General features: G+C 67.1%; 52 protein-coding genes (2 of these 52 only partly in view). 26 read left to right on the plus strand and 26 right to left on the minus strand.

Going from position 1 to position 57,056, the window contains the following annotated elements; genetic code table 11:
• From RW112_RS19455 to RW112_RS19475, 5 genes are all read right to left on the minus strand, one after another.
• Positions 1–469, minus strand: partial view of an L-lactate dehydrogenase gene (locus RW112_RS19455; protein ID WP_305942756.1) — the 5' end (the start) only. Its footprint begins 479 nt before the window's first position; 469 of the gene's 948 nt are visible here — the first part of the coding sequence; it begins with the start codon at positions 467–469; its stop codon lies beyond the left edge, outside the window.
• A 214-nt stretch (positions 470–683) separates the two neighbouring features.
• A complete protein-coding gene (locus RW112_RS19460) occupies positions 684–2,240 on the minus strand; it encodes an amino acid permease (protein WP_317783334.1) in 1,557 nt (518 codons plus the stop codon).
• A gap of 21 nt (positions 2,241–2,261) precedes the next feature.
• Positions 2,262–3,677, minus strand: coding sequence for an aspartate ammonia-lyase (locus tag RW112_RS19465; RefSeq protein WP_317783335.1), 1,416 nt, complete (start codon positions 3,675–3,677; stop codon positions 2,262–2,264).
• 48 nt (positions 3,678–3,725) lie between these two features.
• On the minus strand, positions 3,726–4,775 hold the full coding sequence (locus RW112_RS19470) for an asparaginase (protein WP_317783336.1): 1,050 nt from the start codon (positions 4,773–4,775) through the stop codon (positions 3,726–3,728).
• Between the two features lie 53 nt (positions 4,776–4,828).
• A complete protein-coding gene (locus tag RW112_RS19475; RefSeq protein WP_317783337.1) occupies positions 4,829–5,536 on the minus strand; it encodes a FadR/GntR family transcriptional regulator in 708 nt (235 codons plus the stop codon).
• A 193-nt stretch (positions 5,537–5,729) separates the two neighbouring features.
• On the opposite strand from RW112_RS19475, the gene RW112_RS19480 reads away from it, so the two are divergent.
• Both RW112_RS19480 and RW112_RS19485 read left to right on the plus strand, forming a co-directional pair.
• Complete coding sequence (locus RW112_RS19480) at positions 5,730–6,068, plus strand: type II toxin-antitoxin system Y4mF family antitoxin (RefSeq protein WP_317783338.1); 339 nt, start codon at positions 5,730–5,732, stop codon at positions 6,066–6,068.
• A complete protein-coding gene (locus tag RW112_RS19485; protein ID WP_317783339.1) occupies positions 6,065–7,294 on the plus strand; it encodes a type II toxin-antitoxin system HipA family toxin in 1,230 nt (409 codons plus the stop codon). Before RW112_RS19480 ends, RW112_RS19485 begins: the two co-directional genes overlap by 4 nt.
• 11 nt (positions 7,295–7,305) lie before the next feature.
• On the opposite strand, the gene RW112_RS19490 is transcribed toward RW112_RS19485, so the two are convergent.
• The 3 genes from RW112_RS19490 to RW112_RS19500 form a co-directional block, all read right to left on the minus strand.
• On the minus strand, positions 7,306–7,923 hold the full coding sequence (locus tag RW112_RS19490) for a uracil-DNA glycosylase (protein WP_317783340.1): 618 nt from the start codon (positions 7,921–7,923) through the stop codon (positions 7,306–7,308).
• A 352-nt stretch (positions 7,924–8,275) separates the two neighbouring features.
• Entirely contained in the window at positions 8,276–9,598 is a 1,323-nt protein-coding gene (locus RW112_RS19495; protein WP_317783392.1) for an HNH endonuclease, read from the minus strand.
• Between the two features lie 187 nt (positions 9,599–9,785).
• Positions 9,786–10,691, minus strand: a complete 906-nt coding sequence (locus RW112_RS19500) for an SRPBCC family protein (protein WP_317783341.1) — start codon at positions 10,689–10,691, stop codon at positions 9,786–9,788.
• Between the two features lie 159 nt (positions 10,692–10,850).
• On the opposite strand from RW112_RS19500, the gene RW112_RS19505 reads away from it, so the two are divergent.
• Positions 10,851–11,357, plus strand: a complete 507-nt coding sequence (locus RW112_RS19505; protein ID WP_317783342.1) for a hypothetical protein — start codon at positions 10,851–10,853, stop codon at positions 11,355–11,357.
• 85 nt (positions 11,358–11,442) lie between these two features.
• On the opposite strand, the gene RW112_RS19510 is transcribed toward RW112_RS19505, so the two are convergent.
• The gene (locus RW112_RS19510) at positions 11,443–12,219 is read right to left on the minus strand and encodes a GntR family transcriptional regulator (RefSeq protein ID WP_317783343.1); all 777 of its coding nucleotides are present in this window, start codon (positions 12,217–12,219) and stop codon (positions 11,443–11,445) included.
• A gap of 18 nt (positions 12,220–12,237) precedes the next feature.
• A complete protein-coding gene (locus RW112_RS19515) occupies positions 12,238–13,596 on the minus strand; it encodes an aspartate aminotransferase family protein (RefSeq protein WP_305942744.1) in 1,359 nt (452 codons plus the stop codon).
• Between the two features lie 277 nt (positions 13,597–13,873).
• On the opposite strand from RW112_RS19515, the gene RW112_RS19520 reads away from it, so the two are divergent.
• Positions 13,874–14,914 carry a phosphotransferase enzyme family protein gene (locus RW112_RS19520; RefSeq protein WP_317783344.1) on the plus strand — a complete coding sequence of 347 codons (1,041 nt, stop codon included), beginning with the start codon at positions 13,874–13,876 and terminating at the stop codon, positions 14,912–14,914.
• Positions 14,915–15,023: 109 nt separating this feature from the next.
• Positions 15,024–16,457 (plus strand): ethanolamine permease, encoded by a 1,434-nt coding sequence (gene eat, locus RW112_RS19525; RefSeq protein ID WP_317783345.1) that lies wholly within the window; start codon positions 15,024–15,026, stop codon positions 16,455–16,457.
• On the opposite strand, the gene RW112_RS19530 is transcribed toward eat, so the two are convergent.
• Entirely contained in the window at positions 16,454–17,983 is a 1,530-nt protein-coding gene (locus tag RW112_RS19530) for an amidohydrolase (RefSeq protein WP_317783346.1), read from the minus strand. The two genes, eat and RW112_RS19530, sit on opposite strands and share 4 nt — an antisense overlap.
• Positions 17,984–17,995: 12 nt before the next feature.
• Positions 17,996–18,616, minus strand: a complete 621-nt coding sequence (locus RW112_RS19535) for an SRPBCC family protein (RefSeq protein WP_317783347.1) — start codon at positions 18,614–18,616, stop codon at positions 17,996–17,998.
• A gap of 295 nt (positions 18,617–18,911) precedes the next feature.
• Between RW112_RS19535 and RW112_RS19540 the strand changes: the two genes are divergently transcribed.
• From RW112_RS19540 to RW112_RS19570, 7 genes are all read left to right on the plus strand, one after another.
• Complete coding sequence (locus tag RW112_RS19540; RefSeq protein ID WP_317783348.1) at positions 18,912–19,313, plus strand: hypothetical protein; 402 nt, start codon at positions 18,912–18,914, stop codon at positions 19,311–19,313.
• Positions 19,310–20,365, plus strand: coding sequence for a zinc-dependent alcohol dehydrogenase family protein (locus RW112_RS19545; protein WP_317783349.1), 1,056 nt, complete (start codon positions 19,310–19,312; stop codon positions 20,363–20,365). The genes RW112_RS19540 and RW112_RS19545 overlap by 4 nt, the downstream gene beginning before the upstream one ends.
• Positions 20,362–20,808, plus strand: a complete 447-nt coding sequence (locus tag RW112_RS19550; RefSeq protein WP_317783350.1) for a flavodoxin family protein — start codon at positions 20,362–20,364, stop codon at positions 20,806–20,808. The genes RW112_RS19545 and RW112_RS19550 overlap by 4 nt, the downstream gene beginning before the upstream one ends.
• A gap of 41 nt (positions 20,809–20,849) precedes the next feature.
• Positions 20,850–22,577, plus strand: a complete 1,728-nt coding sequence (locus RW112_RS19555; protein WP_317783351.1) for a DUF4389 domain-containing protein — start codon at positions 20,850–20,852, stop codon at positions 22,575–22,577.
• Between the two features lie 204 nt (positions 22,578–22,781).
• Positions 22,782–23,606 (plus strand): DUF4397 domain-containing protein, encoded by an 825-nt coding sequence (locus tag RW112_RS19560; RefSeq protein WP_317783352.1) that lies wholly within the window; start codon positions 22,782–22,784, stop codon positions 23,604–23,606.
• 62 nt (positions 23,607–23,668) lie between these two features.
• Complete coding sequence (locus RW112_RS19565; protein ID WP_317783353.1) at positions 23,669–24,301, plus strand: class F sortase; 633 nt, start codon at positions 23,669–23,671, stop codon at positions 24,299–24,301.
• 130 nt (positions 24,302–24,431) lie between these two features.
• Positions 24,432–25,214 (plus strand): SDR family NAD(P)-dependent oxidoreductase, encoded by a 783-nt coding sequence (locus RW112_RS19570; protein WP_317783354.1) that lies wholly within the window; start codon positions 24,432–24,434, stop codon positions 25,212–25,214.
• An 18-nt stretch (positions 25,215–25,232) separates the two neighbouring features.
• On the opposite strand, the gene RW112_RS19575 is transcribed toward RW112_RS19570, so the two are convergent.
• The 4 genes from RW112_RS19575 to RW112_RS19590 all read right to left on the minus strand — a co-directional run bounded on the left by RW112_RS19575 (position 25,233) and on the right by RW112_RS19590 (position 29,273).
• A complete protein-coding gene (locus RW112_RS19575) occupies positions 25,233–25,892 on the minus strand; it encodes a GntR family transcriptional regulator (RefSeq protein WP_317783355.1) in 660 nt (219 codons plus the stop codon).
• 134 nt (positions 25,893–26,026) lie between these two features.
• Positions 26,027–27,031 carry a transketolase family protein gene (locus RW112_RS19580; protein ID WP_317783356.1) on the minus strand — a complete coding sequence of 335 codons (1,005 nt, stop codon included), beginning with the start codon at positions 27,029–27,031 and terminating at the stop codon, positions 26,027–26,029.
• The gene (locus tag RW112_RS19585; RefSeq protein WP_317783357.1) at positions 27,028–27,894 is read right to left on the minus strand and encodes a transketolase; all 867 of its coding nucleotides are present in this window, start codon (positions 27,892–27,894) and stop codon (positions 27,028–27,030) included. Before RW112_RS19585 ends, RW112_RS19580 begins: the two co-directional genes overlap by 4 nt.
• Before the next feature lie 41 nt (positions 27,895–27,935).
• A complete protein-coding gene (locus tag RW112_RS19590; RefSeq protein WP_317783358.1) occupies positions 27,936–29,273 on the minus strand; it encodes an MFS transporter in 1,338 nt (445 codons plus the stop codon).
• Positions 29,274–29,468: 195 nt separating this feature from the next.
• On the opposite strand from RW112_RS19590, the gene RW112_RS19595 reads away from it, so the two are divergent.
• From RW112_RS19595 to RW112_RS19610, 4 genes are read left to right on the plus strand one after another with little or no spacing between them, the layout of a single operon-like run.
• Positions 29,469–30,293: a sugar phosphate isomerase/epimerase gene (locus tag RW112_RS19595; RefSeq protein ID WP_317783359.1), complete on the plus strand. Its 825-nt coding sequence runs from the start codon at positions 29,469–29,471 to the stop codon at positions 30,291–30,293.
• A gap of 40 nt (positions 30,294–30,333) precedes the next feature.
• Positions 30,334–31,110, plus strand: a complete 777-nt coding sequence (locus tag RW112_RS19600; RefSeq protein ID WP_317783360.1) for an SDR family NAD(P)-dependent oxidoreductase — start codon at positions 30,334–30,336, stop codon at positions 31,108–31,110.
• Positions 31,111–31,156: 46 nt separating this feature from the next.
• Entirely contained in the window at positions 31,157–32,941 is a 1,785-nt protein-coding gene (locus RW112_RS19605; RefSeq protein ID WP_317783361.1) for a dihydroxyacetone kinase family protein, read from the plus strand.
• Positions 32,938–33,429 (plus strand): ribose-5-phosphate isomerase, encoded by a 492-nt coding sequence (locus tag RW112_RS19610; RefSeq protein WP_317783362.1) that lies wholly within the window; start codon positions 32,938–32,940, stop codon positions 33,427–33,429. The genes RW112_RS19605 and RW112_RS19610 overlap by 4 nt, the downstream gene beginning before the upstream one ends.
• Positions 33,430–33,456: 27 nt before the next feature.
• On the opposite strand, the gene RW112_RS19615 is transcribed toward RW112_RS19610, so the two are convergent.
• From RW112_RS19615 to RW112_RS19635, 5 genes are all read right to left on the minus strand, one after another.
• Positions 33,457–34,566, minus strand: coding sequence for a sulfite oxidase (locus RW112_RS19615; RefSeq protein WP_317783363.1), 1,110 nt, complete (start codon positions 34,564–34,566; stop codon positions 33,457–33,459).
• Positions 34,567–34,611: 45 nt separating this feature from the next.
• Positions 34,612–35,472 carry an SDR family oxidoreductase gene (locus RW112_RS19620; protein ID WP_317783364.1) on the minus strand — a complete coding sequence of 287 codons (861 nt, stop codon included), beginning with the start codon at positions 35,470–35,472 and terminating at the stop codon, positions 34,612–34,614.
• Between the two features lie 2 nt (positions 35,473–35,474).
• A complete protein-coding gene (locus RW112_RS19625; RefSeq protein ID WP_317783365.1) occupies positions 35,475–36,479 on the minus strand; it encodes an aldo/keto reductase family protein in 1,005 nt (334 codons plus the stop codon).
• 70 nt (positions 36,480–36,549) lie between these two features.
• Positions 36,550–37,623, minus strand: a complete 1,074-nt coding sequence (locus tag RW112_RS19630) for an aldo/keto reductase (RefSeq protein WP_317783366.1) — start codon at positions 37,621–37,623, stop codon at positions 36,550–36,552.
• A 152-nt stretch (positions 37,624–37,775) separates the two neighbouring features.
• Positions 37,776–38,423 (minus strand): hypothetical protein, encoded by a 648-nt coding sequence (locus RW112_RS19635; protein ID WP_317783367.1) that lies wholly within the window; start codon positions 38,421–38,423, stop codon positions 37,776–37,778.
• Positions 38,424–38,647: 224 nt separating this feature from the next.
• Here RW112_RS19635 and RW112_RS19640 point away from each other — a divergent pair, with 224 nt between their 5' ends.
• Positions 38,648–39,034, plus strand: a complete 387-nt coding sequence (locus RW112_RS19640; RefSeq protein ID WP_317783368.1) for a YchJ family protein — start codon at positions 38,648–38,650, stop codon at positions 39,032–39,034.
• A 13-nt stretch (positions 39,035–39,047) separates the two neighbouring features.
• On the opposite strand, the gene RW112_RS19645 is transcribed toward RW112_RS19640, so the two are convergent.
• The 3 genes from RW112_RS19645 to RW112_RS19655 form a co-directional block, all read right to left on the minus strand.
• Positions 39,048–39,881, minus strand: a complete 834-nt coding sequence (locus RW112_RS19645) for a hypothetical protein (protein WP_317783369.1) — start codon at positions 39,879–39,881, stop codon at positions 39,048–39,050.
• A gap of 157 nt (positions 39,882–40,038) precedes the next feature.
• Positions 40,039–42,024 carry an acyl-CoA dehydrogenase family protein gene (locus RW112_RS19650; RefSeq protein ID WP_317783370.1) on the minus strand — a complete coding sequence of 662 codons (1,986 nt, stop codon included), beginning with the start codon at positions 42,022–42,024 and terminating at the stop codon, positions 40,039–40,041.
• 64 nt (positions 42,025–42,088) lie between these two features.
• A complete protein-coding gene (locus RW112_RS19655) occupies positions 42,089–42,391 on the minus strand; it encodes a hypothetical protein (RefSeq protein WP_305942716.1) in 303 nt (100 codons plus the stop codon).
• Between the two features lie 305 nt (positions 42,392–42,696).
• Here RW112_RS19655 and RW112_RS19660 point away from each other — a divergent pair, with 305 nt between their 5' ends.
• From RW112_RS19660 to RW112_RS19670, 3 genes are read left to right on the plus strand one after another with little or no spacing between them, the layout of a single operon-like run.
• Entirely contained in the window at positions 42,697–44,154 is a 1,458-nt protein-coding gene (locus RW112_RS19660) for a DUF3375 family protein (RefSeq protein WP_317783371.1), read from the plus strand.
• Entirely contained in the window at positions 44,147–44,965 is an 819-nt protein-coding gene (locus RW112_RS19665) for a DUF4194 domain-containing protein (protein WP_317783372.1), read from the plus strand. The genes RW112_RS19660 and RW112_RS19665 overlap by 8 nt, the downstream gene beginning before the upstream one ends.
• Positions 44,962–48,426 carry an ATP-binding protein gene (locus RW112_RS19670; RefSeq protein ID WP_317783373.1) on the plus strand — a complete coding sequence of 1,155 codons (3,465 nt, stop codon included), beginning with the start codon at positions 44,962–44,964 and terminating at the stop codon, positions 48,424–48,426. The genes RW112_RS19665 and RW112_RS19670 overlap by 4 nt, the downstream gene beginning before the upstream one ends.
• A gap of 126 nt (positions 48,427–48,552) precedes the next feature.
• Here RW112_RS19670 and RW112_RS19675 read toward each other — a convergent pair whose 3' ends face one another.
• The gene (locus tag RW112_RS19675; protein ID WP_317783374.1) at positions 48,553–49,110 is read right to left on the minus strand and encodes a TetR/AcrR family transcriptional regulator; all 558 of its coding nucleotides are present in this window, start codon (positions 49,108–49,110) and stop codon (positions 48,553–48,555) included.
• Positions 49,107–51,056 (minus strand): MFS transporter, encoded by a 1,950-nt coding sequence (locus RW112_RS19680; RefSeq protein WP_317783375.1) that lies wholly within the window; start codon positions 51,054–51,056, stop codon positions 49,107–49,109. Before RW112_RS19680 ends, RW112_RS19675 begins: the two co-directional genes overlap by 4 nt.
• A gap of 231 nt (positions 51,057–51,287) precedes the next feature.
• Between RW112_RS19680 and RW112_RS19685 the strand changes: the two genes are divergently transcribed.
• From RW112_RS19685 to RW112_RS19710, 6 genes are all read left to right on the plus strand, one after another.
• Positions 51,288–52,364, plus strand: coding sequence for an iron-siderophore ABC transporter substrate-binding protein (locus RW112_RS19685; protein WP_317783376.1), 1,077 nt, complete (start codon positions 51,288–51,290; stop codon positions 52,362–52,364).
• Between the two features lie 10 nt (positions 52,365–52,374).
• Entirely contained in the window at positions 52,375–53,466 is a 1,092-nt protein-coding gene (locus RW112_RS19690; RefSeq protein WP_317783377.1) for a FecCD family ABC transporter permease, read from the plus strand.
• 131 nt (positions 53,467–53,597) lie between these two features.
• Positions 53,598–54,680 (plus strand): FecCD family ABC transporter permease, encoded by a 1,083-nt coding sequence (locus RW112_RS19695; protein ID WP_411709948.1) that lies wholly within the window; start codon positions 53,598–53,600, stop codon positions 54,678–54,680.
• A 1-nt stretch (position 54,681) separates the two neighbouring features.
• Positions 54,682–55,497 carry an ABC transporter ATP-binding protein gene (locus tag RW112_RS19700; protein WP_317783378.1) on the plus strand — a complete coding sequence of 272 codons (816 nt, stop codon included), beginning with the start codon at positions 54,682–54,684 and terminating at the stop codon, positions 55,495–55,497.
• Positions 55,494–56,534 (plus strand): siderophore-interacting protein, encoded by a 1,041-nt coding sequence (locus tag RW112_RS19705; protein ID WP_317783379.1) that lies wholly within the window; start codon positions 55,494–55,496, stop codon positions 56,532–56,534. The genes RW112_RS19700 and RW112_RS19705 overlap by 4 nt, the downstream gene beginning before the upstream one ends.
• Positions 56,535–56,691: 157 nt before the next feature.
• Positions 56,692–57,056: the 5' end (the start) of an SGNH/GDSL hydrolase family protein gene (locus RW112_RS19710; RefSeq protein WP_317783380.1), read on the plus strand. The gene runs 487 nt beyond the window's last position; the window shows 365 of its 852 coding nt (coding positions 1–365); it begins with the start codon at positions 56,692–56,694; its stop codon lies off the right edge, out of view.

A 57,056-nucleotide genomic window follows, 5' to 3' on the forward strand; every position in this document is an offset into this window, starting at 1 on the left:
GCCACCGCAGCCGCGAGGTATCCAGCACGGTGCCGGAGGAGAAGACGCGTTCGGGGGGCAGCCCGGAGATTTTCTGCGCCGCTACAGTGAGCACATCGCAGGGGTTGGTGACCAGGACGTAGACCGCGTCCGGGGCTTGTTCCAGCAGTTGCGGCATGAGCTGTTCGAGGATGCGGACGTTCGTCCCGGCCAGGTCCAGGCGGGTCTGGCCCGGCGCCTGCTTTGCCCCGGCGGTGATCACCACGACGTCGGCGCCTTCCGTCACGGCGATGTCGCCGCCGCCGGTGACGGTGGCGGCTGCGGCGGCGAACTGGGTGCCGTGGGCGAGGTCCAGGACTTCAGCCTCGGCTTTGAGGGCGTTGACGTCGAACAGCGCGATGTTGCTGGCCGAACCCCGGATCAGGGCGGCGTAGGCCAGCGATGTGCCCACGCTCCCGGCACCCACCACGGCAAGTTTGGATCCTGACATGAGTTACCTCTTCCCCGGCCCCGGAGTGCCAGGACCCGCGCTGGTGGTGCAACTGCCCGCAATGGCTTCATGCTACCCAGTCAGCAGCGCCCGCACACAAGCGCGAACGGACACTTAAGCCCCCCACAAAAGCGCGAACGGACACTTGCGGCCTTTGAATCCGAAGATTTTGGGGCCGCAAGTGTCCGTTCGCGCTACCGGAATTCGTGGGTGGTTAGCTCTTGTCCGTCGAGCCTGCACCCGGACCCGGCCGGTTGGCCACGAGCGGGTAGGGGCCGGTGAAACCGTCGCGGACCGCGGCAAGCTCCAGGACCCGGTCCCGGCAGAGGCGCCAGCCCAGCATCAGCGCCGGAATGACCACCAGCAGCGAGGCAATGGTCCAGGTGCCCACGGGCGAGTCGAAGGCCATCAGGACCAGCACTGCCAGCAGGAAAGCCAGCGTGATCCAGCCGGTCACCGGTGCACCAGGCATCCGGAACGCCGGCCTCAGGAGTTCGCCGCGCTTGGCCAGCCGGGCCAGCTGCATCTGGCACAGCACAATCACGGCCCAGGTGCTGATGATGCCCAGCGACGCCACGTTCAGGACGATTTCGAAGGCTTCGGCGGGCACGATGGCGTTGAGCACCACACCCAGGACAGCCACGGCAGCGGTCAGGGCGATGCCGCCGTAGGGGACACCGGCCTTGTTCATGCGGGCGGCGAACTTGGGGGCGGAGCCGGTGACTGACATGGAGCGCATGATGCGGCCGGTGGAGTACAGGCCGGCGTTGAGCGAGGACAGCGCCGCCGTGAGGACCACCAGGTTCATGATGGCGTCCACGCCCTCCACCCCGATGGAGCCGAAGAAGGTGACGAACGGGCTTTCGCCGGCTTTGTACGAGGTGTACGGCAGCAGCAGGGAAAGCAGCACCAGGGAGCCGACGTAGAACACCGCAATACGGACGATCACCGTGTTGATGGCCTTGGGCATGATCTTTTCCGGGTTCTCGGTTTCGCCGGCCGCGGTGCCGATCAGCTCGATCGAAGCGTAGGCGAACACCACGCCCTGCATCACCACAATCGCAGGCAGCAGCCCGTTGGGGAACATGCCGCCGTTGTCCGCGATCAAGCTGAAGCCCACCTGCTGGCCGTCCACCGGGGTGCCGAAGATGACGAAGTAGATGCCCACCACCAGGAAGGTCACCAGCGCCACCACCTTGATGAGCGCGAACCAGAACTCGAGCTCGCCGAAGACCTTGACTGAGACCAGGTTCAGGCCGAGGACCAGGATCAGGGCCGTCAGCGCCCAGACCCACTGGTCAACGTCCGCAATGGGTGCCCAGTATTTCTTGAAGAAGTTCATGTAAAGCGCGACGGCGGTGATATCCACGATTGCGGTCATCGCCCAGTTCAGCCAGTACAGCCAGCCGGTGACGAAGGCGGCCTTCTCGCCGAAGAACTCACGGGCGTAGGAAACGAACGATCCGGACGAAGGGCGGTGCATCACGAGCTCGCCGAGGGCGCGGAGGATCATGAAGGCAAAGAAGCCGCACACCGCGTAGCTGATGATGAGGGCCGGCCCGGCAGTGGCCAGCCGGCCGCCGGCGCCCATGAAGAGCCCGGTGCCGATCGCACCGCCGATGGCGATCATTTGGACCTGCCGGGGCTTGAGTCCCTTGTGGTAGCCCTCGTCCTCGCGGTGGAGGGTGGCTTCGGAGGCGTGGGCGTGCGCCGGGATGGTGTGGTCGGTGATGACCTGCTTTTGGGCAGTGTCCTGCTGGGGCTGTGTCATGTGGGGTCCTTAGTTGAGGGACTACTTGCTGAGGTTGGCCAGGCGTTGGGGGCTGAGGAGTTCTTCGAGTTGCTCGGCGGTGAGCAGCTGGTGTTCGAGGACGAGTTCGGCAACGCCCTTGCCGGTGGCGAGGGCTTCCTGGGCGATGGCGGTGGCGGTGGCGTAGCCGAGGTGGGGGTTCAGTGCTGTGACCAGGCCGATGGATTGTTCGACGGTGAGGCGGAGGTGTTCGGTGTTGGCGGTGATGCCCCGGACGCAGCGTGCGGTGAGGGTGCGGCAGGCGGCTTCGAGGTGGGAGATGCTCTTGTGGAGGCTGTGGACGATGATGGGTTCGAAGGCGTTGAGCTGGAGTTGTCCGGCTTCGGCGGCCATGGTGATGGTGACGTCGTTGCCGATGACTTCGTAGGCGACCTGGGAGACGACTTCCGGGATCACCGGGTTGATTTTGCCGGGCATGATGGAGGAGCCGGACTGCACGGCGGGGAGGTTGATTTCGCCGAGGCCGGCGCGGGGGCCGGAGGAGAGCAGGCGCAGGTCGTTGCAGATTTTGGAGAGTTTCACGGCCACGCGTTTGAGGACGCCGGAGAGGTGTACGAAGGCGCCGACGTCCTGGGTGGCTTCGATGAGGTCCATGGCGGTGACCAGGGGCAGGCCGGTGATGTCGGCCAGGTGCCGGCAGGCTGTTTCGGCGTAGCCGGCAGGGGCGTTCAGGCCGGTGCCGATGGCGGTGGCGCCGAGGTTGATTTCGTGGATCAGCAGGTCCGCTTCGGCCAGGCGGAGCCGGTCTTCGCCGATGGTGACGGCGTAGGTTCCGAATTCCTGGCCGAGGGTCATGGGGACGGCGTCCTGGAGCTGGGTGCGTCCCATTTTGACCACGGTGCGGAATTCGGCGGCTTTGGCTGCGAAGGCTTCTTCGAGTTCTGCCAGGGCGGCGAGTAGTTCGCGGGCGGCGAAGATGGTGCCGAGTTTCACGGCGGTGGGGTAGACGTCGTTGGTGGACTGGGAGAGGTTGACGTGGTCGTTCGGGTGGAGGCGGGTGTAGTCGCCTTTGGGGTGTCCGAGGATTTCCAGGGCGCGGTTGGCGATGACTTCGTTGGCGTTCATGTTCGAGGATGTTCCGGCGCCGCCCTGGATGACGTCGACGACGAACTGGTCGCTGAGTTTGCCGTTCAGGACGTCGGTGCAGGCGGCCTCGATGGCGTCGGCGCGTTCGGCGTCGAGCAGGCCGAGTTCGCGGTTGGTGCGGGCGGCGGCGAGCTTCACGGCGGCCAGGCCGCGGACCAGGTGCATGTTGGAGGAGAGCGGCTGGCCGCTGATGGGGAAGTTCTCCACGGCGCGGAGCGTGTGGACGCCCCAGTACGCGGAAGCGGGGACGTCGCGGTCACCCAGCAGGTCGTGCTCGGAACGGAAAGCGGCGGGGGATGCAGTTTCGGTCATGAATATCCTCGGGAGGCGTGGCTGGGGAGATGGGTTGGTTGGGGGCGGCTAGTTTGCCGGGACGAAGTCGGTTGCCGTCAGCTTGCCGACGGGACGGCCGCCGCCCAGGACAGCGCCGGTGGCGATGCCCGCCAGCGGTGAGGTGTCGACGTCGAGCGCTTCCAGCGCGCGGACGGTGACCGGCATGCGGGCGCGGTCGCCGCCGTCGGAAATCTTCACGGCCACGGCGCTGCCGTCCGGCAGCCCCACGAGCTGGACGCCTTCGAATCCGTCCTTGGCCACCGCTCCCGGGAGCAGGCGCATCAGTTCGGTGACGTCGCGGCCCTCGCCAGCCACCATGTCGGGGTGCTGCATCATGGAACGTCCGACGGCGGCTTCCGGACTCCTGGGATCGGTCACCACCGCGGCGGCGAGGCGGCCGAAGGCCCGGGCCATGCCGCGGAGGGTGAGGGCGAAGAGCGGAGTGCCGCAGCCGTCAGTGCTGGTGCGCTGGGGCTGTTCGCCGGTGAGTTCCCGGACGGTGGCGGCAACCAGCTGCTGCAGGGGGTGTCCCGGATCAAGGTACCCGCGGACCGGCCAGCCGTTGATCACGCAGGTGGCGGCCATGGCGGCGTGTTTGCCGGAGCAGTTCTGGGCTAGCCGGGTGGCGGTTCCGCCGGCGCGGAGCCATTCTTCGCGTTCGTCCGGGCCGTACGGGAGGTCGGTGCTGTTCTCCAGGGCGTCAGCTGTCAACCCGTGCATCTCGAGGATGTGCAGGGCGCCGTCGCGGTGGATGGCTGCTCCGGAGTGGCTGGCGGCGGTGAGGGCAAGGAGGTCGGCGGGCAGGTCAAGGCCGGCGCTGACCATGGCGACGGCCTGCAGGGGTTTGAGGGACGAGCGCGGGTAGAAGGGGGCCAGCGGGTCGCCCGCCGAAAGCAGCGTGCGGAGGCCGCCGTCGGCGGTTGCGTCCTGGACGGTGGCGATCACCGAGCCGTAGTGGATGCTTTCCACGAGCCCGTCGCGGGTCTGCACGGCCAACGGTGTGTGCTGCGGCAGGGTCAAAAGATCCTGTTCCTGTGCTGGAGCGTGGGCGTGGGCGGGCAAGGCAGGGGAGAGCATGGAGTCCTTGGGATCGGTGGTGCGGCGTCGGTTGCGTGATGGGTTTGGTGCGGCTACTGGCTGAGGATGGAGTCGAGGGCTGCGCCCACGGCCTGCAGGTGCTCCTGCATGGCGGCGCTGGCCTCGGCGGCATTGCCGGATTCGATGGCGGCCAGGATCCGCTGGTGTTCCTGGTCCGAGGCGTGCTGGCGGTCGGCCACCATGTTGAGGGTTTCTGACTGGTGCGCCAGGGCGTCGCGGATGTCGGCGACGACGTTTTCGAAAACCTTATTGTGGCTGGCGCGGGCCACGGCAGCGTGGAAGCTGGAGTCGAGGGTTACCCAGGCTTCGGGGTCGTCCTCGGCCGCCATGGCGGCGACGATGTCGCGCAGCCCGTCAAGTTCCTCCGGAGTGCGGCGCTGGGCGGCCAGGCCGGCGGCGGGGACTTCGATGTGGGGGCGGGCCTCGGTGAGGTCCAAGGCGGAGTACTGGCCGAGCACCAGGTCTTTGGCTACCCGGCTGGCCACTACGAACGTGCCGCGGCCGGTCTTGGTGGTGGTGAGGCCGAGGGCGTTGCAGGAGCGCAGTGCCTCACGGACCACCGAACGGCTCACCCCGTACTGCTGGGAGAGCGTGGCTTCGGAGCTCAGCTTGGCGCCGACTTCAAGCTTGCCGGACTCGATTTCCGCGCGGAGGACGTTGAAGACGGCTTCGGCCGCGCTAAGGCGGGCGAGGGGCTGGGTTCCGGGCTGTCCTGCTGTCCGGCTGTCTGACAGGTTCACGCTTAAAATATGGCACGGGTCACACGGGGTGTCAATTGTGTCCGCACGCATCTGACGGGGAATCGCCTGCGCCCGGTACGTTCGTTCCGATTTGGCCCTTTACGGGCCCATGGCTCGCTCGTAGACTTTAAGTCCACGCTCAATCGGTACGTTCGTGCCTCTAGGAAGCGCCAGCAATGAGAAAGGCCAGGCCATGGTCGACGCGTTTACTGACCGGCTCGCCGCCGAGGTCCGGGCGCGCCGTGGAGCCCTGCGCCTGACCCAGCACGATCTTGCCCAACTCGCCGGCGTCTCGGAGCGCTTCGTGCGCTTTGTGGAACAGGGGAAGCGCAGCGTTCAGCTGGATTCCCTCCTGGCACTGCTGGAGACGCTGGGACTGGAGCTTCAGCTGGCCACGCGGACACGAACCGCTGCGCGCGCCATAGGCGGCCAGTCCGCTGTCGGCGGCATGTCGGGCGTACCCGCATCCCGCGACCACAAGCCCGCCCCGGCCGCGGTTAAGGGCCCCGCACCGACGGAGCACCAGCCATGAGGCACCGCGTCGCCGATGTCTACAAGGCCGGCGTGCTGGCCGCCCGCCTCGAGCGGCACGGCGGCGGCACCAGGTTCAGCTACCTGCCCGCCTACCTCGCGGCGGGAGGTCCCGCCGTCGCCAGTTCGCTGCCGCTGAGCACTGAGCCCGTGCTGTCCGCCGCGGGAGCAGCGCCGCCGTACTTCACCGGGCTGCTGCCGGAGGGAAGGCGGCTGAACGCGCTTCGTCGATCGGTGAAGACGAGCGTTGACGACGAACTCTCGCTCCTGATCGCGGCGGGCGCCAACCCGGTGGGTGATGTGCAGATCGTTGGCCACGGCGAGCCGCTGGACCCGGACGAACACGCCGTCGAGCTGAACCCCAAGGCGCCGGTCGATTTCGACGCGCTGCTGGGCGATTCCGGACTGATCGACCCCGTGGCGCTTGCCGGAGTGCAGGACAAACTGTCCGCCGGGATGATCTCCATGCCCGTGGCCAGCGCCGGGCGGCGCTACATCCTCAAGCTCAATGCGCCGGAGTTCCCGCACGTGGTGGAGAACGAACTGGTGATGTTCCGCTACGCTGCCAAGCTGCGGATACCGCTGAGCAGAGTGCGGTTGATCCGGGACGTCGAGGGCCGGCCGGGGCTGTTGGTGGAGCGGTTCGACCGGATCCCGTTGGCAGGCGGTGCGCACGGTGCGGTGCAGCGGCTCGCCGTCGAGGACGGTGCGCAGGTGCTGGGGTTGTACCCGGCGGACAAGTACAACGTGGGGTACGGGCAGGTGTGCCACGCCCTGGCGGAGTATTGTTCAGCGCCGCTGCCGGCGTTGCGGAACCTGGCCATCCAGGCGGCTTTTGCATGGCTGAGCGGCAACGGTGACCTCCATGCGAAGAACGTGTCGATGGTGCAGCAGCCGTCGGGGGAGTGGTCCATCGCCCCGGTTTACGACATCCCCTCCACAGTGGTTTACGGGGATAAAACGCTCGCCCTCACGCTGGCCGGCAAACGCACCGGGATCTCGCGGAAGCATTTCCTGGGCTGGGCAACGGGTCTGGGACTGGCAGAGCGCGCCGCTGTTCAGGTGCTGGAGCTCGGATTGAAGGCCTCGGGTCCGTTGGTGGCCGACCTGGAGTCCGGGACCGCTTTTGCTTCAACGAACGACGACGGCGCCTCGCCGTTTTCGGCGACGGTCACCAAGTCGTGGCTCAAGGAGCTCAAGCACCGGCGGAGGCTGCTGGAAGGGTAGGGAAGCTGTGCCTAGAGGTGCTGGATCCCGGCCCGCTGCATTGCGTCCCTGTAGATCTCGACGCTCTTGCTCAGCAGTTCTTCCTGCTTGTTGGCGGAGACCGCGAAGGCCCGGCCGCCGAGGGCGCTTGCCTTGTAGACCTTAATCCCGGAGTTTTTCAGGGACTGGTGGTATGTCTTTTCGAAGAGGGTCAGGAAGGTCTGGGCATCCGTGCCGTGGGCGATGATGGCCGAGACGCGCTTGTTGATCTTCAGGAACTGGCGGAAGGGCCGCAAGCCGTCCGTCTTCTCCTGGACGTTGAGGGCTGAGGGGAGATCGGGGTCGCGCACCCAGGGGTAGGCGTTCCACGGCATGACGTAGCGGGGGTCGAGTTCCACGATTTCGTAGATTGAGGTGGCCCGCCGGGCTGCTTCGTCGTCATTGAAGTGCGATACAAAGCCCGATTCGGTGCCCTTGCCGGGACTGACGTGGAGGCTGACGATCCTGCATTCGTCTTCGTCGTGAACGGGATCGATATACGGGACTATTGAGCCCGGCTTCTTTTCCATCAGTTCGTCGCAAAGCTGGGTTACAGCTGCGATGTTCGGTTCCTGCAGCAGGGCCTTTTTTTCGTCCCAGTCAATCGTCACGATTTCTCCCTCAGCACACGGCGTCCAGAATCAGGCGTCTGGTTCCACTCTACGCTTTTGGCCGGGGTTGGTGTTCTGCGGGTTTCCAGAAACCGGGGTTGCCGGCATCGTGGTGGGGCTCAGCGGCAAGAGTCTCACGACCTATTTCCGGGCGGAACATACGGGCGTACGCTTAAAGCGCCTGCAGGTAACCGTTCAGATAACGCGGGCCGTTCGGGACATGCGAATGTCCGGGCCGTCTCCATAGCGAGATCGCGAAGGTACCTGCAGGTCTTTCGTGTTTAAGGCCGTCCTTGCCCGTTCAGTCGCGCGCATCAGCCATTGAGGCCACTGCCCTCTCCGGCCGCCGGAGCTATGCGGCCACGGAGCTATGCGGCATGGATCTAAGCTTGCCGCGCTTGAGCGCCTTGGCCTGGTGCCGGAGTTCCCGGCGGTGACGGGATGCTGCTTGATCGGGCGGCGAATGTCCCGGCAGCGGCGGAGCTGTGTACTGGTAGCTATGCCCCGTTGGCGTTGTCAGCTGGACTGTATGGCGGGGGCCTGGCCGTGGTCGGGCGGCCCAGCCGGGGGCTTCCTTGGTGTGGTTGCAGGCCTCACAGAGTCCGGCGCCGTTGCCTTGCGTGGTGGTTCCGCCGCGGTGCCAGGGCAGCACGTGATCCAGATGCCTGATCGGAGCGTCGCAATATGGCGTGCGGCAGGTGTGGTCGCGGACCTGGATGAAGCGGCCCAATCCGGGCGGGAAGAGCCTTGCCCTCGAGTCCATCGCCACGAGATCCCCGCTGCCCGGGGCGGTGTAGAGCCGACGGAGCCAAACGTTCAGGGGACGGTCATGGCCCCGGACAGCGATCTTCCGGGCCCACTCCGCAGGGACAATGCCGTAGCCCGGGAGCCGGGCCGGCTCGCTGTCGCCCTGGAACAGCGTGCGGTCCGTCATGACCAGCTGGATCTCGACCCCGCTGATTCCGACTGCCGTTCCTGTGATGCGTTCCACCAGCGCATCGGCCATGACCTGGCCGCGGGAGCGGGCGTCTCCGCCGGATCTGAACTTGTCCGCATGCCTCGTGAGCTCCGCGTGGACCGCCACACCCTCCGCGACCGGGAGGAACGCCGTCAAATAGCACATGGTGTCGGGCGCGGGGCGGAGACTGACATGACGCTCGGCGGCGGCGTGGCTGGCGCGGTCCGCAACGGAGCGTGGATCGCGCCGATAGGCAGCTGTCCGTGCCGCGGCAATCACCGCACGGTCGCCTGCTCCACTGAACGTCCCGACGTCGGACGCCAACTCTTCGTCAACGGCGCTGCGGTCGGCCGGGGAGAGGCAGGCAGTCTCCCGCACCAACAGTGTGGCGCGCCATTCACTCAGCTGACCCGACTCCAAGCCGGCGAGGGTGTGCGGCATCTCGGTGACGAGCGCCTTCGCCAAGCCCAGTAGCCGGCTGCCCCTGGCTGGCGATTCCCGGCGGGCGAGGGCGATCTGGGCTGCGACGCCGGTGCCGAGCTCTTCGGCGGGCATGCCGGCGCGGGCCTGCTCACTGCGCTGCTTTAAGTCGAAGGCAACCGCGATCCGGGCCTGTCGTGCGGCCACAGCAGACTTCAGCTCCTCAAGTTCACGGAGCTGGTCAATCATCCCCGCGCTGTCCGCGGCGGGCCGCGCGTCAGCCAGGGTGCGGATCATTTCCGTGACCGTCACACCGCTTGCTGCCTCGGAGACCACTTCAGGTCCCTGCCCGCCGTCCATGCACTAAGTGTCCCCGTGACCACCGACATTTAACGCCGCTTGCTGAGGGAACAGGCAAAGGGCGTCGCCTCCCGTTCCGGACGGGAGGCGACGCCCCTTGTGCTCGCCCCTGGTGGGATGACTCCTAGTGCTGGCCGAGGGTCCCCGCAGCAGGCGGCAGGCCGCCGTCGCGCCTTTCCTCGTCCCGGCGTTCAGCCGCACTGCGCGTGTCACTGTCGGCCGTTTCGTCCGAATCGCCCTCGAAGTCCACCAGTCCGTTGGTCTGGTCGAACGGCTTGGCGATCCGTTCGTCGCTCAAAGCGGAGCCCGTGCCGGCTGTGGCGCCCGCCGTTTCCGCCGGCTCCACGTACCCGGAAGCGTCGGTGGCCGGAACGGCTGAGACCGGTGTCCCGGAAACCGGCGCGGTGGTGTCGCGGGCCGGCTCCGTGTCCTTGTCCCGCATGCTCGCGGCCACTCCGGCTGCGGCCGCAGCGGCAACCCCGACTCCCGCCGCCATCTTTCCGGAGACGCCGGCCTTGCCGGAATCGCCGCGTGATGCCGCTGCGGCGTCCACCCCGGGCGTCGCCGGTGCAGCGCCCTCGTTGACGGTCCCGCGCCACGCGCCGCTTGCATAGCCTTCGTCTTCGATGAACTCCTTGAACCTCTTCAGGTCCGCGTCCACCTGGCGGTCAACGACGTGAAGTTTGTCTCCGATGGTTTCTACGATCCCTTCCGGTTCGTATTCGAGTGAGAGCTGCACCGACGTCTGGCCCCCTCCCACGTCTTCGAAGGTTACGGTCCCTGCGTTGGTTGCGCCTTCGGTCGCGGCCCAGGCGACCTTGCGGTCCGGAACCTGCTCCAGGATCTTCGCCTCCCACTTCCGGCGGACGCCCGCGATTTCGGCCACCCATTCAAGGCGGTCGTCGCTCAGTTGCGTCACGCTCTTGACGCCACCCATGAAGTGTGGAAATTCCTCGAACTGGGTCCACTGGTTGTACGCCGTGCTTGTCGGGACGTTGACCAGAATGCGTTTCTCGACCTTCGTGCTCATGGTGTCTCCTTTGACTAGGACGGGTTGTGCATCGACTGACGACGGCGGTGATCCGTCAAGTAATCAGTATGCTTACTATAACTTCGATGCTGCTGTCCGGCTAGAGTTTCCTTTGGCGGCCGCCGCCGTTCCACGTGTCCACGAGCCAAGGACCCACACATGCAGGTCAACAAACGGGCGCTCCGGGAAGCCGGGTTTGCGGGCTTCAGGTCCTTCGCGGACGTTGAGATCAACCGGATTCCGCAGGCGCCGGGGATCTTCGCCGTTCTCCAGCCCGAAGGTTTCCAGGTGCAGTTCCTGGCCAGGAGCACGGCCGGGGTGTTTAAGAAAAAGGACCCCTCGCTTTCCGCAGACAAGCTCGCTGCCGAATGGGTGGACGGCGCGGAGGTCCTCTACGTCGGAAAGGCAGGACCCGGCAGCAAGGGCAACCGCGGGCTGCGCCGCCAGATCCAGGAATTCCTGGACTTCGGCAACGGCAAACCCCCGGGGCACTGGGACGGGAGGCTTATCTGGCAGCTCGCGAACGCCGATTCCCTGCTCCTCGCCTGGAAAGAGCTACCCGCAGGCGGGTTGAACCAGGCTGAGGCCAAGTATCACGCCGACTTCCGTGAGACGTACGGCCGCCTCCCCTTCGCCAATCTGGTCCAGGCCAGGGTCAAAGGCTGAGGAGAGGGCCCTAAGTGTCCGTTCGCGCTGTGGGCGCACGACGGCGGCCGGCGGCTTTGGGGCCGTATGTGTCCGTTCGCGCTGTTCAGCCGCGTTCCAGCCGGACTGTCCGCTTCCAGTTGGTTCCGTACTTCTGCATATGAACGCGAGTCCGGTCAGCGCGGAAGAAGTCTTGCGCGAACTCCACAGGAGTTCCATGTACGTCCCAGGCAACCCGGCGGATTTCCAGCAACGCCGATCCGGGCGGCACGTCCAGCACACTGGCCTGCTCGTCCGTGGCGGGCACGGCTTCCACCGTCTCGTCGGCACGGTCCAGTTCCAGCCCGTACTCGGTGGTCAGCAGGTGGTACAGCGAGCCCGTCAACGGATGCGTGAGCAGTCCCGGGAAGCGGGCGGCCGGCAGCACTGACAGATCCAGTGACCACGAGGTCCCGTCCACCAGCCGCAGTCTCCGGATGCGCAGGACCGCATCCCCGCCGTTCAGGTGCAGGTTCCGCCGCTCGTCAGGCTGCGGCAGGCCCATCTCGGCGCGCACCACGGTGGTGGAAATGGAGCGGCCCTGGTGGAGCACCATTTGGGGAACGCCCTCCACGGTGTTCAGGTGCCGCTGGATCCGGCCGTCGTTGAAGAACACGCCGCCCGAACGCCCCAGAACCCGCCGGACGGTGCCCTCGGCCTCCATCCGGTCGATCGCCTGCCGGAGGACAGCCCGGCCGATGCCGAGCCGCTCGGCCAGTGCGCGTTCACTGCCCATCAGTTCGCCCGGGCGAAACATCTCCGCCCGCGCGAACCGGGTCAGTGCCGCGTGGGCGGCATCAGCGGCCGTCATTTTGTCCGGCTCTTCGCCCGCGCCCATTGCCATCGTCCCAAAGTATACAAACTAGGCGCCGAGTGCAGTCAACGACTCGTCAAGGGCCCCCACCAGCCAGTCGATGTCCATGGGCTGAAAGGCCAGCGGCGGGCGCAGCTTCAAAACATTCCCGTGCGGCCCTGCAACGGACGTCAGCACACCGCGTTCCCGCAGCTGTTCAAGCACGGCCAGCGCGAGTTCGCGGTCCGGTTCACGGGTATTGCGGTCCTTGACCAGCTCGAAGCCGATGAACAGACCGGCGCCCCGGACATCCCCCACGGACTCGTGGGTGTCCGCCAAACCGGCAAGTGCCGAAAGCAAGTGCGCTCCGACCACCCGGCTGTGTTCCTGCAGGCCTTCTGACCGGATGGTGGAGAGTACAGCCTGGGCGGCTGCCATGGACACCGGATTGCCGCCGAACGTGTTGAAGTAAGGAATCGTGTCGCTGAACGACGCTAGAACGTCAGCTTTGGCCACCAGCCCGGAGACGGGAATCCCGTTCCCCATCGGCTTGCCGAGTGTGACGACGTCGGGAACTATTCCGTGGCGCTGGAATCCCCAGAACGCCTCGCCGGTCCGCCCGAAACCGGGCTGCACCTCGTCCGCGATGATGATGCCGCCAGCGCGGTGGATGACGTCGGCTGCTTCGCGAAGGTAACCGGCGGGGCCCGGCAGGACGCCGTCGGACGAGAAAATCGAGTCGGCAATGAAGCCGGCGAAACGGATGCCGTTCGACTCCATGTCCGCGATCGCAGCGCGGATCTTGTTGGCGAACCACGTACCGAGTTCCGCGGCGTCCGAACCGGCCTCGGCACCCAAGCGGTAAGCATCCGGCGCGGCAACAAGGCGCGCGGTGGGTGCGAGCGGCTGCCCGGTTCCCAGCGCAGGCGACACTCCCGAGGTCAGCTCGGATGTGCCGTGGTACGCCTCCGTGGTGGCGATGATGCCCTCGCCGCCGCTGTACGCCTTGGCCACGCGGATGGCGAGGTCGTTCGCTTCGGATCCGGTGCACATGTACATGGCCTTGTCGAGCTCGGCAGGCATGGTGGAGAGGAGATCGTCCGTGTAATCCAGGATGCGTTCGTGCAGGTACCGGGTGTGTGTGTTCAGCTGCTGCATCTGCGCGGTCACGGCTGCCGTGACGGCCGGATGGCAGTGGCCCAGGCTGGCCACGTTGTTGTAGGCGTCGAGGTATTTCCGGCCGGCCGCGTCCCACAGGTACTGCCCTTCGCCGCGGACCAGGTGCACTGGGTTGCGGTAGAAAAGCCGGTAGGAGGCGCCGAGGACCGTGTCCCGGCGCTCGGTCAGCAGCCGCGTCTCGGGGTCGAGGCCGGCGGCGTCGTCCGTGCGGAAGCTGTTGGTGTCCATGATGGTGGAACGGATGACCATGGCTGGTTCCTTGCTGATCGGTGCGTGCAGTTTCGTCCGTGCGGGCCCAACCCTCGAATCGAATTTCTGTCCTTCCAGTATGTTTGGGCGGCGCCGCCGAAAACCTCCCGCAAATTAAGCCGGCGTTACTAAAAGCGGCCGCAAATTGAACGGTTTGTTTCCGAGTCGAGGCTTTGTTTCGAGGCGGTAAATTCCTCCGGATCGGCACGGTTCCGCCGGTTCTGCCGTGCAATACTCGCTACTGGAGCCCAACCCTCCTCGCCTCCGAGGAGCATCCATGAACACCATGACAGACACTTCCCCACTCGCCGTCTTCAATGGCCTGCGCCGCGGGGAACCCGCCCCTGAATGGATCGGCACCGCCGTCATGTCCGCCTGGGGCCTGATCCCGGACCGGACCGTGATCACTTTGATTGCCGTCTCGGAGAACGCTACGTTCCGGATCGAGGTCGACGGCGTTCCCGTGTCCGTTCTGCGCGTGCACCGTCCCGGCCATGTGGGGGATGCCCGCCAGATCGCCGGCGAGCTCACCTGGGTCCGGCGTCTGGCGGAAGAAGCGGAAGTGCGCGTTCCCGACGTCGTGCCCACCGCCAGCGGTTCCCTCCTGCATACCTTCACGGATCCGGGCGGGTCCGAATGGCACTGCGTAGCGTTTGCGTTCGTCGCCGGGGACATCCTGGAGGACTTCGCCGATCCGCGGCCTTACTATGCGGAAATCGGCGCCACGACGGCGCGCCTGCACCAGCAGGTCAGGCGCTGGCCGCTGCCGGCCGATTTCACCCGTTTTTCCTGGCAGCTGAGCGACATGCTTGGTGAAACGAGCAGGTGGGGGGACTGGCGCCGCGCAGACCTCACGCCCGAACAGGCGGCCGTGCTGGGCCGTGCCGAATTCGCAGCAGTCACGGCCCTGGACGGCCTTCCCGTCTCCGGTGACAGCTGGGGCCTGGTGCACGCGGACCTGCGCCCGTCCAACATCATGATCGACGGCGGCGCCCTCACCGTGATCGACTTCGACGACTGCGGCTTCTCCTGGCTGCTGTACGACTTCGCGTCTGCGCTGTCCTTCATCGAGCACGAGCCCTACGCGCCGGACATCGCCAAAAGCTGGGTGGCAGGCTACCGGACCGTCCGCCCGCTCACCGACACGGACCTGGCCCACGCCGTCGCGCTCAGCATGATCCGGCGCCTGACCATGCTCGGCTGGACCACCACCCACCGCGCCGACGCGCTGCCGGCCGAACTCTGGGACGCCCAGATCCCCGGCACCGTGGCCGTCGCCGAGCGCTACCTGGCATCGCCCACCTGGCTCTTCGACTAAGCCCGGCTCTCGGCTGAGTCTTCGCTTAGTTCCCCCGCTCTGCAACCGGGCCCGTCCCGGCTCTTCCCTGCACACCCAAATTTCACGCCCACGTTTACCGGAGGCTTCCATGACTGCAACCCTTCCGGCCGCTGAACAGCGCGCCGTCGACAAAGCCTATTTTGAACAGCGGACCCTCAGGCGGGGTGCCGCCGGCTGGCTCCTCCTGGCCGGCCTTGGCATCTCGTACGTGATTTCCGGCGATTTCTCCGGCTGGAACTTCGGCCTGGAAGCCGGTGGCTGGGGCGGCCTGCTGATCGCCTTCGTCCTGATGGGCGTGATGTACGCCTGCATGGTCTTCGGCCTTGCCGAAATGTCTTCCGCACTTCCGGTGGCAGGCGCCGGCTACGGCTTCGCCCGCCGCGCACTGGGCCGGCTGGGTGGTTTCGCCACCGGGCTCGCGATCCTCATCGAGTACTCGATAGCTCCGGCCGCGATCGCCGTCTTCATCGGCGGCTATGTGGAGAGCCTTGGCCTGTTCGGCATCACGGACGGCTGGCCGGTGTACCTCGTCTGCTTCGCGCTGTTCATCGGTATCCACCTCATCGGCGTCGGCGAGGCGCTCAAGGCGATGTTCGCCATCACGGGCATCGCGGTGGTGGCGCTCATCGCGTTCGTCGTCGGAATGGTGCCGCACTTCGACGCCACCAAGCTGTTCGACATCCCCGTGAGTGATGCGGCCGGTGCCAGCGCGTTCCTGCCCAACGGTTTCGGCGGCATCATCGGCGCGCTGGTCTTCGCCATCTGGTTCTTCCTGGCCGTAGAGGGTGTTCCGCTGGCCGCCGAAGAGGCGGAAAACCCTCAACGGGACATGCCGCGCGCCATCATCGTGGCCATGTCCGTTCTGGCGTTCACCGGACTGGCAGTCCTTATCCTGGCACCGGGCGGCGCCGGCAGCGCGCTGATGAGCACGTCCACCAGCCCGCTGCCCGATGCGCTGCGCGCCGTCGGCAATGAAGGACTGGCTGTCTTCGTGAACTACGCAGGCCTCGCCGGGCTGGTGGCCAGCTTCTTCTCCATCGTCTATGCCTATTCCCGCCAGCTCTTCGCGCTGTCCCGTGCCGGCTATCTGCCCACCTGGCTCAGCCGCACCAACTCGCGGAAGACGCCCACTTGGGCGCTGATCGTCCCCGGGATTGTCGGCTTCATCCTGGCCGCCGCAGTGGGCGACGGCGACAAACTCATCAACATCGCCGTCTTCGGCGCAGCCGTGTCCTACGTGCTGCTCAACCTCTCACACATCGTATTGCGCAGGCGCGAACCGGAGCTGCACCGTCCGTACCGGACCCCCGGCGGCGTGGTGACCACCGGCGTCGGACTTGTTCTTGCGGTCATCGCGGTGGTTGCCACCTTCTTCGTGGACATCCAGGCCGCGGCAATTACGGCCGGCATCTTCGTCGTCGGGCTGCTTTATTTTGCCTTCCACAGCCGCCACCACCTGGTGGCAGGCGCGCCGGAGGAGGAGTTCGCCCGGATCCGGGAGTCGGAAGCGGAGCTGCGCTAAACCGAGCCGCCGCCGTATGTGAACCTGCCTGCGACGAGGGTTGCCGCTACCGGCATGGACGCGAACACCTCGTCCGATACGCGGAGCGGGTCGTCGTCGAGCACCGCGATGTCCGCCGGATCGCCCACCTCGATCCGGCGCCGGCCCCGGGAGGACGCAGCCAGGGCCTCCTCCCGGGTGATGGCCTGCTCCGGGTGCCACGGTCCGCGTCCGTCCAGTGCGGACCGGGTGGCGGCGGCCGACATCGCGGTCCACGGGTCCAGGGGCGCCACCGGAGCGTCCGAGCCGAAGGCCAGTGTGGCCCCGGCCGCCAGCAGCGCCCGCAGCGGGAACGCCCGGTCGGTGCGGTCGCCCCAGTTGGCGTCCGCGGCGTCACGGTCGTCGAGGGCATGGGCCGGCTGGACGCTCGCAACCAGGCCCAGCCGGCCAAAACGGGCGAAGTCCTCCTGCCGGACAAACTGGGCATGTTCGATCCGCCCCGCAATGCCCGCCGCCTCGAAGGCGTTAAGCGCCACTTGGTTCGCGGCGTCACCGATCGCATGGACTGCGGGTACGAACCCGGCTTCCCTGGCCCGGACCAGCAGCTCCACCAGTTCCGTTTCGCTCACGGTGAGCAGGCCCCGCCCGCCGTGCGGATAAGGGTCCACGCAGTAGGCGGTCCGGGTGTTCAGCGAGCCGTCGATCAGCACCTTGAGCGGGCCCACGCGGAGCAGGCCGTTCCCTCCCGGGATGTCCTGCCCCGTACGCATGGCCTCCAGCCGCGCACGCTCCAGGTGCTCCGGGTAGACGCCCGCCTCCACCCGAAGGGACCCAAAGCCGCCGCTGACACGCCGGAGCCACACCTCGCGGTTCCAGGTCATTTCAAAGTCCACGATCCCCACCACCCCGCGGGCGGCTGCCTTCCGTGCGGCCTCATCGACCCAGGCGTCAACCGCTGCATCCGGCAGGCGGCCCAGCTCGCGGGTCAGGGTGAACGCCGGCTCTTCCCGCAGCAGGCCGGAGCCGTCCACCGACACCCCTTGGCGCACTGCGGCGGCACTGTTCAGCCAGACGCAGTGGAGGTCATGGCTGATCAGGGCCACGGGCACCCTCTGAGTCGCGGCGTCGAGCATCGCCAGGCTGGGCTTGTCCGCCCAGACGGCGTCGCGGAAACCGACGCCCACCAGCGTCGGACCACTTCCGGAGTCGTCCGTGTCCGTTCGGCCGCTGCTGAGGATGGCCGCGATACTCGACCGAACGACGTCGACGGCGTCACTCGCCGATCCGGCGTGCGATAAGTCGATCCGGTTGGCGGCCATGGCCCACTGCGTCATGTGCACGTGTTCGTCCCACAGGCCGGGGATGACGTAACGGCCGGCCAAGTCAACAACGCGGACACCGGCAAGATCGCTGGCGTTGTCGGGCCGCTCTTCCGCCGCTGTTACCCGGGTGACAATGCCCCGGGCGATGTGGAGGTCTGAAGAGCCCGTCTCCCCGGGCTGCCGGACGGAGGCAAGGACAAGGTCTGGCGTGGCGGATTCAGGCATACGGACAGGCTACTAAGAGTTCCCCTCCGCGCGGCTCCTGATCCCGTGGAGCATCCGCCGGGACATGATGAAACTGGCAACCTCCACCGCTTCGACCAGGCAACGCGCCCACCACTGCCGGCAGGCGTACCGCTCCCGCACCAGCAGCCGGGTGGCGCCGTCGGGCAGCGGCTGCAGGACAAATGCCCAGCTGAAGTCGAAAGGCCCGGGCGGGGAACCGGTCGGAACGCGCAGCACGAGCGCGCTGCCCGGGTCCACCAGCCCCACTTCCAGGTCTGCCGATGCAGCGGGCGCCAGGTGAAAGCGGTCGCCCACGTTGATGTCCTGCCACTCAGGGTGGATCCGGTCGGCACTGTGGATTTCAAGGCCGGCGAGGTTTTCCAGGAAGTCGTAGCTATAGAGTCCGCCGCGTCCCTGACCCATCTGCGCCAACCAGGGCCACACGTCCGTCGCGGGAGCCTTGATGGTGACCGCCCGCGTTGACTGCAGGTCTGCGGTGGACAGGAAGTCATCGCCCGGCAGCCCGCCGTCGGCTTCGGCAGCTGTGGCACCCCAGCGCAACTGGAAGCGCCGGAACACGAAGCCCGCTGCCACCAGCCAGGCCAACACCGCGGGCCCAGAAAGATGCTTCAAATTTTGGTGCTTCGTCATCGGGCAATTCTCCAGAGCGCCGATGGTCCTGTCACGGGCCATAAGCCCCGGGCCGGCTGGCGCCGGCACGTCGCCCGGCCCTCCGCATCAGGGACTTTCGTCCCTTACCCCCGCTGCGCGGACCGGCCATCCTTGATGTGGGGCATCTCACGCCTGCGTTACTCGCGCATGCACCTTGGGGAGGGAAATGCTTCGCCGATCAGCACCAGGTCTCGCTACACCATTGGGGAAGGGCTGGCGCGCTGCGCCTCCCGAACACAGCAGGAGACCCGGCTACATGAACCAGCACGCCCGCACTGTCCTGGGTCCTCGACCCTCCGTCCTCTCCCGGCACGGCCTCCCGTCCACCACACACTACGAACATTCCGACCACCGGCTGAAGGTGGTGGTCCGCATTGAAGCGGACCTGGCCGCTGCCAACATCGAAGTCCGGGGCGTTGTAACGGGCGCCAACCTTCGCGCGCTGTATGTGGTGGCCCGTCGAACAACCTCGCTCCTGCATGGCAAAGAACTCACCATCGATCTCTCCCGCGCCCGGGTGACCGATACGGTCCTCGAGCAACTCCACGAATGCGCCCGCCTGTCCCGGCTGGCATCAGGAGTGGACCGTTCGGTAGTGCCGTGCTCCGTGAAAATCGTGGACCCCGGCTTCATCCACAGAGTGAAGGAGTACGCATGAAAGCGCTCGTCTACGGCGGTCCCGGCGAAAAATCATGGACTGACGTCCCGGATCCCACCATTCAGAACCCCAGCGACGTGATCGTCAAAGTGGACACCACCACCATCTGCGGAACAGACCTGCACATCCTTAAAGGGGACGTGCCCGCGGTGCAGAAGGGACGGATCCTGGGCCATGAAGGCGTGGGGACCATCACCGAGGTGGGTTCGTCGGTCACCAGCCTGAAAGTGGGGGACCGGGTCATCATCTCCTGCATCAAGTCCTGCGGCCATTGCGCCAACTGCAAGACCGGCCTTTACTCGCACTGCATGGGCGACGAAGGGGCAGCCGGTATCGGCTGGGTCTTCGGACACCTGATCGACGGTACCCAGGCCGAATACGTGCGCGTCCCGTATGCGGAGAACTCGCTCCATCTCCTGCCCGAAGGGGTCAGCGACGACCAGGCCGTGATGCTCTCCGACATCCTTCCCACCGGCTTCGAAATCGGCGTCCAGTACGGGCGGGTCAAGCCGGGGGACACTGTGGCGGTTGTGGGCGCAGGGCCTGTCGGGTTGGCAGCAATCGCCACCGCCGGGCTGTATGGCGCCGCGACCATCATCGCGATCGACCTTGACGCGAACCGGCTGGAAAAGTCCCGCGAGTTCGGCGCCACCGACGTTGTCCTCTCCGGTGACTCCGACTGGAAGGAACAGGTCCTGGCGCTCACGGACGGGCAGGGCGTGGACGTGGCCATCGAAGCGGTGGGCATCCCGGCCACCTTCACCATGTGCGCGGACATCGTCCGCCCTGGCGGCAATGTGGCCAACGTGGGTGTGCACGGCAAGCCGGTGGAGCTGCATGTGGAAAACCTCTGGATCCAGAACATCAACATCAGCATGGGCCTGGTCAACGCCAACACCACGCCGATGCTCCTGAAGCTGGTGGCCCAGAAGAAGGTGCCGGCGGAGAAGTTCGCCACCCACCACTTCACGTTCAACCAGTTCATGGACGCCTACGACACGTTCGCCCGCGCCGCGGACACCAAGGCCCTCAAAGTGGTGATCACGGCGTGAAAGCGCTGGTTGTCTACGACTCCGCCTACGGCAACACCAGGCAGGTGGCCGAGGCCATCGTCGACGCCCTCGGCCCGCTCCAGGCCGAGGCCGTTTCCGTGACGGAGTTCGAGGCATCCGCGCTTACGGAAGGCGACCTTCTCGTCGTCGGAAGTCCCATCAACGGCTGGCGCCCGACGCCGAAGATCACCGAGCTGCTGGCCGCCCTCGGCGACGGACGGCTCAACGGCGTCAAAGCGGCGGCCTTCGACACCCGCGTGCGGCTCTTCATCCACGGCGACGCGGCGAGGAAGATGACCGAATCGCTCAAAACCGGCGGCGCGGAGATCATCTCCAAGCCCATGGCCTTTTACGTGAAAGGCAGCGAGGGTCCGCTCCGCAGCGGGGAACTCGACAAAGCGGCCGCATGGGCCGCAGACCTGCTCAAAAGAGTGGGTGGATAGCCGCCGGGGGGCCAGGCAAGACGCAAGAAAGGACTGCGGCCATGAAACCAGGCCGGATAGTCATGCTGGTGCTCGGTACCCTCGCCGCCCTGCTGGGGCTTGGACTGCTGACAGCCGCCGCCGGTGTCGGATGGGTCAACTTCCAACAACGCGACAACGGATACTTCACCACGCCCACCGAGCGGTACGACGTGGCCACCCGCGCCATCACGTCGCCCGGCCTGGACCTCCTGGTGGACGAGGAACTGCCTGACGTGCTGCCCGTGGACAGCGCGGGCCGGATGCTGCTGCGCGGCACGTCGGCCGCCGGGCAGGAGATCTTCATCGGCATCGGGCCGCAGGAGGACGTGGCCAGTTACCTGGCCAACGTCCGGCGTTCCGAAATCACCGAGTTGGACTGGTACCCGTTCCGCGTCCAGTACCGTGAGGTGCCCGGCGACGCCGAACCCGCAGCCCCGGGGGCGCAGCCGTTCTGGTCCACGTCCGCCCAGGGAAGCGGAACGCAGCAGATCGAGTGGGACCTGCGCAGCGGCCGCTGGGCAGTGGTGGTCATGAACGCCGACGGCGGGGCTCCGGTTTCCGTGGACCTGCAGGCGGGCGTCCGTTCCGACCTGCTCTGGCCGGTGTTCATCGGGCTCCTGATCGGCGGCATCGTCCTGCTGGTTGTGGGGGTGCCGCTGATCGTGGCCGGCGCCGCCGGACTCGGCAGGCACGGCCCGCCGCCGCACCGGCCGGCGGCCGGACCCACGGGCCCCGGCGGTGTACCCGCGGGCGCCGAAGCCCCGTACGGTGCAGCACCGTCCGGCACGGCACCCTATGGTGCCACCCCGTATGGTGCAGCAGCTGCACCGGCGCCGCCCGGCGGCCGCACGCCGCTGCCCACGGACCCGCAGCCTTCGGACACGTCCCGGTACCCGGTGCGGCTGAACGGGCACCTTGACCCGGCACTCTCCCGCGGCATGTGGCTGATCAAGTGGTTCCTCGCGATCCCGCACTACATCGTGCTGTTCTTCCTGTGGTTCGCGTTCTTCGTGACCACCATCGTGGCCGGCTTCGCCATCCTGTTCACCGGCCGCTACCCGCGCTCGCTGTTCAACTTCAATGTCGGCGTCCTGCGCTGGAACTGGCGGGTTGCGTTCTACGCCTACGCCGCGATCGGGACAGACCGCTACCCGCCCTTCACACTGGCGCGAACCGACTACCCGGCGGACTTCGACGTCGACTACCCCGAGCAGCTTTCCCGGGGCCTGGTGCTGGTCAAATGGTGGCTGCTGGCCCTGCCCCAACTCCTGATCGTCGCCGCCTTCTCAGGCACGGCGAGCACCTGGGGCAACCGGCGTATGTGGGTTGACGGGAGATGGGTTGACGGCCGGTGGATTGACGGAACCTGGGTGGGATACGACGGCGGAGGCGGGGGGATCTCGCTGATCGGGCTGCTGGTGCTCGTGGCCGGCTTCAGCCTGCTGTTCACTGGCCGCTTTGGCCGGAGGCTCTTTGACCTGCTGATCGGCCTGGACCGCTGGATCTACCGCGTCATTGCCTACGTGGCGCTGATGCGTGACGAATACCCGCCGTTCCGCCTCGATATGGGCCCGGCCGATCCCGCCGACGCACCGCCCGCCGGCTACGTCCCGCCTGAAGGCTACGTCCCGCCGCCGGTCCCCGCGTCACAAGCCGGGCCGCCACCCCCTCCGCCTGTGGCGGAGCCCCCGGGCCCGCGCACGGAACCTCCGCCGCCACCCGGCCCCGCCGGGCCGCCTCGCGTCTAGCACCCTCCGAATATGCCGGCCGCGGCCGGGCAGTCCAACCGGGCCGCTCGGCCGCTCCGCTGTGCCCGCCCTCCGCGCAGCCTCGAGCCATTTCCATCCCAGGCAAAGATATTTACATGCATCTGCATCCAAAAAGCCCCGTGCGCAGGTAATAGGGATGTAAGCAAAAATCGCCCGCCTGGCGGGCCGTTGAAGGAGATGTAAATGCGTACCAGCCTTTTCACAGCGGGCGCCGTGGCAATTGCGGCGGCTCTGACCCTCGCCGGCCCCGCCCAGGCGGCCGAGTCCGATGCCCAGCTTTCCGTACTCCACGGAGTCCCGGGACTGACCGTCGACGTGTGGGTCAACGGCGAACGTACCCTTGACGATTTCACCCCCGGCACCCTGGCCGGTCCGCTCGCCCTGCCGGCCGGGGACTACGATCTGGCCATCACCGCGTCCGACGCCGCGGACGCTTCCGCTCCTGTGATCGGCCCCGTGAAGGTTACCCTCGCTGCAAGCGGCAACTACACCGCCGTCGCCAACCTCGACGCAGACGGCAAACCGACTGCCAACTTCTTCACGAACGACGTATCGCAGATCGACCCCGGCAAGGGCAAACTCACGGTGCGGCACACGGCAGCGGCACCGGCCGTGGACATCCTCGCCGGCGGCACCGCCGTCATCTCCGGCCTGGCCAACCCCGCCGAGAAGATGCTGACGCTGGATCCCGGCACCCTGTCCGTTGCTGTTGCTGCCGCCGGCACCACGGCTCCGGTCATCGGCCCGGCGGATGTCACAGTGGCGGAAGGCACCCACACGGTGGTGTACGCCTGGGGCAGCCTCACGGACAACAACCTGCAGCTGGCCGTGCAGAACATTGAAGGTCTGCACTCCGCCCCTGCCGGAGTTCCCGGTGGACGGTCCGGCGCCGCTGATAACGGAAACGCATCAGCCGCCACCGTGGGCGTCGGCGCCGCGGCACTCCTGCTGCTCGCCGGCGGGGTCGCTGTGACCCGCAGGCAGCTGGCGCTCCGCCGGACCCGCTAGGCCGCAACCGCAAACCCCGGCCGCCCGGCTCCTGACATCCACCGGCCGAGAGGAGGCCTGAGATGCACCCCTGGAGGTCGGTTGTAGGCGTAACGGTGTGCCTGCTGATCGCCGGTTGCGCCGCGCCGGGGGACACCACTTCTCCGCAGTCCGTTGCCCCGGAGGCGGCGGTCACGGCGAAAGCCGCTCCGGACACAACCGTCCCGGTCCGTCCGGCAACGCCGGTTGCCCGGGCGCCCAAGGACCCGGCGCCCCGCTACCTCACTGTGGAAGGCACCACCATCAACATGCCGATCGTGGAGGTGGGGGTCAGCGCTGGCGGGGCCATGGAGATCCCGGAGCCTTTCAACGAGGCCGGCTGGTACCGCTTTGGACCTGCCCCCGGAGCCGCCGCAGGCACCGCAGTGATCGCGGCGCACGTGGACACCACCTCCAATTCCGCGCCGTTCTCCCAGCTCAGATCGCTCGCGCCGGGCACCCTCGTTACCGTCCAGCGTGACGGGGCGGAAGCGGTGACGTTCCAGGTGACCGGAGTGGAACTCATGGCGAAAGACGCGTTCGACGGCGCGTCCATCTTCCGGCGCGACGGCCCGCCCGGGCTGAAACTCGTGACCTGCGGCGGCCGGTGGCTGGACGAACAACAGGACTATGGCGACAACGTGATTGTCACGGCGGTGCCTGCGCGCCGACCCTAGGAAGCCGACCGTGGGAGCCGGTGGCAACCACCACAAGGTTTCCGCCCGGGTCCTGCAGCGCACCCTTGCCACCTGCCGCCCGCAGGAAGATAGTGGGAGGAACCGACCACTTCCGGGCAGGAGGCCCGCAATGCTGCTGGACAACGAAACAGGGCCAGCCGGCCTGCTGAAGGGCAGAACGGCCCTGGTCTATGGAGCGGGCGGTCCAATCGGCGGCGCCGTCGCGCGGGCCTTTGCGGCGGAGGGCGCGGCTGTCTTCCTGGCCGGACGCACGGAGTCCAGCCTCGTCAAAGTAGCCCGGGACATCCGTGAGACGGGCGGCAGCGCTGACACCGCCGTCGTCGACGCCCTGGACGAAACCCAGGTGAACACGTTCGTGGACCAGGCCGCCAGGAAGACCAAGCGGATCGACATCTCCTTCAACCTGATCTCCTACGGCGACGTCCAGCAGCCGCTGATGGACATTTCCGCCGAGGACTTCAGCCAGCCCGTCAACACCGCGACCCGGACCCACTTCCTCACCACGCGCGCCGCGGCACGGCACATGATCAGGCAGCGCTCCGGCGTCGTTTTGATGTTCGGCGGCTCCGGGCCGCAGACCCTGCACGGGCTCGGCGGGTTGAAGGTGGCGCTGGACGCCATGGAGGGTCAGCGCCGGCAGTGGGCGCTGGAACTCGGGAAGAACGGCATCCGTGTGGTCACCATGGTTACGGGCGGGATCGTGGAAACCATTCCGTGGCAGACCGAGGGCCGAGAAGAGATCGTGCAGGAAATCGCCCGGACCGCGCACCTGAACCGGACGGCGACGCTGGAGGACGTGGGCAACGTGGCCGTGTTCATCGCCTCGGACCGGGCCGGCGCCATCACGGACGCCACCGTGAACATCTCCTGCGGCGCGATCGTGGACTACTGAGTGCTGCTCCGGGGGCGCCTAAGCCACCAGGTTGTCCGCCGCGGTGTCCATGTGTTCGCGGATGGTCTTGCGGGCCAGCGAGGCGTCTCCGGTTTCGATGGCCGCCACAATGTCGTGGTGCCGGTCAACGCTCATGTTCGACACGCCCTTTTCCAGCCCGGCGAACATGATGGACATCCGGATGGAGCCTTCCAGCGATTCCCAGGAATGCAGCAGTGTCTCGTTGCCGGTGAGGCGGCACAGGGTGCGGTGGAATTCCAGGTCCGATTCGATCCGCTCCTCGAGTGTCCCCTTGGTTGCAGCATCCATGGCATCAATGGCCGCCCGCAGCGACCCAATCACGTGCTGGCGGTCCGGAAGTTCGCACAGGGTGCGGGCAGCCAATGATTCCAGCGCGGCACGCACGGAGTAGATGTCCCGGATTTCCTTCGCGTCGAGATGCCTCACCGAAAGGCGGCCGCGCGGGCCAGCCGAGAGCAGGCCTTCCTGTTCAAGCTGCCGCAGCGCTTCCCGAAGGGTGCCGCGGCTGATCTGGAGCATGTCCGAGAGCTCGGTCTCCACCAGGTGCCGGCCGGGTGCCAGCTCTCCGCTGGTGATGGCGCTGCGCAGCGCGGACAGGGCCTGCTCACGCAGGCTCTTTTTCTGCAGTCCCAGCAGGGGCGCTGTTGCTCCGGCCATCGTGGCACTTCCTCAATGTCAGTGGTCGACTGTTTACAGTCGGCGTGTTAACTGTTGATCTTACGGCAGAAGCGCGGACCCGTCTCGTGCCCGGTCCGCGCTTCCGCCGTTCGCCGGTTTCCCCGCCTGTTGCGCTAGCCCAGTTCGGCGAGGACCTTGGCAACGATCCGCTGGACGGACAGGCCGTAGCGTTCGTGGAGGGTGGGCAGGGCGCCGGCGTCAAGGAACTCGTCCGGCAGCGCCACGGGCACCACCCGCTTGCCCAGCCCCGCGGTGACGACGGCGGACGCGACGGTTTCGAACAACCCGCCGATCACGCTGTGGTTCTCCAGCGTCACTGCGAGGCGGTCTGTGTTGATCTCTGCCAGGACTGTTTCGGCGTCGAACGGCTTGATGGTGGGGGTGTGGACGACGGCAACGTCCACGTTGTGTTCGGCCAGTGCCTTGGCGGCCTGAAGCGCCCGCATGGTCATCAGCCCGCTGGAGATGAAGACCACGTCGTTCCCGCCGCGCAGGACCTTCGCCTTGCCGAGTTCGAATGTGTAGCCGTATTCGTCCAGCACGGTGGGCACATTGCCGCGCAGCAGCCGCAGGTACGTGGGCCCCTCGCTGGCCGCGAGCTGGGGGACGGCCTGCTCGATGTCGATGGAGTCGCAGGGGTCCACGATGGTCAGGTTGGGCATGCCGCGGAAAATCGCCATGTCCTCCGTGGCCTGGTGGCTGGGGCCGTAGCCGGTGGTGAGGCCCGGCAGGCCGCCCACGATGTTCACATTCAGGTTCGGTTCGGCACTGTCCAGGCAGAGGAAATCGTAGGCCCGCCGCGCGGCGAACACCGAGTAGGTGGACGCGAACGGCACCAGGCCGGTCTCGGCCAGTCCGGCGGCTGCTCCGAAGAGGAGCTGTTCGGCCATGCCCATCTGGAAGAAGCGTTCCGGGAAGGCCTGGGCGAAGATATGCATGTCCGTGTATTTGCCCAGGTCCGCGGTGAGCCCGACAATCCTGTCGTTCTCCTGCGCGGCCTTCACCAGGGCGTGCCCGAAGGGTGCGGACGAGGTTTTCTGGCCCGGATCGGCGAAGGACGCGATCATGGCCGAGGTCTTCAGCTTGGGGGCGCTGCCCTTGAGAGCGGTGGTGCTCATCGGCCTGCCTTTCCTTCGTATCCTGCGGTCAGCTGTTCGCGGCATTGCTGCCATTCGTGTTCTTCGATACGCATGAAGTGCGCCTTTTCGCGCTCCTCGAGCAGAGGCACTCCGCGGCCCACCTTCGTGTCGCACAGGATCACGGAAGGACGTCCGACGGCGGCGGCCTGGCCAGCTGCGTTGTCGAACGCCGCCAGCAGCGCGCCGACGTCGTTCCCGTCCACCCGCTGGGTGTACCAGCCGAAGGACTCCCACTTTTCCGTCACGGGCTCGGTGCGGAGCACAGTGTCGGTCTTGCCGTCGGCCTGCAGGGCGTTGATGTCCACCATGGCGGTGAGGTTGCCCAGCTGGTGGTGGTGCGCGCCCATGGCGGCTTCCCAGGTGGAGCCTTCGTCCAGTTCGCCGTCGGAGAGGAAGTTGTAGACCCTCGCGGAGGAGTCCTGGTAACGCAGGCCCAGTGCCATGCCGACGGCGATGGTGAGGCCGTGGCCCAGGGAGCCGCCGGAGATTTCCATGCCCGGGGTGTAGGTGGACATTCCGGACATGGGGAGCCGGGAATCGTCGGAGCCGTAGGTTTCCAGTTCCTCGACCGGTACGATCCCGGCCTCGGCCAAAGCGGCGTAGTGCCCGATCGCGTAGTGCCCGGTGGAGAGCAGGAAGCGGTCCCGCCCCTCCCATTCGGGGTCGCCGGCCTGGAAGCGGAGCTGGTCCGCGTAGACGGCGGCCAGCATGTCCGCGGCTCCAAGCGCCTGGCCCACGTAGCCCTGGCCCTGGACTTCGCCCATGTTCAGGGCGTGGTGCCGGATCCGGTAGGCCGCAGCGGAGACCCGGTCGAGGCGTTCTGAGGGTGTCTCGTGAAGCATTGGTTCCTTATGAGTCGTGTGCAGTTCGTGGGTGGCGGTCATCAGGCGTTCACCGACTGGGGGGTGCTTTTGGTGGCCTCATCCGCGAGCTGCCGCTCGCGCTTGCCCCAGGTTTCCCGGGTGACGAGGGCGGCCCAGAGGCCGATGGCGGCGTAGAAGCTGAAGAGGAGGGCGGGGCCCATCCAGCCCAGGGCTACGAAGAGGAGGGTGGTGACGAAGGGCGTGAAGCCGGAGACCATGGCGGAGATCTGGTATGCCAGTGAGGCTCCGGAGGAGCGCGTCTTGGCCTGGAACAGCTCCGGGAACCACGGGCCCTGGGCGCCGGCCAGGGAGTTCTGGCAGACGGCGTAGGAAATGACGATGGTGGCGATGATGAAGATGAACATTCCGGTGTTGACCAGCAGGAACATGGGGATGCCGAACAGGAGTGCGAAGGCTGTGGACCAGACATAGAGGGGCCGGCGGCCGACCCTGTCGGTGAGGCGGGCCCAGGCCATGGTGGCGAAGATGCCGATGAAGGACGCGATGCAGAGGGCCACGAGGGTCTGGGTCTTGTCGGCGAGCTGCTGGGTGTGGAGGTAGGAAATCATGTAGGTGATGGAGACGGCGTAGCCGGCGGTCTCGGCGATGCGCAGGCCGATGCCGCGGACGATGCTGCGCCAGTCGGTCTTGATGACCTCAATGATGGGGGACTTGACGATCGAGCCGCTTTCCTTGACCTCGTCGAAGACCGGGGACTCGGGCACCTTGGAGCGGATGATCAGGCCGACTGCGACGAGCACGATGCTGGCCAGGAACGGAACGCGCCAGGCGAGTTCGCCACCCAGGTTCACGCTGACCAGGAAGACGAGGTTGGCCAGGAGCAGGCCAACGGGGAAGCCGGCCTGGACAATGCCGGTGTATTTGCCCTTGGACTTCCAGGGTGCGTGCTCGTAGCTCATCAGAATGGCGCCGCCCCATTCGGCGCCGAAGGCCAGGCCCTGGACGACGCGGACAAACACCAGCAGTGCGGGAGCCAGCAGGCCCACCTGCTCGTAGGTGGGAAGGAGGCCGATGAGGAACGTGGCCACGCCCATGAGGATCAGTGAGGCCACGAGGACGGGCTTGCGGCCCACCTTGTCGCCCAGGTGGCCGCCGATGATGCCGCCGATGGGGCGGGCGGCAAAGCCAACGCCCAGCGTGGCGAACGCGGCCAGCGTGCCCGTCACCGGATCGCCGGTGGGGAAGAACGCCGTACCGAAGTACAGGGCCGCGGCAGTGCCGAAGCCGATGAAGTCATACGTCTCGATGACGGCGCCAACACCGGAGCCGATCGCGACGCGCTTCGCGTCCTTGGTGCCATGCACGTGGCCGCGCATCTTCAGAGCTTCATTGCTCATTGCTGGATTCCCTTTCGAAGAGTGACTGGCGCTTCCGCTCCGACACTGTCGACTGTTAACAACTGATACGACAAGTGTGACCTGCGTCATTCACTCTGTCAACAGTCAACTTCAAGGGTTGACTGTTGACAGTTAACGAAAGTAATGTGGTCTCCATCACCACCGCCCCCGGGCACGACTAGAGGATCAACGAAGATGTTCAACTCCCGACTCGGCTGCTCGTCCATCAGCTTCCGCCATCAGGACCTGGGCACCGCCCTGCGGACCATCAGCGGCCTGGGCTTCGAGGAAATAGACCTGGGCGCCCTGCCGGGCGTCTGCGACCACGTTCCCTATGAACTGGATGCGGACGCCGTCAGCGCCGTCACCGCGGACGTTGCCGCCTCCGGGCTGCGCGTCCGCTCGGTCAACGGGGATATCGGGGACCTCAATGCAGTGCTCGACGCCGGCCGGCAGGCGGACCGCGAACGGCACCTCGAGGCGCTGCTCACGCTCACGGCAAATATTGGAGCGAAAGCCCTGGTCCTCCCGTGCGGTGCCTTGGGACACGATCCCGTCCGGAGCATTGACGAGGACCTGGACACCATCGTCGCCCAGCTCATCCACGCCGGGCAGCGCGCGGCTGAATTCGGCGTCGAACTCTGGACCGAATCCCTGCACTTCCTCAGGTTCTGCTGGAACCTGGAACGCGCCGAACAGCTGGCCCAGCGGCTGGCCGGCTCCGGCGTCGGAATCGTCATGGACTTCAGCCACATCGTTGCCGCCGGCGAGGACCCGCTGGAATACCTCGAACGCCATGACGGCCGCATAACCCACGTCCACCTCAGGGACGCTGTCCCGGGCAACATCAACCTCAGCATCGGAAACGGCCAGGCGGACTTTGCCGCCGGACTGCGCTCATTCGCGGCCCGCGGCTACGCCGGCCACTTCTCGCTGGAACTGGAAACCCGGGACGTCACGCATGACGAACGCCCGGCCGCCGCCGCCAAGGCAGCCAGCTTCATCACCGACCTCATCTGATTCCACCAAACACACACCAGGCAATCCAAGGAGCATCACCATGACCAGCACCATCCAGCGCACCGTCGTCCTCACCGGGGCCACCTCGGACCGCGGCATCGGGATCACCACCGCACGCCGCTACGCCAGCCAGGGCTGGGCGGTGGTGATCCTGGACCTCGACGGCGAGAAGTCCGCCAAGGTTGCCGCCGAAATCAGCAATGAGTTCAACGTTCCCGCCTTTGGCCACGAGATCGACGTTGCCAACGAAGCATCCGTCAACGCCGCCTACCAGGCCGTCGCCGCCGAGGTCAGCGCCGGCAACCTTCCCGCCGTGGGCGCCCTGGCCAACATCGCCGGCATCACCTCGCCGGTGCCGTTCCTGGAAACCACCCTGGAACTCTGGCACAAGGTGATGGACGTGAACGCCACCGGCACCTACCTGGTCACCAAGGCGTTCCTGCCGGACATGATCGCCAGCGGCTGGGGCCGGATCGTCAACATGTCCTCGGTCTCCGCGCAGCGCGGCGGCGGCGTGTTCGGCAAGGTCCCCTACTCCGCCGCGAAGGCCGCCATCCTCGGCTTCACCAAGGCCCTGGCCCGCGAAATCGGTGCCACCGGGGTGACCGTCAACGCCATCACCCCGGGCGCCGTGGACACCAACATCCGCGTAGGCAGCACCGAAGAGCAGGAAGCCGCCATCAACGCCGGCATCCCGCTGGGACGCAACGCCACCACGGAAGAGATTGCCGCCGTCATCACGTTCCTGTCCTCCGAAGAATCGGCCTACCTCACGGGAACCACCATCGACATCAACGGCGGAAGCCACATCCACTAGCAGCCTCCGCCATCCAGGAGACCGAGCGCAGCCCAGAGAGCCCACCATGACCAGAATTTTCAACGATCCTTCCGACTTCGCCGAGGAAGCCCTTGCCGGGTTCTGCGACGTCCACGCAGACTTGGTTCGGCAGGTGCCCGGCGGGGCCGTGCGCCGCCGGCGCCCTGCCAAGCCCAAAGTCGCAGTCCTCGCCGGCGGCGGGTCCGGCCACTACCCGGCCTTCGCCGGCCTGATCGGCACGGGACTGGCCGACGGCGCCGTGGTGGGCAACATCTTCACCTCGCCCTCCGCGCAGCAGGCCTATGCCGTGGCCAAGGCCGCGGACTCGGGTGCCGGCGTCGTGTTCACCTACGGCAACTACGCCGGGGACGTCCTGAACTTCGGGATGGCCAGCGAACGGCTGGCAGCAGAGGGCATCCTGGTGGAAAACGTCCTCGTGACGGACGACGTCGCCAGTGCTCCGCCGTCGGAATCGGAGAAACGCCGCGGCATCGCGGGCGACTTCACCGTCTTCAAGATCATGGGTGCGGCGGCCGAAGCAGGTGCGGACCTGGCCGACGTCGTACGTCTTGGCCGCAAAGCCAACAGCCTGACCCGCACTATCGGCAGCGCCTTCCACGGCTGCACCTTCCCGGGCGCCGAAACCCCGCTGTTCACCCTCAAGGACCGGCAGATGGGCCTGGGCCTGGGCATCCACGGCGAGCCCGGCCTGTTCGACACCGATCTGCCGCCCGCCAAAGAGCTGGGCCAGGAATTCGTCTCCCGGCTGCTGGCCGAGACCCCGCACGGAGCCGGCGACCGCATCGCCGTCATCCTCAACGGCCTCGGTTCCACCAAGCACGAGGAACTCTTTGTCCTCTGGCTCACCATTGCCCCGCTGCTCCGCGCCGCCGGCTACACGCTGGTGATGCCGGAGGTGGGTGAACTGGTCACCAGCCTGGACATGTCCGGCGTCTCCCTCACGATCACCTGGCTGGACGACGAACTGGAACCGCTGTGGACCGCACCGGCCGAGACGCCGGCGTACCGGAGGGGCAATGCCGCCCTCGAGCCCGGTGGCCGGATGGCGGAGGAAGTGTCCGACGGCGCCGCCGCACCGGATGCGTTCGAGGCCACTGAAGAGTCGCGCGGCTATGCGGCGAGCTGCCTTACAGCACTGGCTGCCGCCCGTGATTCCCTGCACGGCGCCGAAGCCCGCCTGGGCGACATGGACGCCGTCGCCGGAGACGGAGACCACGGACGCGGGATGGTCCGCGGCATCGACGCGGCCGTGGCCGCAGCCGGGGACGCCGCTGCCCGCGGCGCCGGAGCCGGCGCCGTCCTGGCTGCCGCCGGGGACGCCTGGGCTGACAAAGCCGGCGGAACCTCGGGCGTGCTGTGGGGAGCCGGGTTGAGGTCCTTCGGCGAAGCCCTCGGCGACCGGCACGTTCCGGGAGCATCGGACCTGGCATCCGCTGTCACGGCGTTCGCGGCACGGATCACCGGCCTCGGCAAGGCGGAAACCGGGGACAAGACCATGGTGGACGCCCTGCTGCCCTTCGCCGAAACGTTCAGCCGGCGGGTGGCTGACGGCGGCGGACACGGCGAACAGCCCGTCGCAGCGGCGTGGGCCGAAGCCGCCGCCGCAGCAGCAACGGCGGCGGCCGCCACCGCCTCACTGCGCCCGCTCAAAGGCCGCGCCCGGCCGCTCGCCGAAAAGAGCGTGGGCACCGCGGACCCCGGGGCAACCTCCCTGGCCATGATCTTCACCGTCATGGGTCCGCACCTTGCCGCCCCTGTTTCAGCCGAAGCGGCGGCGGCAGGCCGCCGGACCGCAGGAACACCGTCATGACAATGGAAGGACAGCCCATGGGCATTCGACTCATCCTGGGCGCCGACGAAGCCGGCGTGGACTACAAGGACCGGATCGCGGAGGACCTGCGGAACGATCCGCGGGTCACCGAGATCATCGACATCGGCGTCAACCGCAGCGACGCCCCCGAGCAGTTCACCACTCCGTACCCCTACGTGGGGATTGCCGCCGGGGAGATGATCAAGGACGGCCTTGCGGACCGGGCCATCCTGTTCTGCGGCACCGGAATCGGGGTGGCCATCGCCGCGAACAAGGTGGACGGGATCCGGGCAGCCACGGCCCACGACTCGTTCTCGGTGGAGCGTTCGGTACTCTCCAACGACTGCCAGGTGCTCACCATGGGCCAGCGCGTGGTGGGCGTGGAACTTGCCCGCAGGCTGGCCCGGGAATGGCTGGGCTACACCTTCGACCCCGCATCCGCGTCGGCGGGCAAGGTCAAAGTGCTGACCGACTTCGAAGGCTGCTAAGCGGGCTGTTTGGGGACTGGCCGGCAGCTACTCGACGGTCACCTTCACGCGCTGCACCACGTTGTTGGCCATGCCCTGGTAGTTCCAGGCCTGCTCCAGCGGCTGCACTGATCCGGTGGCGTCGGTGGCCCGGCAGGCGAGCTCGTGCTCGCCCCGGTCCGCCACCCACGGCAGCGTCCATTCGCACCAGGCAAACGGTCCGGCCGGATGTCCCAGATGCGCGGGCACCCACTTTCCGTCGATCCCCACCTCCACCCGGACCACGGAGCCTTCACCGGACCAGGCCCGGCCCTGGAGCATGACGGGGCCGGGGGACAGGACCCTGCTGCGGGTGAAGAAGTCCGGGATGCCCGGCGGGATCATCAGCGAACGGACCCTGATCCGCGAGACCGGAGTGCCGGCGTCGTCCGCGTCCTTCTGGTAGCGGTACGCCACTGCCTGCTGGAACCCCTCGAAGGGGTGGGTCACCACGTGGATGGATTCCAGCCATTTGACGCTGGCCATGCCGTACCAGCCGGGCACCACCAGCCGCAGCGGGTAGCCGTGCTGCGGCGGCAGTTCGCGGCCGTTCATCTCGTACGCCAGGACGATGTCGGGGCGCATAGCCTCCTTGATGGGCAGGCTTCGCGCATACTGCTGCCTGACTCCGCCCTGGATCCCGGTATCAGCGCCCGTGAACACCACCTCGACGGCGTCGTCGTCAACGCCCGCCTGGGCCAGGAGGTAGGCCAGCGGAACGCCGGTCCACTCCGCCGTTCCCACGCCTTCGAGCCGCCACGGCTGGCTCAGCGGCCGCGGATGCAGCAGGGAGCGGCCGTTGCCGGCGCACTCCAGCGTGACCGGAATGCTGATGCTCGGGTCCCGGCGGAGGGCCCTGAGGCTGATCTCAACCGCCCGCTGCACCGCGCCGCCGATCCTCAGGTGCCATGAGTCCGCGTCGATGAACGGGATGTCGAAATGGGTCAGGACGTAGTGGAGCCCGGGCGGTGTGGTGTCCTCCCGCAAGGCTTCCAGCGGCATCGAGTGGTTCCGGACCGCCAGCTGCAGTTCCTCTGCGGTGAGCGGGCCGTGCGTAGGTTCTCCTGCATGCGCCGAGGGCTTCGCGGACTGACGGCGCCGGGAAATCTGCTTCGTCATGGCACTGGTCTACGCCGCCGCTGCCGGGGCGTCAAGCGGCAGCCCCTAGAGGTGATGCGCCTCTTGGAGGAAGTCCGCGAGCCCCTGCGGTTCCCTGCCCGTGAGGACTCGAACGTCCGACGTCGGGCCGGCCAGTTCGCCGTTGGCAATCGCCGTGTAGGTGCTCACCCAGGCGTCCAGCTGCCAGTCCGGCGCGCCGAAGGAGGCCCGGGAGGCATAGGCCTCCTCCACGGTTTCGGAGTGGTAGCTGATGGTCCGGCCCGTGCCCGCGGTGAGGAGTTCGGCAGCCCGCTGCAGCGAAAGGTCCTCCGGGCCGGTCAGGTCGTAGGTTCGTCCCACGTGCATCTCCGGAGCGGCCAGCACCGCCGCCGCGCACCGGCCGATGTCCCCGCGGGTCACGGCCGCCATCACGCCGTCGCCCGCGGGGCCGCGGATCACGCCGTCCTCTCCCACCATGAGCGGCAGGAAGTCGAGGTACAGGTTGTCCCGCAGGAACGTGTAGTTCATTCCGGAGGCCTTGATGCGTTCCTCGGTGGCGTAGTGGTCCCGGCCCAGTGTGAAGGTGCAGTTCGCGGAGGCGCCGAAAAAGGACGTGTACACGATGTGCTCAACCCCGGCGTCCGCTGCCGCATCCACGAAGGCGTAATGCGTCCGGAGCCTGTCCTCGGCTTCCGCAGCGGACACCATCAGCAGCGTTTTCACCCCGGCCAGAGAGGTCCCGGCCAGCTCGGGGTCCGCATACGTGGACACCACCGGAACGGCGCCCGGAAGGTCTGGTGCCCGCGCGGCGTCGCGCACCAGCAGCCGCTGCGGCTGCCCGGCGTCGGCAAGGATCCTGGCGACCAGTCCGCCCAGATGTCCGCTGGATCCCGTGACAGCCAGATCGGGCAGGGAACCGGGCGCCACGGTTAGGCTTCCCGGGATGCCGGTGACTTGGTCTGGCCCGGGTCGCGCTCAGCCAGGGACCCGATGGCGTCATCGATCTTGTCCATGATCCCCTGGTCCAGCTTCACGCCGGCGGCCGCGACGTTGCCGGCAATCTGTTCGGGACGGGAGGCGCCCATGATGGCGGAGGCAACGTTCTTGTTCTGCAGCACCCACGCGATGCTCAGCTGGGCCATGGTGAGGCCGGCTTCCGCCGCGATCGGCTTGAGCTGCTGCACGCCGCTGAGCACTTCGTCGGACATCCACCGTTCGATCATCCGGGCACCGCCCTTGGTATCCGTGGCCCGGCTGCCCTCCGGGGCGGGCTTCCCCGGCTTGTACTTGCCGCTCAGCACACCCTGGGCCATGGGGGACCAGACGATCTGGGAGAGGCCGAGCTCTTCGGAGGCGGGGATTACTTCGGCTTCGATGACCCGCCACAGCATGGAATACTGCGGCTGGTTGGAGATCAGCTGGAATCCCAGGTCCTTGGCCAGGGCATGGCCGTCCCGGATCTGGTCGGCAGTCCACTCGCTCACGCCGATGTACAGCGCCTTGCCCTGCCGGACAATGTCCGCGAAGGCCTGCATGGTCTCTTCCAGTGGCGTCTCATAGTCGTAGCGGTGCGCCTGGTACAGGTCCACGTAGTCGGTCTGGAGGCGCGTCAGCGAACCGTTGATGGACTCCATGATGTGCTTCCGGGACAACCCCACATCATTGTGGCCCTTGGGCCCGGTGGGGCCGAACACCTTGGTGAAGATCTCCAGGGACTCGCGGCGCTCATCCTTCAATGCCTCGCCCAGGACCTTCTCTGCCGCCGTGTTGGCATAGACGTCGGCGGTGTCGAAGGTGCTGATTCCAGCGTCCAGCGCCGCCCGCACGCACTGGGTGGCCACATCGTTCTCCACCTGGGAGCCGTGCGTGAGCCAGTTGCCGAAGGTGATTTCGGAGATCTTGAAGCCGCTGTTGCCAAGGTATCTGAATTCCATGGTTTTCACCGTAGCCCACTTGGTTGCTCAGGGTAAGGGCTTTCCTCGGACTGCCTCCCTTATTGCCGTCTTATCGCCGTCGCAGTTCCGCATACTCGAGGGAGGGGACCACGGCGCCGGCGTCCCGCTCCACAAAGTTGGTGCCGGGCGGCACCAGTTCGTCTATCGCGTCCAGGACGGCTTCGTCCAGCACTGTGTCCGCGGCTTTCAGGTAGGCCCGCAGATGCTCCTCACTCCGGGGGCCCACAATTACGCTGCTGACGGCAGGATGGTTCAGCGCGAAACCGACCGCCAGGTCCACCAGCGGCAGTTCGAGCTTGTCCGCCAGCCGGGCCAGGGAATCAGCGGCGAGCAGCTTCCGTTCGCTCGCCGGGCCGGAGATGTCGTACCGGCCCGGGAGGGAGTGGACCCGCGTGGGCGGCTTCCCGGCGTCCAGGACAAAACTCCCGGACAGCCAGCCGCCGGCCAGCGGTCCGTAAGCCAGCACGCCCAGGCCGTACTGCTGGGCGATCGGAAGGACATCGCGTTCGGTGCCGCGGACCAGCATCGAATAGGGGACCTGGTTGGCCACGGGCGGAATGAGGTGGTTGGTGGTGGCCAGCCACTGGGCCTCCACCAGCTGCGCCGGAGTAAACACGGACGTTCCGTAGTAGAGGATTTTTCCCTGGCGGATGAGGTCGTTCAGTGCCGTGATGGTTTCCAGGACGTCGGTGTTGTAGTCCGGACGGTGTGCCTGGTAAAGATCGATCCGGTCCGTCTGCAGGCGGCGGAGGCTGCCCTCCACTGCCTGCATGATCCAGCGCCTTGAGTTGCCGGAGTGCGCCGGGTTGGCACTCATCTGGCCGTGGAATTTAGTAGCGATGAAGACGTCGTCGCGGCGGCCCCTGAGTGCTCGGCCCACCACCTGCTCGCTCTGCCCCTGGGAGTAGACGTCGGCCGTGTCCACTGCGGTGATGCCGGCATCCAGCGCCGCGTGGATGATGCGGATGCTTTCATCGGCGCCAGTGGGCGCATAGCCCTGGGCCGAGGCGCCCGAACCGTCCGGGGCTGCCGCGGCGCCCTCGCCGAAGTTCATGGTGCCCAACGTGAGCGGACTGATCAGTGTCCCGCTGCGCCCGAACACCCGTAGCTGGTTGAGGCTCATTCCCGGTTTCCTCACGCTTGACTCCCACGGCTGATTGCTGTGGATCGTCATGAGGCTACCCAAAAGTGGTCGTTCGGAGGCCGCCGGGTGAAGCACTTCTTAGTGCTGCGTAGTGCGGAGTAACGCAGCGGGCGTCAATGACGAATTGTGAATCAGCCCGCGCGGCGGTGCTCCGCCGGGAGCGTGCCTTTCACGGCGCCGGGATGCCCGGCCAGGGAAACCAGGGAGCCGGTGTCCAGCATGGCCATCCGCCCGGGTCCCGGGGGCTTTTCGAAGGAACGCGGAATGGCCTTGACCGTGTCGTGCTGGTCCGTGGCGGACTCCACCAGGGGCGCTATTGCCTTGACCTCTTCCACCGGGGCATCCGGGCTGGGGAGATCGCGGACGGTGACCTTCACTTCGGGCGCTGCTGCGGCCTTGGCGCGGGCGGCGGCACGGGCATCGGCGCGGGCAACGGCCGCAGCCCAATCCCCGGAGAGTGCCGGGGCTTCGCGCCGGACGGCCCCTGCGCGCGCCTGATGGACTTGCGGTTTGGGTGGGCGTGGAGCGCGGGCCGGGGTTTTCCCGGACTGCACCGCGGGACGGAAGGACTCAGTGGGACGGGAGGACACGGCGGGGCGGGAAGGCCTCGCAGGGCGGCGCCCGACGAGCGCCATCACGGTGACGCCGACCAGCCGGCCCAGCCCTGCAATCAGCAGCGTGGCCACGAAAACCAGGAACAGTCCGATGAACATGACGAAGGCCACACCGAGCGTGCCAAAAAAGGTCAGGTTCAGGGCAATGGTGGTGGGATCTCCCATTTACCTCTCCTCACGCCTGCAGCGCCTGTGCACGGGAAGTCATACCCGGCGATCGGCACCCCTTAACAATACGGACTTTTGCCGGGCAACACGCCCGCAGCGGGCGCCGTGCCGGGGTTGTGTCGAAGCTGTTACCGGATATGACACGCCCGTTTCGTTCGGTCTGGCCCTATAGTCGGAAGCGCCCCTGTCGGGGCCCGCCAGCCATCCCGAAAGGACCACCTGTGCCCCACAACGGAAACTGCCCGTGCCTGTCCGGTGAGCAGTATGCGGACTGCTGCGGCCGGTTCCATCGCGGCGACGCAGATGCCCCTACGGCGGAGCAGCTCATGCGTTCCCGGTACAGCGCCTTTGTGGTGCAGGATGCCGCCTACCTGCTCCGCACCTGGCATCCGGACACGCGGCCTGCGGAACTCGAACTCGATCCGGCCATGCAGTGGCGCCGCCTGGACATCGTTTCCACCGGCCGCGGCGGACCCCTGGATTCGGAGGGGACCGTGGAGTTCAAGGCCCATTTCCGGCATGACGGAGAACGGGGGGTCCACCACGAAACCAGCAGGTTCGTGCGCGTGGACCGCCGCTGGTACTACCTCGACGCCATCATGCCCTAGGTCCGGTCATGCTTTACCGGTCAGCGTCAGCCTCCACCGGCGTGAAGCCGGCCCGGTCCACCTTGCGATGGAAACGCATTCCGGCCAGGCCGCCCAGTACGGCCCCGATCATGGCCACGACGGCCACGACGACGGCGGCGATGATGCCGGTGGTGGTCAGCTGTCCCTCATTCACCGGGATGCGCGGGAAGCTGTTCAGGCTGGCCAGGATGTTGAAGCGCTCGCCGGCGATCATCGCCAGCACTGCAACAACCACTGCGAAGATCACGGCCCAGATCCACACCATGAAGCCCTGCTTGGCACCGTTGAACCGCGCCATGCGGCCGGCAACGTAGCCGCCGCAGTAGTAGGCCACAAAGAGGATGGCCAGCAGCACGATGATCCCCACCAGGCCCACGCTCTGGTCGGAGGAGGCCTGGTTCACTGCCTCGTTCACGTCCGTGCTGGTGGCGAGCCCCACGGCAGTTCCGGCAGCTGCGACCAAGGCCGTCAGCAGGACGGCCATTCCCGTCGCGGCCAGCCAGCCAAAGAAGGCGGAACCGATCTTGATCCCGCCGAACTGCTCTTTTTCGCGGGCAACCACGGTCTCGCGGGTGGCGGCAGTCGGGTCGGCTGCCAGGGCGTGTCCGCCCGTGGGCGGCACCGCGTAGGCGCGGGTGTCGTCGTCGTAATCCGTGCCGGCGTCGTAATCGCGGCTGGCCTGCGGGGCGTCAGCGTAGCTGCGCCGGCCCTCCAGCCTGTCTTCGACGCGGCCGCCGTCCATCCGTGTGGCGTCGACGCTGTCGGCGCCCTCAGCGCGTGCGGCGCGTCGCGACTGTCTGTCTTCGGGCCCTACTGTGCTGCTCATCAGGCGTTCTCGCTTTCATCGATTGAACCGCGCCCATTGCTTGGGCGGGCCACCGCTATGCGGAGACGTGCATGGTGGTCCTACGTCCACCTAACCACGCCATGGCAGTGGTAGCAAGGGTGCTTAGCATCTCCGGCGGGTCGAAAAACGGCGTGAATCAGCGGTATTTGCGATGCAGGTTCTCCTTCACGGACGCCCGGGGGGACGCATCGGCGATCCATGGTCCGGTGCCTTCGGACTGGTCCAGGACGCCGGCCTCCAGCCAGGTGTAGTCGCCGGCGAGCACCTTCTCCGTCAGTTCGCGGTCGGCGTCGTCGGTGTTCCGCCACAGCTGGTCGAAGTATTCGTCAACGCGGACGCGCGCCTGCTCGCAATAGGCTTCGGCCAGCTCATAGGCGGTGCCTGCCTGCTCGGGTGAGGTGTGAAGCAAGCCTTCGGCCCGCGAGCAGCACGCCGCCATGGCGAACAGCTCGGCGCCGATGTCCACAATCCGGCCCAGGAACGCCTGCTTGTGTTCCAGCTTGGCCTGCCAGCGGCCCATCCCGTAGAACGTCTGCCGGGCAAGCCGGCGCGAGGACCGCTCAACGAACCTCAGCTGCTTGGCAAGCCTGCCGAATTCCGTGTAGGACCGCGGGTCCATCCCGGCGCCCGCCACCAGCTTGGGCAGCCACTTCGCGTAGAAGCCTGAAGCGCCGACGGCGGCCCTCGCCTTGTCGGAAAGGCTGGCCTCCGCGGAGGCCAGGTCCCCGGCGGCGGCCAGGTGCGCATCCACGGCTTCACGGGCAATCAGGAGCTTCATGATTTCCGAGGAACCCTCGAAGATCCGGTTGATCCGGAGGTCCCGGAGCTGTTGTTCGGCCGGCACCGCCCGCTCGCCGCGGGCCTCCAGGGAATCCGCCGTCTCAAAACCGCGCCCGCCGCGGATCTGCACCAGTTCGTCCGCAATTCTGCAGCTGATCTCCGTGGACCAGAGCTTGGCGAGGGCGGCCTCGATCCGGACGTCCTTCTGGCCGGCGTCGGCCATTTCGGCGGACAGTTCGAACACGGCGTCCAGGGCGAAGGCACTCGCGGCGATGAACGCTATTTTCTTGCCCACGGCTTCGTGCCTTCCCACCGGCCGGCCCCACTGGGTGCGGGCGTTGGACCATTCGCGGGCGATCTTCAGGCTCCACCGGCCGGACGCCACGCAGAGGGCCGGAATGGAAAGCCGTCCGGTGTTCAGGGTGGTGAGGGCAATCTTCAGGCCCTGGCCTTCCCGGCCAAGGCGGTTTGCTGCGGGTACGCGCACCTGGTGGAACCGCGTCACGCCGTTCTCGATGCCGCGCAGCCCCATAAAGGCGTTGCGGTTTTCCACCGTGATGCCGGGGGAGTCCATTTCCACCACGAAAGCGCTGATGCCGCCCTTGTGGACGGTGCCATCGGAATCCGTGTGTTGCGGCACCAGTGCCATGACCACCACCAGCTCCGCTATCACGCCGTTGGTGGTCCAAAGTTTCACGCCGTCCAGAATGTAGGCGTCGCCGTCGTCCGTGGGAACCGCGGTGCTGCCCATCCGGGCGGGGTCGCTTCCGACGTCCGGTTCCGTCAGCAGGAACGCCGTGATGGCGCCGGCGGCGCAGCGGGGAAGGTACTCCTGTTTCTGTTCCGCGGTGCCGAACACCTTCACGGGCTCCGGCACGCCGATGGACTGGTGGGCGGAGAGCAGGGCGCCGAGGCTCGGGTGCACCGAACCCAGGAGGGCAAGCGCCCGGCCGTAGTACACCAGGGAGAGCCCCAGGCCGCCGTATTCGCGGGGGATCTTCATGCCGAAGACGCCCAGCTCGGCCAAGCCGGCAAGGTATCCGTCCGGAATCCTGGCGTCCCGCTCGATCACGCGGCCGGACATCGTCCTGCAGTAGGCGGTGAGGCGGGCCATGAACTCTTCGCCGCGTTCCACATCCTCGCTCCGGGCCTCAGGCCAGGGATGGATGAGCGAGAGGTCGAAGCTGCCCAGGTACAAGCCCTTGGCGAAGCTGGGCCGGTCCCAGGAACTTTCCCGGGCGGCCTCGGTGATGGCGCGGGCATCGGCTTCTGTGGCCTCAGGCCCGATTTTTTCGGGGGCGACGGGAACGTCGGCGGCGGGACTGTCAGTGGCAGAGCTCACGGGGCATCTCCTCTAACCGGGGTGGCCGGCTCGAGCCCTGGGTCCGCCTCGGGTGGAGAACCCTTCAGCTGTCCCTCAATGCTACCCGCGGGTAAGTTCCCGTGCTAGGGGCAGGCTGGCCCTGAAAGTCGCCGGGGAGTTCCACGGTGGAGGCGTGGTGCACCAGCCGGTCCCACAGGTGGTTGATGCCGTGGACCAGTCCCAGCAGGGTGCCTGCGACGATGAACCAGGCGAAGCGGCCCACCCCCACGAGCACCATGGCCAGGAAAGCGGCCGTCATCATGAAACCCACAATCAGCATCGCAAACACCAGTGTTCCAATAAACACCAGAGTGCCTGTTTCAACTGCGCTGAGATCGAACTGCATGGTTTCCCCCTGCGTCATTGCCTGGATGGATCAAGTAGCACGAGCGTAGGGTGCGGGCGGCACTGCCAACCAGACCCGGCGTGCCGTGGCGCGGGGGTTGATACGGGATCGAAATGCTACCGGGGCGTAGGTCACAGCGCGGTCACTGAAACCCCACCAGTAACATGCGTAACAGGACTGGCGAGCGGTGCAGCCGCCACCGGGGGCCCGGCCTGCCCGCGCGGGCCCACTGCGTTAACCTTGTAGTTGGCAGTTTTCGGGTTTTCCGCTGCCCGACGAGTCTTGCGGCAGCTGAAGGAGAGTGTGTGTCCCGATCCGCCCCGTCCTCCTCGGACGCGATCAGTGCCCGGCTCCGGGACCTCGAACTCCTGACCAAAGGGCCGGCCTGGGCGCTCACCAGGTCCGCCCCCTGGGTTATCGCAGTCCTGCAGGCTTCCTTCACCCGAACCCGTCCGCAGCTTCCGCTGGAAGAGTTCCATGCCGACGTCGATGCCTTCCTTGAGCAGCTCCGCCGCCAGGACCCCGGGCTGGGCGGGATGGCCAACGGGAAGTCGTTCGGCGATGAATGGACCCGCAAGAATTTCCTGACCCGCCGCAACCAGTCGGGGCAGATCGTGTACGAAGTCACGGAGCCCGCTGCCCGCGTGCTCGCCTTCCTGGACAGCCTCTCCAGCGAACGCTCCACCCTGAACGGTTCCCGGCTGGGGACACTGCTGGGCGACGTCGAAAAGCTCGCCAATGAGACGAACCCGGACCAGACCGCCCGGCTGGAGTCCCTCGAGGACGAGATCGAGGAGCGGCAGCAGCTCATCGAAGACATCAGCTCCGGCGACTTCGACGGCTTGCTGGACGACGACGAGGCCGTGGAGGCCGCCGGAAACATCCTGGACCTCGCAGCCAGCCTGCCGGCGGACTACAAGAAGATGCGCGACCGGATCGAGGAACTGGTGGGCGAGCTCCGCAACCAGATCATCGAGGAGTCCCTCAGCAAGGGTGCCACCATGGCGCAGGTGCTGGAGGCGGACAAGCGGCTCCGGCAGAGCCCTGAGGGCAGGACGTTCCGTTCGTTCACCGCATTCCTGGAGGATCCCCAGCAGCAGCTGCGTTTCCGCTCGGCGATCGGCGAGGTGCTCAGCCGCCAGTTCGCGGACGACCTCAGCCATGAGGACCGGGAGACGCTGAAGAACCTGGTGGCCGAACTCCGGACCCAGCACAGCCAGATCCAGCGGATCTACGGCAAGCTCAGTGAAAGCCTCAACACGTACGTGCAGAGCGACGATTTCCGCCAGTCCGTGCGGCTGCGGAAGGTGCTGCGTGAAGCCGAACAGGCCATCCGCTCACTGCCTTACGAACGGGAACGCCCGGGACTGGTGCCCGGACCGGTGCTCTTCAATGCGGGCTTCGAATCGTTGGCCATGGTCAAGCTCTTCGACCCGGACGAGTTCGCAACGCCACCCAGGCTTGCCGATCCCATCGCGTTCAACGATTCGGACCGCGTGCGCTCGCCGCGCACCGGAAAGGCCAGACCGGCAGCCATCCGCGCCGCGCTCGCCGGGGCCGCGACCCTCCCGGAGGCCTGGGGGCAGCTTCCGCCGGAGGAACGCCACATCAACTCCATCCGCGCGCTGCTGTCCCACGCACTGCAGGACGGCGCCGGCTTTGACCGCGCCGGCTGGGATGCCATCGACTTCGAACAGATAGACGGCACCACCCGCAAGGCTTTCCTCCCGGTGGTCACCCTCACAAAGGATTCGCATGACTGAAGAGATTACGACGACGGCGGATGCCGCCGTCGACGGGGACAGCCCGGAAGCCCCTCCGGCCCCGGAACATGCCCACCCCGACCCCTTCACCGTGACCCCGCGGGACACCTTCGTGGATGGCGCCGCGCTGTTCCCGGGCGATACCGGCGTGCTCCCCATGAAGGTCCGCCAGGCCCTCGTCAAGCTGTTGAAGGGCCCGTACATCGACGGCGGCCGGGACGAAAAGCTCTGGACCACACTGCTGGACAACCAGCTGATCCTCCGCAGCCGCCTTTCCGAGCTGTTCCTGACCCTCCAGCTGGACCACGAACGCAAGGTGGCAGTGCTGCGCCCGGTGGACCCGGACGCCATCGGCGGCAGCACCCGCTCCAGCATCCTGCGCCAGCAGCGTGCACTCAGCCGCGTGGAAACCATCGTGCTGTTGCGCCTGCGGCTCCTCCTGGACCGCCATGTCACGGCCCAGACGGATCCAACGATTACGCGCGAGGAAATCGCCGAGCTCGTGGCCCACTACCAGCCTTCCGGCCAGCAGGACGCACTGCGCGATTCCGACGTCGTCAACCGCGCCATCACCAAGCTCCTGGCCCGCCAGCTCCTCATCACCACCGGCCTCGACGACGTCTACACCATCTCCAACGCCCTCCCGCTGGCCCTGCCCTTCGAGAACATCGGCGACATCCCCGCCCACATCGAAGCCCTGGTAGCTGCCACGGCAGACCCCGCGGGCACCGAGCCCCTTTTGGAACTCGACGGCGAGAATCCCGTTCGCTCGGATGACGACACTGAAGACGAGGAAGGAAGTACCAAGTGAGCATCGCAACCATGCTGCCGATGGGCGAGCTCACCAACCCCGGCCAGATGCGGCTCGCGCTGGTCCAGGTGGTCAACTGGGGCACGTTCCATGGCGCCCACACGATGCACGTGGACCGCAACGGCACCCTGCTTACGGGCAACTCCGGCGTCGGCAAGTCCACGCTGTTCGACGCCATGCTGCGGGTCTTCGATGCGAGGCCGCGGTCCAACGAGGCCGCCGCCCAGCGCTCCGGCGCCGTGGAGGACAAGCGGACCACGTTCACCTACATGCGCGGCAAGGTGGGGGACAAGGCTGTGGGTGAAGGCTCGGCCAGTGCCTTCCAGCGGCCCGGTGCCACGTGGTCCGCCGTGGCCCTGACGTTCGATAACGCGGCCGGCACGAAGGTGACGGTGTCGGCGCTGTTCGACCTGCCAAAGAACGGCACGGAGTCCAGCGTCGGGCGGTACTACCTGATTGACAACAAACCGCTGGACCTTGCCGCGATCGAGGGAATTGCGGAGAAGCGCTTCACCAAGGCTGCGCTGGATGCGATCTTCCCGGACGCCCAGGTCTTCGATGTGCACAAGGCGTTCGCCGAGCGGTTCCGGCGCCTGCTGGGCATCAATTCGGACCAGGCCCTGCCGCTGCTCCGCGTGATCCAGGCCGGCAAGGGCCTCGGCGGCAGCGTCAACACGTTCTTCCGGGACCAGGTGCTGGACGCGCCCGCCACGTTGGCCGCGGCGGACGACGTCGTCGAGGAATTCAGCAACCTGATGTCCATCCGCCAGCGGCTGGAGGACGTGCGCCAGCAGCGCGACCAGCTCGCCCCGGTTCCCGGCCTGAACAAGGAATATGCGCAGTCCCTGCTGGATGCGAACCGGCTCCGCGAGCTTGCCGGCGAAGAGTTCGATGCGTACAAGCAGCAGCTCGCCGTAACTGTCCACGAGACGACCCTGGCCCGCTTCAAGGGGCTCGCCCAGTCGAAAGCCAAGGAGCTCGGCGCCGAGCGCGCGGTCCGGGACAGCCTGGCCAAGGACCTGCGGCAGCTTGAAGCGGACTACAACAACCAGGGCGGCAACGCGATCTCCGCGATAGAGCAGTCGCTGGAAAACGCCCGGGTGGGGCTGAAGCTCCGCCAGCAGGTCGAGGACTCGGCGCGGAAGGCGCTGGCCGATGCCGGACTCGATCTCGAGTGGACGTCCGAGGGCTGGGAGCAGGCCCACACCCAGGCCGCCGCACGCTCCGCCGAATTGCAGGACGACTCCGAAGCGCTCAAGGAGCTGCGCTTCGAGGCATTCGACGGCCATGCCACCAAGAAACGCGAACTTGCGGCGGCTCAGCAGGAACTCGTCTCGCTGAAGACGCGCAAGTCCCTGCTGCCGCCGTCGAGCATTGAAAACCGGACCGCGATCGCCGCTGCAACGGGCGTGCCGGAGGAGCTGATGCCGTTCGGCGGCGAGCTGATCGACCTCGCCGAAGGGGAGGAGCAGTGGCGGCCGGCCGCCGAACGCGCGCTGCGGAACCTCGCCACCACGCTGCTGGTTCCCGGCGTGCACTTCGCGGCCGTCACCCGCTACCTGAACGACCACTCCATCCGCGGCGCGCTCCGCGCCGTCGACGTGTCCAAACCGCTCGCCGGCGGCGCCCTGGCCGTTGAGGACGTGGCCGACGGCGACCTGCTCACCAAGCTGGACATCCTCACCACCGGGACGGCGGGCGACGCCGGGCAGTGGATCCGTGAGCGGATCGCGGTTGATTTCGCCTACCCCTGCGTCGAGGACCCGAACGAACTCGCTGCGCTGGACAAGGGCCTGAGCCTGGGCGGTGTGGTCAAGCGAAACCGCCACACCGTGGAGAAGGACGACCGCTTCACCAGCAGGCAGGACTACGTCCTCGGCTTCGACAACGCCTCGAAGCTGGAGCTCGTGGCCGCGCAGGTGGAGGACCTGCAGCGGGAACTGGCCAAAGCCGCCGAACTTGCGCAAAGCCGCGAAGAGTCACACCAGGGAATGACCCGCCAGCTGGAGGCCTTGCGCCGGATCGCCGAGGACCACCGGCCCTGGGAGCAGGTGTCCGCCGCGGTGGCGCAGGACGAGCTCGCGAAGATCGAGCAGCGCCTCCAGGATGCCCTCGCAGCGCAGGCCGACCTGGAACCGCTGCGGGCAAACATAGAAGCGATCCGGCAGAAGCACCAGTCCAGCACCGAAGCCGCAGCAGTCCTGCAGAGTGAATACAAGGCGCTGGACCAGCAGCTCACCGCCGCGGATTCGCTGCTGGACGCCGCGCGGACGCGCCTGGGCCAGGCACCGCCGTCGGACGCCACCGTTACCGCGCTGGAACCCTACTTTGCCGGCGCTGGCGACATCACGGAAATGCACGAGCTGGACAACGTAGCCAACCAGGTGCGGACCCGGCTCCTCGCCGAGCTGCACGCGGCCGAGTCCCGCGGCCAGGCCACGTCAGAGCGGCTCACCCGGATGTTCGAGGGGTTCGTGCGGGAATGGGGCACGGCGATCTCCGCGGACCACGGCACGTCCATCGGCGCCGCAGGGGAGTTCGAGGCCCGGTACCACGCCATTGTCAGCGACGGCCTGCCCGCGCAGGAGGCCGAGTTCCGGCAGTTCTTCAACCAGCGCACGCACGAATCGTTCAGCACGCTGCTGCACCTGCTGGACGAGGAGCGCCGGTCCATCACCAGCCGGATCCTGCCGCTGAACGGGATCCTGTCCGAGGTCAACTTCCACGAGGGCAGCTTCCTGGAACTGGACATCAAACAGACGCTGCCGCCCAGCGCGAAGCAGTTCAAGGACGCCATCCAGAACGCACTGCGGACCCGGCACACCCGGCCCGCGCGTTCCGCAGGTGCGGCGGCTACGGGTTCCGGCGCCTCCAGCCCGGAAACGGACGACGACGCCGAGCTCACCAACCGCTACAAGTCGCTGGAAACGCTCGTGAAGCGTTTGGGCTCGCAGACGCCGGAGGACCGGCGCTGGCGGGCAGAGGTGCTGGACGTGCGCGGGCACCTTTTCATCCAATGCAAGGAGCACCGCGAGGTACAGGGCCCGCGCGGCAGCAAACGGACCGACGTGTTCATGCACGCGGACACGGGCTCCATGTCCGGCGGCGAGCGGCAGCGGTTCACGGCGTTCATCATGGCCGCTGCCCTGAGCTACCAGCTGGGCATCGCCGAGCAGGGCTTCACCACCTACGGCACCGTGATGATGGACGAGGCGTTTGTCCTCGCGTCGGAGGAGTTCGCCGGGGCGGGCATCAAGGCGCTGCACGAATTCGGCTTCCAGTTGCTGCTGGCGGCGCCGGAGAACGTGATCGACCTGTCCAGGCACCTCGGCTCCGTGACGGAAATCCTGCGGGACAAGCGCACCAACCGCTCCGGTGTGCTCACCGCACCCGTGATCGGGGGAGGGGCCGACGGGCAGTGGAGGTCCGAGGCGAACCCGGTGGACATCGTCCTGCGCTGACCTCACCCGCCCAGCGGGATCCTCTCTCACTTCCTGCCGGGTTTCGGCGGATCCAGGATGTGAGAGAGCGTCCGGGAATTGGGTGCAGGATCTGAGAGAGCGTTCGGGAAAGTGCCGGCCGGCCTGTCAGGGACGGGCTGCCCGGCAGGCGTCGATTTGGGACTGGACGATCGCCCCGTAGTGGGCCACCAGCTCGTCGAAATCCCAGCCTTCGAACATGCCGAGCGTGCGCACAGCCTCGCCAAAACCCGTCATGAGCGCCACCACCGTGGAAGCGTAACGCCGGTCCGGCGTCGTGTCTTCGAGGAGCCCGGCCATGCTTGCAAGGTACCGTTCGCGCGTGTCTGCGCGGGCGGCGTCGGGCGTCGGGGAGTCCTGGATGCTGAACGGGAGCATGGCCCACGGCTCCTGCAGCCCGCGCTCCCGCCGCATCAACACGCGGAACACGAGCGTCGCGCCCAGCTCCGCGGCCGGGACGTCGAGTTCAGACAGCAACGACTCGTCCGGTTTGGCGGCGGCGAACAGTTTCTCCTTGGAACCGTACAGCTTCATCACCAGCGCCGCCGAGACGCCGGCGTCGGAGGCGATGTCGCGGACGGTCACGCCGCGGTAGCCGCGTTCGCCGAACAGCCTCCCGGCGGAGTCCAGGACGGCATCCCGGCTGGACATCCCGGCCGCGCTCATGCGTCCACCAGCTGCCCGGCCGGGGAGTCCATGGCCAGGTCCGCGGACACTGAGCGGTTGTCCACCGCCAGTTTCCGTGCCATGGCCTGGTGGGTCGCCGGGTGCAGCAGGGTCACGATGTAGCGGCCGGCAAAGGGCAGCGGCAGCGAATACCGGCCCGCTGAATTGGTCCGCACGGTAGCCACATGTTCACCGGACGCCTGCAGCAGCGTCACTACCGCGTCCGGCAGTACTGCGCCGTCCGCTGACGCGGTTCCGGCGAGTTCCAGGCGGTCCTCCAGATGGAAATTCTGCTGCAGCGTGCGGCCGTCAAAGTCGAATACCTCCGCCATCGGCGCCCAGCCGGCGGCATTGGCCACCATGAGGTACTTGCCCGCGCCGGGCAGCGCCACGGAATAGTTGCCGTCGCTGTCCACCCGGCTCCAGTCCACCGGTTCGCCGCCGGTCTGCAGGACGGTGACGACGGCGGGAGTGACGGGTCGGCGGTCGGCTGTCAGGACGCGTCCCTGCACCACCAGTTCGGCGGCGGGTGCAGGGAGTGCTGCCTGGGCGGCGGCCGCGGCCCGGGGTATGAACACCGCAGCCACCATGGAAGCGGCGGACGCCAGGGCAGCCATCCAGAAGACGTCCTTGAACGCCTCAAAGGACGGCAGCCGGGCGGATCCCACGGTGAGGGTCACGGACGTGAGGACGGCGGCGACGGCTGCGCTCGACGTCGAGGTTCCAATGGACCGGACCAGGCTGTTGAGGCCGTTGGCCGAGGCTGTTTCGGTGATGGGCACGGCGCCCATGATCAGGGTGGGCATCGCGGCGTAGGCGATGGCGGTGCCGATGCTCACCACTGTGGAGCCGATGATCACCGACGCAATGGAATCCCAGAAAAAGACGCGGCCCACGTAGCCGACGACCATGACGGCGGCACCCGCGATCAGCGCCGACTTCCCGCCGAAACGCCGGATGATCGCGCCAGAAACGGGAGCGAAAACCACCATGGCCAGGCCGGACGGGACCATGCAGAGGCCCGCGGTGATCACGCTCAGCTGGAACCCGTAACCGGTGGAGGCGGGCAGCTGAAGCTGCTGGGTGGTCAGGAGCATGTTGGCGAACATGGCGAAGCCCACCAGGAGGGACGCCAGGTTGGTCAGCAGGACAGGGCGCCGGCCGGACGTGCGGAGGTCCACCATCGGCTGGCTGACCTTCAGTTCGTACGGCAGCCAGGCGGCAAGGAGGACTGCGGCGGCCAGGAACAGCAGCAGTACCGGCTCCGAACCCCAGCCCCAGGAGCCGCCCTTGGAGATGGCCAGGAGCAGTGCCGCCAGGGCGCCGGAGAGAATCACTGCGCCGAGGTAGTCGAACCGGCCCGGCGTGCGCACTTTGGATTCGGGGACCACCAGGACGACGGCGGCGAGCAGCAGGGTACCGGCGGCAGCGGAGACCCAGAAGATGGATTCCCAGCCCAGGCTTTCGTAGAGAACTCCGGCGAGTGGGAGGCCCAGGGCGCTGCCGATGCCCAGCGTGGCACTCATCAGGGCGACGGCGGAGCCCATCTTTTCCTTGGGCAGCTCGTCACGCATGATGCTGATGCCCACGGGAATCAAGGCCGAGGAGAACCCCTGCAATGCCCGGCCGACGATGAGCCACAGGAAACTTCCCCCGACGGCTGCCACCACCGAACCGGTAACCATGATGGCGAGGCAGATCACCATCATTTTGCGTTTCCCGTACATGTCCGCGCTGCGGGACACAATCGGGGTGGCCACGGCGCTGGAGAGGAGCGTGGCGGTGACGAGCCAGGAGGCGTCGTCGGCCGTCACGCCGAGGATTCCGGGGAAATCCGGAAGGAGCGGCACCACGAGGGTCTGCATGAGCGCCACTACGGTTCCGCTCAGCGCGAGGACCGCCGTGATGGCGCCGGGTGACAGGGATCTGCTGCGGGATTGGGTCATGGAACCTTCTGGCGTGTGCTGGCCACCGGGGTGAACGCGTGTTTACTCTCTTTAGAGTGAACCACTGTTCACCCCGAACGCTCCACATATTTGGCCGTGTGACTCCTCACTTTTGACCCGGACCTGGCCCGGCGGGGAGCATTGAGACAATTACGTTACGCAAAGCTTCCGTAATTCACAGAAGGATAGGCTAGCCTTACTTGAGTTCGCATCACTTACTTAAGGAGTCCCGTGGCTTCCCTTCTCCCACGCCGCGCCCTGCTCAAGACCGCAGGCACTGCGACGGCCGTCCTGGCCGCCGCCGCCCTTTCACTCACCGCCTGCTCCACCGGTCCGGCAGCATCCGGCGCCGGCACCGCAGCGGCGAGCCAGTCAGCCAGTTCGCAGTTCCCCGTCACCATCAAGCACGTCTTCGGTGAGACCACCATCGAGTCCCAGCCGCAGCGTGTCGTCACGGTTTCCTGGGTCAACGACGATGTTGCGCTTGCCCTGGGCGTTGTTCCGGTCGGCGTTCCCAAAAATGAGTGGGGCGGCAATGACAAGGGATCCACGCCGTGGAAGGACGCCAAGCTGGAAGAGCTCGGCGCCGGCTTCGGCACCGGGAAGGCGCCGGTCCAGTTCTCCGAGGCGGACGGCATCAACTTCACGGAGATCGCCAAGCTCAACCCGGACGTCATCCTGGGCGCCTACTCCGGCCTGACGGAAGAGGACTACAAGAAGCTCAGCGAAATCGCGCCGGTTGTCGCCCACCCCGAAATCGCCTACGGCACGTCCTGGCAGGATTCCACCAGCATCATCGGCAAGGCCCTGGGCAAGGAAGCGGAGGCTGCCAAGCTGGTCTCCGACACCGAGGCCACCATCAAGGACAAGGTCTCCAAGTACCCGCAGCTGGCCGGCAAGAGCTTCATCTACGGCAACCTGGAACCTGCCAAGAGCGACGGCGTGAACGTCTACACGGCCAACGACAACCGTCCGCGCTTCCTCTCGGAGATCGGCATGACGCTGGCTCCCGTTGTCGAGGAGAACTCGAAGGGCTCCAAGGAATTCTTCATCCCGTGGTCCGCTGAAAAGGCCAACGAGCTCGAATCGGACATCTTCGTAACCTGGGTCCCTGACGCCGCCACCACTGATTCCATCAAGGCCGACCCCCTGCTCGGCCAGATCCCGGCCATCAAGAACGGTGCCCTGGTGGCCGACTCGGACAACACGCTCACGCTGTCCATCTCGGCGTCATCGCCCCTGAGCCTGCCGTGGTCGCTGGACACGTTCCTGCCGCAGCTGGCCAGCGCAGCGGATGCAGTGAAGTAAGAACCCCGCCATGACACCAAGTACGACGACGGCGGGTCCGGGCCATGCTTTGAGCTCGCCTTCCAGCCGTCCCGCCCAGCGCGAACGGACACATAAGGCCCCGCGGGCAGCCGGAAGGCATGCCGCGTGGCTGCTGGCCGCCGTCGTCGTACTTGTTCTTGTTTCTGCAGTATCGCTGGCCGTCGGCGCCCGCGGACTTCCCCTCGAAACCGTGTGGGAGGCGCTGGCCCGGTTCGATCCGGCCAACGGCGACCACGCGGTGGTCCACGCGCGCATCCCGCGCACTGTCCTGGGCCTGCTTGCCGGCGGGGCTCTCGGCCTGGCGGGCGCCGCCATGCAGGGCGTGGCCCGCAATCCGCTGGCCGATCCCGGCATCATGGGAGTCAACGCCGGAGCCGCGCTGGCCGTGGTCACCGGTATCTACGTCTTTGGGATCTCCTCGCTGACCGGCTACATCTGGTTCGCGTTCATCGGCGCTGCGGCGGCCGCCGCCCTCGTTTACCTGGTCGCCTCGCTGGGCAGGGACGGTGCGACGCCGGTGAAGCTCGCCCTCGCCGGTGCCGCCCTGAGCGCCGGACTGTACTCGCTGATGAACGTCATCCTGGTCTCGAGCCAGGACACCCTGGACCGGTTCCGGTTCTGGCAGGTGGGCGGCATTGCCGGGCGCGACTGGTCCGTGGTGCTGCCCGGGGTGCCGTTCCTCATTCTTGGCGCAGGCATCGTGCTGGCAACGGGCCGGATCCTCAACAGCCTCGCACTGGGCGACGACATAGCCCGCGGGCTCGGCCAGCGGGTGGGCCTGGTCCGCGGCATCACCGCCCTGGGCATCGTGCTGCTGTGCGGTTCCGCCACGGCACTGGCCGGACCGATCGGCTTTGTGGGGCTCGTCATTCCCCATGCCGTCCGCTTCCTCACGGGCCCCGACTACCGCTGGATCCTGCCGTTTTCCCTCGTCCTGGCGCCGGTGCTCCTGCTGTCCGCCGATATCCTGGGCCGCGTGGTCCTCCTGCCCGGCGAAGTCCCGGCAGGCATCATGACGGCCCTCGTCGGCGCCCCCGTCTTCGTGTGGCTTGTCCGCCGCGGGAAGGGGGCCGGGCTGTGAGCAGGTCTGACCTGGCCCACGTGGGGCGCGAACTCGGTGACAACGCCCCCGGCGCCGGGCCTGTTGCTGAGCGCGGTGCCGGGCGCGAACGGGCAGATAATGCCCTCAAAACCGCGAAAACAGGGCATTATCTGCCCGTTCGCGCTGGTGTGCTGACCACAACCGTGCTGAACCGCACCACAGTGAACCGGACCGCAGTCCTGGCGTTCGCCGTCGTGGTCCTGTTCGCCGTCAGTGTGCTGCTGGGCAGTTACACCGTGACCATCCCGGACTTCTTCAAAATCCTGATCGGGCACGTTACCGGCGGCCCGAAAATCCCCGGCGCAAGCTTCATCGTGATGGAAAACAAACTTCCGCGCGCGGTGATCGGCACCATGATCGGCGCCGCCTTCGGCCTGGCCGGGGCCCTCTTCCAGACCATGCTCCGCAACCCGCTGGCCAGCCCCGATGTCATCGGCATCAGCTACGGGGCCAGCGCCGCCGCCGTCACGGCAATCGTTGTTTTCGGTGCGTCCGGCGCCGTGGTTTCCGGTGCAGCCCTCGCCGGTGCACTGGGTGTCGCCGCCCTCATCTACGCGATTTCCCGCAGCGGATCCCTCGGCTCAGGGGCCCTGGGGTCCGGTGGAACCGGCAGCGCCGCCGGCAGCCGGCTGATCCTGGCGGGCGTGGGCATCGCCGCCGCACTCCACGCCGTGGTCAGCTTCCTCATGACGCGGGCGGACATCCGCACCGCCGCCGACGCCCTGGTGTGGCTCAACGGCTCCCTCAACTCCGCCAGCTGGGACCGCGCCGGCGTGCTGGGGCTTGCACTCCTGGTCCTCGTCCCGGCCGCTGCCGCGCTGTCCGGCCCCCTGCGCATCCTGGAACTGGGCGACGACACCGCCGCCGGCCTGGGCATCAGGGTCGGGTTCACCCGCCTGGCCGTTGTGGTAGTGGCTGTGGCGCTTGCGGCCGTGGCGACGGCGGCAGCCGGACCGGTTGCGTTCGTCGCCTTCCTGGCCGGTCCCATCGCCCGCCGCTTCACCGCGAAGGCCAGCCTTCCGGCGTCGGCCTGCGTCGGGGCACTGATCGTGCTGACGGCGGACTACTTTGCCGCAAACATCGCGCCCGTGCTGCTGGACGGCACCGTCCTGCCGGTCGGCGTGGTCACCGGCGCCCTGGGCGCACCGTTCCTGCTGTGGCTGCTGGTCACTTCCAACCGAAAGGATGCCTGAGATGGCTGTTCTGCGCGCCACGGACCTCACCCTCAAATACGCCCAGCGCACGGTGGTTGACGGGCTCGATGCGGAAATTCCCGAAGGCAAGGTGACCATGATCGTGGGCGCCAATGCCTGCGGCAAGTCCACCCTGCTCCGCGGTCTGTCCCGGCTGCTGAAGCCGGCCGCCGGCACCGTGATGCTCGACGGCAAGGACATCCACACCCGCTCCGCCCGCGACGTCGCCCGGACGCTGGGCCTCCTGCCCCAGCACCCCACCGCGCCGGACGGCATCACGGTCCGCGACCTGGTGGGGCGCGGGCGCTACCCGCACCAGGGCTTCTTCCGCAGCTTGTCACCGGACGACGACGCCGCGGTGCAGCGTGCGCTTGAAGCCACCGAAACGCTGGACCTCGCCGGGCGCAACGTCGATGAACTGTCCGGCGGCCAGCGCCAGCGGGTGTGGATCGCCATGGCACTCGCCCAGGAAACGGACGTGCTCCTCCTGGACGAACCCACCACCTACCTTGACCTGGCCCACCAGGTGGAAGTCCTGGACCTGATCACGGACCTCAACCGCGCGCGCGGCACCACCGTGGCCATCGTCCTCCACGACCTGAACCTCGCCGCGCGGTACGCGGACCACGTGATTGCCATGAAAGGCGGCCGGATCGTGGCCGAAGGCGCCTCCACGGACGTGGTCACTGAGGACCTGGTCCGGGACGTCTTCGGCCTGGAGTCCCGGGTGCTTCCCGACCCCGTTTCCGGCACACCGCTCATCATTCCCCTCGGCCGGCACCACACCACTGCAACTGAACTGGAGCTCGTTTCATGAAAACCCGCGACATTGCCACCACCGAACCCATGACCCTGGCGTTCGACGTGACGGTCACCGCCGTGCAGGAACTGAGCCCCAACTTCCGCCGTATCACCTTCGGCGGATACTCGCTGCGCGATTTCGGGGTCCACGGCGGCACCCTGGACCTCCGCGTGAAGCTGATGATCCCGTCCCTTGCCGAGGACGGTACCCAGCTGCCGCTGCCTCAATTCCAGATGGAACAGTCCGGCTGGTACCGGGAATGGCTCGCCATGGACCCGACGACCCGGGGTTCCATGAGGACGTACACCGTCCGGCAGGAACGGCTCGACGCCGTCTACCCCGAGATCGACGTGGATTTCGTGATGCACTTCGACGCGGAGGGCAACGGGGGGCCGGCCGCCAATTGGGCCCTGAACGCCAAACCCGGCGACGCCCTCACCATCATCGGTCCCAACAACCGGGCCGCACACTGCGTCACGGCCGAGATCTATTCCGGCATCGAATGGCGGCCGGGCCTGGCCCAGCGCGTGCTGCTCGCAGGCGACGAAACCGCTGTTCCAGCCATCAGTGCCATCCTGGAAAGCCTCCCGCCGTACATGAGCGGGCACGCGTTCCTTGAGGTCCCCGAAGCCGGCGACTTCCTGGACCTGAAGTCGGACGCCGACGTCGAAATCACCTGGCTGGCGCGCGGCGCCTCGATCGGGCGTTCACGCCCCCACGGCGAACTGTTGCAGGAGGCAGTCCGCGCCGCCGTTCCCGAGCCGGGCTGGGTGGGCATCAAGGCAGCATCCGGCGGGGCCGGACCGGAACCGGAAGACGTGGACGTGGACCATGACATCCTGTGGGAAACACCCGCGAGGATGGAAACCGCCGCCATTGCTGCCACGAAGAACCCCGGAATGCCCGCAGGCGCCATGCCGTTCTACGCCTGGATTGCCGGTGAAGCGGGAGTCATCAAGGAGATGCGGCGCTATCTGGTGCGCGACGTCGGGATCGACCGGAAGCAGGTGGCGTTCATGGGCTACTGGCGTCAGGGCAAAGCGGAGCTGTAAAGACTCGAGTTCACCCGGTTGACTCCAACGCTCTCTCACTTCCTGCGCGTTATCTTGGCACGCTCTCGCACTTCCTGTCGCTCAATCGCAAACGCTCTTTCGCTTCCTGTGGCTGGCCGTTAACCCTGCCGTTTCTTTTCGCGGCTAGGGTGCCGGGGTGGGTTCATTTCCTTTACTTCCGGACCGGGGAGGGCGACGGCGGTTTGTCGCCCTGGGGGATTCGTTCACCGAGGGCGTGGGGGACCGGAGCAAGCGGCTGCCCAACGGGGTGCGCGGATGGGCCGACCGGGTGGCCGAAAAGCTGGCCAAGGCCGAACCGGGGTGGGAATACGCAAACCTCGCCATCCGCAGCAAGAGGCTTCGCCACATCATCGACGAACAGCTGGAACCGGCGCTCGCGATGGAACCCACGCTGGTGACCTTGTACGCCGGAGGCAACGACATCCTCGATTTCGGCACAGACGTGGATGCGCTCATGGCCGAGTACGAATCCGTTGTGGCCCGGCTGGCCGGCACGGGTGC

The organism is Arthrobacter sp. B10-11 (assembly GCF_033142195.1).
In the GTDB taxonomy this organism is placed as follows: Bacteria; Actinomycetota; Actinomycetes; order Actinomycetales; family Micrococcaceae; genus Arthrobacter; species Arthrobacter oryzae_C.

Coding starts and splice junctions, on each gene's coding strand:
- RW112_RS19485 (WP_317783339.1), top strand. CDS start 6,065: ATGAGGCACCGCGTCGCCGATGTCTACAAGGCCGGCGTGCTGGCCGCC.
- RW112_RS19585 (WP_317783357.1), bottom strand. CDS start 27,894: ATGCTTCACGAGACACCCTCAGAACGCCTCGACCGGGTCTCCGCTGCG.
- RW112_RS19610 (WP_317783362.1), top strand. CDS start 32,938: ATGACAATGGAAGGACAGCCCATGGGCATTCGACTCATCCTGGGCGCC.
- RW112_RS19465 (WP_317783335.1), bottom strand. CDS start 3,677: ATGACCGAAACTGCATCCCCCGCCGCTTTCCGTTCCGAGCACGACCTG.
- RW112_RS19630 (WP_317783366.1), bottom strand. CDS start 37,623: ATGAGCCTCAACCAGCTACGGGTGTTCGGGCGCAGCGGGACACTGATC.
- RW112_RS19530 (WP_317783346.1), bottom strand. CDS start 17,983: ATGCCTGAATCCGCCACGCCAGACCTTGTCCTTGCCTCCGTCCGGCAG.
- RW112_RS19495 (WP_317783392.1), bottom strand. CDS start 9,598: ATGATCCGCACCCTGGCTGACGCGCGGCCCGCCGCGGACAGCGCGGGG.
- RW112_RS19615 (WP_317783363.1), bottom strand. CDS start 34,566: ATGACGAAGCAGATTTCCCGGCGCCGTCAGTCCGCGAAGCCCTCGGCG.
- RW112_RS19510 (WP_317783343.1), bottom strand. CDS start 12,219: ATGGCAATGGGCGCGGGCGAAGAGCCGGACAAAATGACGGCCGCTGAT.
- RW112_RS19520 (WP_317783344.1), top strand. CDS start 13,874: ATGAACACCATGACAGACACTTCCCCACTCGCCGTCTTCAATGGCCTG.
- RW112_RS19655 (WP_305942716.1), bottom strand. CDS start 42,391: ATGCAGTTCGATCTCAGCGCAGTTGAAACAGGCACTCTGGTGTTTATT.
- RW112_RS19560 (WP_317783352.1), top strand. CDS start 22,782: ATGCGTACCAGCCTTTTCACAGCGGGCGCCGTGGCAATTGCGGCGGCT.
- RW112_RS19595 (WP_317783359.1), top strand. CDS start 29,469: ATGTTCAACTCCCGACTCGGCTGCTCGTCCATCAGCTTCCGCCATCAG.
- RW112_RS19590 (WP_317783358.1), bottom strand. CDS start 29,273: ATGAGCAATGAAGCTCTGAAGATGCGCGGCCACGTGCATGGCACCAAG.
- RW112_RS19480 (WP_317783338.1), top strand. CDS start 5,730: ATGGTCGACGCGTTTACTGACCGGCTCGCCGCCGAGGTCCGGGCGCGC.
- RW112_RS19675 (WP_317783374.1), bottom strand. CDS start 49,110: ATGAGCGCGGCCGGGATGTCCAGCCGGGATGCCGTCCTGGACTCCGCC.
- RW112_RS19545 (WP_317783349.1), top strand. CDS start 19,310: ATGAAAGCGCTCGTCTACGGCGGTCCCGGCGAAAAATCATGGACTGAC.
- RW112_RS19505 (WP_317783342.1), top strand. CDS start 10,851: ATGCAGGTCAACAAACGGGCGCTCCGGGAAGCCGGGTTTGCGGGCTTC.
- RW112_RS19665 (WP_317783372.1), top strand. CDS start 44,147: ATGACTGAAGAGATTACGACGACGGCGGATGCCGCCGTCGACGGGGAC.
- RW112_RS19570 (WP_317783354.1), top strand. CDS start 24,432: ATGCTGCTGGACAACGAAACAGGGCCAGCCGGCCTGCTGAAGGGCAGA.
- RW112_RS19605 (WP_317783361.1), top strand. CDS start 31,157: ATGACCAGAATTTTCAACGATCCTTCCGACTTCGCCGAGGAAGCCCTT.
- RW112_RS19625 (WP_317783365.1), bottom strand. CDS start 36,479: ATGGAATTCAGATACCTTGGCAACAGCGGCTTCAAGATCTCCGAAATC.
- RW112_RS19700 (WP_317783378.1), top strand. CDS start 54,682: ATGGCTGTTCTGCGCGCCACGGACCTCACCCTCAAATACGCCCAGCGC.
- RW112_RS19580 (WP_317783356.1), bottom strand. CDS start 27,031: ATGAGCACCACCGCTCTCAAGGGCAGCGCCCCCAAGCTGAAGACCTCG.
- RW112_RS19645 (WP_317783369.1), bottom strand. CDS start 39,881: ATGAGCAGCACAGTAGGGCCCGAAGACAGACAGTCGCGACGCGCCGCA.
- RW112_RS19460 (WP_317783334.1), bottom strand. CDS start 2,240: ATGACACAGCCCCAGCAGGACACTGCCCAAAAGCAGGTCATCACCGAC.
- RW112_RS19515 (WP_305942744.1), bottom strand. CDS start 13,596: ATGGTCATCCGTTCCACCATCATGGACACCAACAGCTTCCGCACGGAC.
- RW112_RS19575 (WP_317783355.1), bottom strand. CDS start 25,892: ATGGCCGGAGCAACAGCGCCCCTGCTGGGACTGCAGAAAAAGAGCCTG.
- RW112_RS19635 (WP_317783367.1), bottom strand. CDS start 38,423: ATGGGAGATCCCACCACCATTGCCCTGAACCTGACCTTTTTTGGCACG.
- RW112_RS19470 (WP_317783336.1), bottom strand. CDS start 4,775: ATGCTCTCCCCTGCCTTGCCCGCCCACGCCCACGCTCCAGCACAGGAA.
- RW112_RS19540 (WP_317783348.1), top strand. CDS start 18,912: ATGAACCAGCACGCCCGCACTGTCCTGGGTCCTCGACCCTCCGTCCTC.
- RW112_RS19565 (WP_317783353.1), top strand. CDS start 23,669: ATGCACCCCTGGAGGTCGGTTGTAGGCGTAACGGTGTGCCTGCTGATC.
- RW112_RS19705 (WP_317783379.1), top strand. CDS start 55,494: ATGAAAACCCGCGACATTGCCACCACCGAACCCATGACCCTGGCGTTC.
- RW112_RS19500 (WP_317783341.1), bottom strand. CDS start 10,691: ATGAGCACGAAGGTCGAGAAACGCATTCTGGTCAACGTCCCGACAAGC.
- RW112_RS19690 (WP_317783377.1), top strand. CDS start 52,375: ATGACACCAAGTACGACGACGGCGGGTCCGGGCCATGCTTTGAGCTCG.
- RW112_RS19680 (WP_317783375.1), bottom strand. CDS start 51,056: ATGACCCAATCCCGCAGCAGATCCCTGTCACCCGGCGCCATCACGGCG.
- RW112_RS19555 (WP_317783351.1), top strand. CDS start 20,850: ATGAAACCAGGCCGGATAGTCATGCTGGTGCTCGGTACCCTCGCCGCC.
- RW112_RS19600 (WP_317783360.1), top strand. CDS start 30,334: ATGACCAGCACCATCCAGCGCACCGTCGTCCTCACCGGGGCCACCTCG.
- eat (WP_317783345.1), top strand. CDS start 15,024: ATGACTGCAACCCTTCCGGCCGCTGAACAGCGCGCCGTCGACAAAGCC.